This is a genomic window from Ruegeria sp. BHSB056 (genome assembly GCF_059613305.1).
In genome coordinates this window covers 1-56,192 of sequence record NZ_JBXWSG010000014.1, presented here as the reverse complement: position 1 = coordinate 56,192, position 56,192 = coordinate 1, and the positions used below count along the sequence as shown (strand labels likewise).

The following is a 56,192-nucleotide window of genomic DNA, read 5'->3' as shown; positions in this document are numbered from 1 at the left end:
CGTGTCGGCGATGAACAGGGGGCCGTCTTCCAAAATCATCAGCGACAACGCGCCGTGCGGGCGCAGGTTGCCCTCGTCAAGCACCTGCTCAACATAGTTCAGATGCCAGCGGTATTCGCCGAACGTGCCGCAGATCATGCTGTCGGCCTCGCCCCGATACACCATGATCGCGCCGATGGCGGTTGTATTTGTGCGCATGATCGCCTTAGCCAGATCCGGCGTCACACCGCGGCGCTGCATGATCTGGTGGTAGGAAGTCCAGTAATCGTAATAGCGCGGGTCGTTCTCCGGGTTAACGATCTGACAGTCCTTGCCCGGACGAATGGTCAGCCCCAGCTTTTCACATCGGGTTTCGATCACATCGGGTCGCCCAATCAGAATTGGCGTTTCCGTCGTCTCTTCAAGAATGGCCTGCGCGGCTCTCAAAACCCTTTCATCTTCACCCTCGGCAAAAACGATGCGACGGGATGCGACGGCCGCGGCCTCGAACACAGGACGCATCAGAAGGGCAGATTTGAAGACCGACTGGTTGAGCTTTTCCTTATAGGCTTCAAGGTCCTCGATAGGGCGTTTTGCAACACCGCTTTCCATGGCGGCCTTGGCGACCGCCGAGGACACCACGCCCACAAGACGTGGGTCAAATGGTTTTGGGATCAGGTATTCGGGGCCAAAGGTCAGTTGCTCGCCCTTATAGGCAGCCGCCGCCTCGGCGCTTGTGGTCGCGCGCGCCATTTCAGCGATGCCATCCACGCAGGCAATCTGCATCGCGTCGTTGATCTCGGTCGCGCCGACATCCAGCGCACCCCGGAAGATAAACGGAAAGCACAGCACGTTATTGACTTGATTGGGAAAATCGCTGCGCCCCGTGGCGATGATTGCGTCTGGTGCTACTGCACGCGCGTCCTCTGGCAGGATTTCCGGCGTCGGGTTGGCCAGGGCGAAGATGATCGGGCGGCTGGCCATTTTCCGGACCATATCAGGCTTCAGAACATTTGGGCCGCTGAGACCCAAAAACAGGTCGGCCCCACCGATCACATCGTCCAGCGTCCGCAAGTCCGACTTCTGCTCGAACTGTGACTTGTGCGGGTTCATGTCCTCGGCCCGCCCTTCGTAGACAAGCCCGTGAATGTCGCACAGCCATATGTTTTCACGCTTCACGCCCAGCTTGACCAGCATGGTCAGGCACGCAATCCCGGCAGCCCCGCCACCGGTCGACACGACCTTGATATCCGCAAAGGACTTACCCGCCACATGTAGCGCATTCTTGGCCGCAGCCCCGACCACAATGGCGGTTCCGTGCTGGTCATCATGGAAAACCGGAATGTTCATGCGTTCACGGCAGAGTTTCTCGACGATGAAGCAATCGGGGGCCTTGATGTCTTCCAGGTTAATGGCGCCAAATGTCGGTTCAAGGGCACAGACGATATCCGCCAGCTTTTCGGGATCGGGCTGATCGACCTCGATATCAAAACAATCAATGCCTGCGAATTTCTTGAAAAGGACGGCCTTGCCTTCCATAACCGGCTTCGACGCGAGTGCCCCGATATTCCCCAGGCCAAGCACGGCGGTGCCGTTTGAAACCACGGCGACAAGATTGCCGCGCGCCGTGTAACGTTCCGCATTGGCTGCATCGGCCTTGATTTCAAGGCTCGCCTCGGCCACGCCCGGCGAATAGGCGCGGGCCAGATCGCGCCCGTTGGCCATCGGTTTGGTAGCCTTGATCTCAAGCTTTCCGGGTTTGGGGAATTCATGATATTCGAGCGCAGCTTGTCGCAGGCTGGGGGTGTCAGACATCGGCGATTCAGCTCCCATTGAGAATTTGATTTAGCCTTAAACTATTTATTTGGACTTGGCTACGCTACGTAACTCTGCCGTGATGTCGCAACCGCGAAACCGGATTGATATTGTCTGAGTTCATTTTCACCTTTTCACATTGCGACGACCAAGATCACTCTGGCAAGGCTGTCGTGACATTCAGAACTGATGACCCGGCTGGTAACGAATGAGGGATCAGTAGGTTGGATGTTGGTTGCAGCGGTGCTGGGTGGTTGTTGTCACCCAGGTATTGGTCAAATTCACCGCGCTGAACGGCGGAGTTTTACCCGTGGTCATTGAAATGCCGTTCTTCGCTGTGGAAGAAATGCCGGGGATGTTCTTTTCGGTTGGCATTTTGACCTCTGTTCTGATCGGATGGCCAAAGTTGCAATACGAAGAGAATACTGATGACCAAGACATCCGATCTGGCGAAAACGCACGCTGAAATTCGCCTGCCCACACAGGAAATTCGCGACGACATCCCCTTCTACACGAAGAAACTGGGGATGAAGATGGACATGATTTATCCCGCTGACGATCCGCGTGTCGCGGTGTTTTCGGGGCATGGTGTGCGGTTGCGCATTGAAAAAGACGCACCGGAAAGCCCAGGAACATTGCGTATCCTGACGGATAATCCGTCAGATTTCGCCGGTGGTGAACGCGTTCTGGTGGCCCCGAATGGCACCCGGATCGAAGTTGAAGAACGAAATCCGCCACTGGTGATGCCAGAGACCGTGCATTCCTTTGTCGTGCGCAGGCTCAAGGATCAGGCCCCCTGGATCATTGGTCGGGCCGGGATGCACTATCGCGATCTGGTGCCGGATCGGTTGGGTGGGTCGATTATTGCCAGCCATATCCGCATTCCCGATGGTGGGCCGGTTCCGGACATGGTGCATTTTCACAAGGTCGGGTTTCAGTTGATCTTTTGCATCCATGGCTGGGTGGATGTGGTCTATGAGGATCAGGGCGAGAAAATGCGTCTGACAGCGGGGGACTGCTTTATTCAACCACCGGAAATCCGGCACCGTGTTCTCGAAGCTTCTGATAATGTTCAGGTCATCGAGATCGGAGTGCCGGCTGAGCATGTCACAGAGATCGACCATGACATGACACTTCCCACTCCGCACATCCGCCCGGACCGCGAATGGCAGGGTCAGCGTTTCGTCTACAATCAGGCCAAGAACGCCGAGTGGATGCCCTTCCGTCTGCCGGGGTACATCTGCCGCGACACCACGATTGCCGAGAACACCAAGGGCGTTGCTGGGGTGCAGGTTGTGCGCAAAGGGTCTGGGGATCCGGAATGGGCCAGCCATGACACCGACATTCACTTTACCTTTGTGATGGACGGCGAGGTCACCCTGGAAGGAGAGGGGCGTGAGCCCTACCGGCTGGAGCAAGGGGATGCTTTCGTCATCCCACCTGGGATGCGCACACGGCTGTCCGACCCAACAGACAATATCGAATTGTTGGAAGTCACCTTACCCGGTACCTTCAACACAACGCTGGGTTAAGCGAAAAACATGGGTCGGGGGCTTCAAATTCCCCGCCTTAATACGTTAGCGTGCAAATTTCTGACCAGATGATCAAAAAATGGGGAATCGCCATGTCGCTGAAAGACGCTGCCTTGTCTGTCCGGGAAAACGCCTACGCGCCATATTCGAACTTCAAAGTTGGCGCAGCGCTTCGGTCTTCGTCGGGTCATGTCTTTTCCGGGTGCAACGTCGAGAATGTGGCCTATCCCGAGGGGACCTGCGCGGAAGCAGGTGCCATTGCCGCAATGGTGGCCGCGGGCGAGCAGGAACTGACCGAAATCTACGTGGTTGCCTCCAGCCCTCAGCCTGTGCCGCCTTGCGGTGGGTGCCGTCAGAAGCTGGCCGAGTTTGGCAAGCGCGATGTAAAGGTCACTCTGGCAACCGTCGATGGTGCGGAGTTTGAGACAACCATCGGAGATTTGCTGCCGGGTGCGTTTGACGCGTCGCACATGGAGGATGTCTGAACGCATGGACGCCCGTTCAATCATAGCCAAACTGCGCAGGCACGAAGTTCCAGGCAGCGACGAGCTGATCTGGTTCGCGCAAGGGTTGGCAGACGGCAGCGTCAGCGATGCGCAGGCCGGGGCGTTTGCCATGGCCGTCTGTATGGGAGGGCTGGGTCCTCAGGGGCGTGCGGACTTGACGATTGCGATGCGCGATAGCGGCGATGTTCTCAGTTGGGATGTGGACGGGCCGGTGATCGACAAGCACTCGACCGGTGGGGTCGGGGACTGCGTCAGCCTTGTGCTGGCTCCGGCGCTGGCGGAATGCGGTGCGTATGTGCCGATGATCTCGGGTCGGGGCTTGGGGCACACGGGTGGAACATTGGACAAGCTCGAGGCGATTCCGGGGGTCAGCACTCAGATCGGTCAGGACCGACTTGCGCAGATATTGCGCGAAACGGGCGCGGCCATCGTTGGCGCGACGGGCCAGATTGCACCGGCGGACAAGCGGCTTTATGCAGTGCGGGATGTAACGGCAACAGTCGAAAGTCTGGATTTGATCACAGCGTCGATCCTGTCCAAAAAGCTGGCGGCCAGCCCGGATGCGTTGGTTCTTGACGTCAAGGTCGGCAGCGGTGCCTTTATGAAAACAATTGAGGATGCCCGTAAGCTGGCCACAGCATTGACCGAGACAGCGAACGCGGCCGGGTGCCGGACTTCGGCGGTGATCACGGACATGAACCAGCCTTTGGCCCCGGCGCTGGGTAATGCACTGGAGGTCGCGGAAGTGATGAAGGTTCTGACCGGTCCTGACGCTTCGCCACTGGTGGACATTTCTGCCGAGTTGGGCGGCGTCCTGCTGGCTGATGCAGGCATATGCAACTCGGTCGAGGAGGGGCGCGAGCAGATCGCCAGGGTCGTCCGTGACGGTCGCGCTGCCGAACGGTTTGGCCGCATGATGGCAGCGGTTGGTGGTCCTGTGAAATTTGTCGATACCTGGACCCGTTTCCTACCTGAGGCGAGCGTTATTCAGGAGGTTCCTGCCCCCGAAAACGGTTACATCTCCGCCATCGACGGAGAGGCTCTGGGCCTTGCGGTCGTCGCGCTGGGTGGCGGCCGTCAGGTCGAAAGCGATGAGATCGATCCGGCCGTAGGAATATCCAACATCCTCAGGCTGGGGGATCGTGTTTCAAAAGGTTCACCCATTGCCGTGGTCCACGCTGCACGGGAAGACGCTGCACGGCGGGCAGCGGAAACTGTGCTGAGCGCGGTGGCAATCAGCGATACAGTTCCAAAGCTGCCCGATCTGATCCACGAAAGGATCAGCGTATGAGCCGTGCATTCCTTGTGGTTATGGATTCCGTTGGAATAGGTGGGGCACCCGACGCAGATCAGTTTTTCAACGGTGATGTCCCGGATACCGGGGCAAACACGCTGGCCCATATCGCCCAAGCTTGTGCGGAGGGCCGTGCAGAAGAGGGGCGCACCGGCCCGTTGCACCTGCCCAACCTGGACGCGCTGGGTTTGGGTGCGGCTGTGCGGCTGGCGTCTGGAGAGGCCACTCCGGGCCTCGATGCCGAACCTGCTGGACTATGGGGCTACGCGCGTGAGCATTCGCCGGGTAAGGACACGCCCTCGGGCCACTGGGAATTGGCGGGCCTGCCAGTGCCCTGGGATTGGCATTACTTTCCAAACACGGTTCCGGCTTTTCCAGCGGAATTGAGCCGCGCGGCAGCCGAAGCTGCCGGGACCGAAGGGATTCTTGGTGACTGCCACGCGTCGGGGACAGCGATCATCGCCGAGCTGGGCGCTGAGCATATGCGCACCGGCTGGCCGATCTGCTATACATCCGCTGACAGCGTGTTTCAGATCGCGGCGCATGAGGAAAGCTTTGGGCTGGAACGGTTGCTGGACATGTGCCGCGCGCTTGCTCCGCGATTGCACAAGATGAAAGTGGGGCGTGTTATAGCGCGCCCCTTTGTCGGAACGCCTGAGACGGGGTTCGAACGGACGACCAATCGCAAGGATTTCGCCATTCTGCCCCCGGCACCGGTGCTGACCAACTGGGTGCAGGATGCAGGGCGACGGGTTCATGCAGTGGGCAAGATCGGCGACATCTTCTCGATGCAGGGGATCGACACGCTGCGCAAAGGGTCGGATGCCCAGCTGATGCAGCACCTGTCTGATCTTGTGGACGAGGCGGAAGAGGGCAGTCTGACCTTCGCCAACTTTGTCGAATTCGACAGCCTTTATGGGCATCGCCGCGACATCAGCGGATATGCGCGCGCGTTGGAATGGTTCGACCGCGAGATCGGGGATATCCTGAAGAAGCTGCACCCAGGCGATCTGTTGCTGTTAACAGCTGATCATGGCAATGACCCAAGCTGGACTGGAACGGATCACACACGTGAACAGGTACCGGTTCTGATTGCGGGGCAGGGTGCGGGACAGATCGGGCAAGTGGATTTTGCCGATATTGCGGCCAGCATTGCCCATCATCTGAACATTCCGGCGCAAGGGCCGGGAAGGAATTTTCTATGAGCGTTGCAGAACTGCCTAAAATCGAACTGCATCTTCACCACGAAGGCGCGGCACCTCCGGCCTTCATCCGTCAGCTTGCCCACGAAAAACGCGTTGACCTGAGCGGTATCTTCAAACCGGACGGATCTTATGATTTTCGTGATTTCGCGCATTTCCTGAGCGTGTACGAAGCCGCTTGCGAAGTTCTGAAAACGCCCGAAGACTTCCGGCGGCTGACATTGGCCATTCTTGAGGAAAGCGCTGAAAATGGCGTGGTTTATTCCGAGACCTTTCTCAGCCCTGATTTTTGCGGCGGTGGCGACCTGCATGCGTGGCGGGATTATCTGAATGCCATTCAGGATGCGGCAGACGAAGCCGAGCGTAAATTCAATATCACCTTGCGCGGTGTCGTTACCTGTGTCCGCCATTTTGGCCCCGAACAAGCCAGGCGGAGTGCCCATTGTGCGGCCGAGACCGCCGGAAACTGGATCACCGGTTTTGGCATGGGCGGCAACGAATCCATTGGCACGCAGGGTGACTTCAAATGGTCTTTCGAATGTGCCCGCGAAGCCGGGCTGCGCCTGACCACGCATGCGGGTGAGTTTGGCGGTCCTGACAGTGTGCGCGACGCTGTGCGCGATCTGGGGGTTGAGCGTATCGGGCACGGTGTCCGCGCCATCGAAGACCTTGATCTTGTTCGTGAACTGGTTGACCGGGATATCACGCTTGAGGTGTGTCCGGGTTCGAATGTGGTTCTGGGTCTTTTCCCAGATTTTGCCGCCCACCCCATCGCGAAACTGCGCGATGCGGGCGTAAAGGTTACGATTTCCACCGACGATCCTCCGTTTTTTCACACGACCATGCGGCGGGAATATGAGATGTTGAACGCGGCGTTCGGCTGGGAGGCCGGGGATTTTGCGGCATTGAATGAGACGGCCCTGAACGCGGCCTTCTGTGATGATGACACCCGCGCGCGGGTCAAGAAAAGATTGGAGAACACATGAGCGAACACCTGACCGTCGTCGATCACCCGCTGGTGCAACACAAGCTGACGCTCATGCGGGACAAGGGCACCTCGACCGCCGGGTTCCGGCAGTTGCTGCGCGAGATCACATTGCTTCTGGCCTACGAGGTCACGCGCGACATTCCCCTGACCACGCGCAATATCGAAACGCCGATGGAAGAAATGGACGCCCCCATACTGGCAGGTAAGAAAATGGCGCTGGTGTCAATCCTGCGCGCCGGAAACGGGATGTTGGATGGGGTGCTGGAACTTGTGCCTTCAGCACGCGTCGGTTTTGTGGGCCTGTATCGCGACGAAGAAACGCTGAAACCCGTACAGTATTATTTCAAGGCCCCCGAAAGCCTGAAGGACCGTTTGGTCATTGCGGTGGATCCGATGCTGGCGACTGGTAACAGCTCGGCCGCAGCCATTGACCTGTTGAAACAGGCCGGGGCGACGGATATTCGCTTTCTGTGCCTGTTGGCGGCACCCGAAGGTGTGGCGCGGATGAAAGAAGCACACCCTGACGTGCGTATCGTCACGGCAGCGCTGGACCGCGAGTTGAACGCGAAAGGTTACATCATGCCCGGTCTGGGGGATGCCGGTGACCGGATGTTCGGAACCAAGTGATCCGGTTTATTCGCCGCAAATATTCTGTAGCCGGACCCAGTCGCGGTCCGGCAGCACCTGTTCCAGCGCCCTTCCCGCCATCGGATCCGCTTCGATCAGGCCAAGAACCGTTTCGCCGGTCACATCACGGGCATAGGCGTAGGGGGTTGAGGGAAGCGCGCTTTGCGAGAACATCGCCAGCACGTCGTCGTCAGAAATGGCCGGACGGGGCTGTGACAGGACCTGCTCGGTATATGTGTCGATAATCTCGGGCGTCAGTCCGCCGGTTGTCAGCAGCCTGAAGGCAGAGGTCGCGCCGGTTCTGTCCAGCAGGTCATCAAGCGGATCCTTATGCGCGGCCCGCGCCCGTTCTGCAATCACATAACCCGCTGCGACAGCAGGGTCTTCGTAATCCTCGACCAAAGCACGGCTGAGCAGGACAGTGCCGCCAGGCAAGCTGAGGCTGTCTTGAACGCCTGCTGGCAGAATGATGATCTGCCGTACGCCAGTGCGCCGGGCCAGCTGTTCCAATGAATCCCCTGCATCCCGCGACGTACAGGCCTGGCCCGAAACACGCTCGATCCGATGCAGGATCATATCGCCGATCTCCTGCCGCTTGACCTGGGGCACGACCGAGACAACATGGTTTTGCAGCGCACCGGGCAGCCAGAACAGCAACAGGGCCAGCACAGCGGCCACGACGCCTCCGACACTCAGCCAGCGCAAACGCCCCGGGTGGGGGCGGGACCGATCTATAGCGCGCTGCAATCGGTCGATCGCTTCAAGCATCGTGGTTTCGGATTCGGCCAGCTCAAGCGTTTCATCCGGATCACCGTCCGGGTTGAATATGGCCGGAAAGGAACCGGGGTTCTGGCGTTCAAGTGCCGCCAGCGACCAGTGGGTCAGCGCCCTGTCATTGAAATCAGAAATGGTTAGGGTGGCTTCGCCGATAGACACAACAACCTCGCGCCGCTGTTCATCGGGCGAGGGGCGCCACAGACCGGTGGCTTCGATCCGCTGGTACTGTTTCAGGGCCGTCATCTGGGTTGGTCTGCTCGAATTTGTTTTGTTACAGCTTAGCATGGTGAAATCGCAGGGCGCAAACCTGTTGCGCAGTCGTTGTGAATTGTGCTGGATACCCGAATGGATCGAAACAGTCGGCCCACCATCGCAATCAGGACACGACTTCATGCAGGCGCATTCCGCATCTTCTGCTGTTCTGGCTTCGGCCCTGATGGTAAGTGCCATGGCAATTATCGGCGTCATCGACAATGTTGTGATCCTTTTGGCCGAAACCGTCGGGCTGTGGCAGTTTCATCTGACCCGTGCATTGTTGATGCTGCCGCTGATTGTTGGCCTGTCGTTTCTGGGGCTGGGCGGGTTGAGGCCCGTGCGGTGGGGGCCTGTCATCTTGCGCAGCGTGCTGATTACCACGGCGATGCTATTCTATTTTGCATCTCTTGCCATGATGCCAATTGCACAGGCGCTGGCAGGGTTGTTCACCTCACCGATTTTTGTGCTGTTGATCTCCGCTCTGGTGCTCAGGCAACCAATAGGGCCGTGGCGCATACTGGCCGTACTGATTGGATTTACGGGTATCCTTTTGGTACTTCAGCCAAACCCCAGCGATTTTGACCTGCGCACGCTGGTGCCTGTGGCGGCAGGGTTTTTCTATGCCCTCAGCTCGATTCTCACGCGTACGCATTGTTCTCAGGAAAGCACTGTGGCCATGCTGGCCATCATGGTCATTACTCTGGGTGTGGCAGGTGCGATGGGGGTTGCGTTTCTGACAATCTCACCGCTCGTCACGGCAGAGGGTGCTGATGGCTTTGTCTCGCGTGGATGGGTTTGGAACATGGGGCCTGCCATACCGTGGCTGGTTACTCAGGCTATCGGTTCAACAATCGCGGTTTTCATGCTGATCAAGGCGTATCAGGTAGGCGAGCCATCTTATGTGGCGGTGTTCGAGTATTCTGTCATGATCTTCGGCCCGCTCTTCGCATTTGTGGCCTTTGGGCAAACCCTTGGCGTCTTTCAGATTTCGGGCATCCTTATGATTGCGGCAGCGGGTCTGTTGCTGGGGTGGCGTGCCAGCCGATCATCTGACCAGAAAAAAGTTGCCTGACGCATCTTGGGCTGACTGCGCGCCCAAGGCTGAACGGCCATCTACCACGTTACCCGGATGCAACGCCCCGGATTCGGGAGTTCGACAAAATCGCCTTCGTTTCAGAAATGGCAAAAATGCCCAGTGAGGCTAATAGAGTGTTCACGAAAACCCTCGGTAATTACGCGGAATTGGTCAAAATTGGGCGCAAATATGTCTGAAATGTGACGGGCCGAATTTTTGGTGTTAGCTCATTGGCATAACCGTTTTGTGCCAAAAGGGGGTAGGGCACGTGTCCGAAGTAACTAGTATTTCTGTTTATCTGGATCAGCTGCCAGAAGTTGATCGAACCAACACAAAACAGGCGGTAAATGCGCGCCGTGGCGGGTTTTTGCACGGCACCAAGATCGCCACGACTGCCGGGTGGAAGCCGGTCGAACGGATCACGGTGGGTGATCTGGTTAGAACCCTCGATCACGGGTTCAAAGAGGTACGGCGCATCTCGATAAGCGTTGTGGTCATTCCAGCCGATGAACGCCGGGTCGAGTTCCTGCCGGTCCTCGTGCCTGCCCGCGCCGCGTATAACGGGCGACCTGTCTGGTTGATGCCCGAACAGGGCATGGCGCTAAACCTGTCCCGGATCGACGCCAAGGCCGATGGCCCTTCGGTGGTGCCAGCGCGTTTGCTGAACGGCGCCGGTCACCTGACGTCACAGGCACCGGGGTCGTCTTTCGAAGTGTTTTCCTTGTTCTTTGATGATGATCAGGTGATTTTTGTCGAGGGCGGATTGCAGGCCTATTGCCCGTCCGGTCGCTTCAACATGCGCGGTGCAACCACCGGAACACGGTACGATGTCGCAACCGAAGAGGTGGCCTCCGACCTGATCCACTCACTTATAAGCAAGGGCGATATGTCGGCTCTTGCCAACCCATTGGGTGCGCTGCCTGCACCCATTCCCCAGGAACCGATATTTCCGATCCGCCCGCCGTTTGGGGTCAGGCGACCGGGTCGACCGGGACGCCCAAGCGCGCCGGTTCTGTTCCTGCGGCCCGAATGGCAGATCTAACCAAACACTGACAAGAACGATGCGGGCGCATGGTGACATGCGCCCGCGTCATTGGATTAAGCGGCTTTTGCTTCAGGGTTGAAGCGACCGTAGAAGCTCTGACCTTTTTCTGCCATCTCGCGCAGCAGCGTCGGGCAGGCAAAGCGTTCACCGTAATTCTCGGCCAATTGATCGCAACGTTCGGCCGCGTAGGGCGTGCCGATGATGTCCAGCCAGCTGAACGGACCACCCGACCACGGGGCAAAGCCCCAGCCCAGAATTGCACCGACATCACCCTCGCGGATGTCTTCCAAAACACCCTCTTCCAGCGCGCGGACAGCTTCCAGAACCTGAGCAAACATCAGACGTTCCTGCACTTCGATCAGGTCAAGCTGGTCATCGGCAAGCGGATACTTGTCTTGCAGGCCCTTCCAGTATTCGACGCGCTTGCCCTTCTCGTCATAGTCGAAGAAACCGGCATTTGCCTTGCGCCCCAGACGGCCCTGTTCCTCCATCCAGAAGATCAGATCGTCCGAGGGGCTTTCCGGATAGGCATCGCCCATCGCCGCCTTTGTCGCGCGGGCGATCTTGGCACCCAGATCAATTGAGGTTTCGTCGGTCAGCTGGATCGGACCGACCGGGAAGCCCAACTGCCGCGCGGCGTTGTCGATCAAAACGGGGCTGACGCCTTCAGTGACCATGCGCGCGCCTTCGTTGATATATGGAATGATGCAGCGGTTTGCGTAGAAGAAACGCGCATCGTTGACCACGATCGGGGTCTTGCGGATCTGACGCACATAGTCCAGCGCCTTGGCCACTGCACGATCCCCGGTTTCCTTGCCCTTGATGATCTCGACCAGGAACATCTTTTCGACCGGTGAGAAGAAGTGGATGCCGATGAACTGGTCAGCCCGAACCGAGGCTTTGGCCAGATCGCTGATCGGCAGGGTCGATGTGTTCGATGCAAAGATGCACTCTTCGGGGATAATCGCCTCGACCTTCTTGGTCATCTCAGCCTTGACGCCCATGTCTTCAAAGACCGCTTCGATGATCAGGTCACACCCTTTCAGGTTGTCCAGATCCGGCGTTGCAGTGATGCGACCCAGCATGGCCTCTTTTTTCTCAGCCGTGACCTTGCCGCGCTTCATGCCTTTGTCCAGATAGGTCTCGGTATAGGCTTTGCCTTTGTCCGCAGCCTCCTGGTCGCGGTCGATCAGAACAACTTCCATACCGGCCTGCGCGGATACCAGAGCGATACCAGCCCCCATCATGCCCGCGCCCAGAACGCCGATCTTCTTGACTGACTGGTCCGGGACACCAGCGGGGCGCACGGCTCCTTTTTCCAGTGCTTCCTTGTTCAGGAACAGCGACCGGATCATCGCACCTGACGACGGGTTCATCAGCACGGACGTGAACCAGCGCGCTTCGATTTTCAGCGCGGTGTCGAAATCTACCAGAGCGCCTTCGTAAACCGCGCTCAGCAGAGCCTTGGCTGCCGGGAAGGCCCCTTGGGTCTTGCCATTCACCATCGCCGACGCGCCAACGAAGTTCATGAAGCCCGCAGGATGATAGGGGGCGCCACCGGGCATCTTATAACCCTTTGCGTCCCATGGTTTGACCAGATCGGCGTCCTTGGCGTTCAGCACCCATTCCTTGGCTGCCGCCATTGGATCGGCTGCGATCTCGTCAACATAGCCTGCGCCTTTGGCTTTCTTGACGTCCAGCATCTTACCTTCAAGCAGCAGCGGAGCCGCCGCAATGGCGCCGACTTTGCGGACCATCCGCGTGGTGCCGCCCGCGCCGGGGAAGATGCCGACCATGATCTCGGGCAGGCCGTACTTTGCCTTTGGGTTTTCGGCCGCAAAGATACGATGGGTGGACAGGGGCAGTTCCATACCGATGCCCGCAGCGGTCCCGGGCAGAACGGTTGCAATCGGCTTGCCGCCTTTCTTGGTCTTGGGGTCCATGCCCGCCAGTTCGATCTTGCGCAGCAGGGCGTGCATTTTCATCGTACCCTCGAACAGACCCTTGGCCGGATTGTCGCCCGCCTGTTCTTTCATCACCGCCAGCAGGTTCAGGTCCATGCCGCCCGCAAATGACCCTTCTTTACCCGAAGTAACAATGATGCCTTTCACCTCATCGTCGGCCAGCGCCTGATCGATGCAATCGCTCAATTCTGCCAGTCCGTCAAAGGACATCACGTTCATGGTCTTCCCGGGCACGTCCCAGGTGATCGTGGCGACGCCATCGGCGTCTTTGCTCAGAGTGAAATCAGTCATTGTCATCTCCAATCTGGTCAGCCGTCAGCGGGCTGCCATCCTTGCGGGTGAAGGAGAATCCGTTCTCATCAACCTTCACCATCATGTCCATGTCGCTGTAATAGCCAGTCTCGGTCGGGGTCCGTGTGCCCACCACCAGAAAGGTCATGGGCGCATCGGTCTTGTTCACAAGGTGATGGCCGTTGGCCTCACCTGCGGGCCAGGCGGCGCAATCGCCGGGCTGCATCTCGTGCTCGCCATCATCATCGACCAGCGTGCACGAGCCGCTGAGGATGATGGCAAACTCGTCCTGTTTCATATGGTAATGCCGCAGCGAGGACAGGCCCTGCGGTTCCAGCCGCACGATGTTGACCCCGTATTGGGTCAGCCCGCCCGCATCGCCCACGCGCTGCGCGAAGCGACCTGCAGTCGCTTCGGCCAGCTTGCCGGGATAGGCCGAGCCGCCCTGAAACGGGATCTGAGAAAGATCCAGCTTGGGCATCAGACGCGCTCGATAATGGTTGCCGCACCCATGCCGGATGCAATGCAAAGCGTGGCCAGACCGGTTTCCTTGTCCTGACGCTCAAGCTCATCCAGCAGCGTACCAATGATCATCGCACCCGTGGCACCCAGCGGGTGACCCATCGCGATCGAGCCGCCGTTGACGTTGACCAGTGCAGGATCGACATCAAATGCCTGCTGGAAACGCAGCACGACCGAGGCGAAGGCTTCGTTCACTTCAAACAGGTCCAGATCGCTGATCTTCATGCCATTGTCGGCCAAAATTTTCTCGGTCACCGGTACCGGGCCGGTCAGCATGATGGTCGGATCGGTGCCAATCTTGGCGGTTGCTTTGATGCGGGCACGCGGCTTCAGGCCGTATTTCTCGCCAAATTCCTTGTTGCCGATCAGAACAGCAGCGGCTCCGTCCACGATGCCCGAGCTGTTGCCTGCATGGTGGATGTGGTTTACGCGCTCAAGATGGGGGTATTTGAGCATCGCAACCTTGTCGAAGCCAGGCATCTGTTCGCCCATCATTGCGAATGACGGGTTCAAAGCGCCGAGGCTCTGCATATCGGTGCCCGGACGCATGTATTCATCGCGGTCCAGAATGGTCAGACCGTTCTGATCCTTGACGGTGATCACGGATTTCTCAAACCGGTTGTCGGCCCATGCTGCCGCCGCACGTCTTTGCGATTCAACCGCCAGCGCATCCGCGTCATCACGGGTAAAGCCATACTCGGTCGCGATGATGTCGGCCGAGATTCCCTGAGGTACGAAATAGGTCTCCATCGCCAGCGAGGGGTCAACAGCGATTGCTGCACCGTCGCTGCCCATGGCCACGCGACCCATCATCTCGACACCACCCGCAATATAGGCATCGCCTGCGCCGCCTTTCACCTGGTTTGCGGCCAGGTTCACAGCTTCCATGCCCGAGGCGCAGAAACGGTTGATCGCCAAACCCGGGATCGACTGATCGAGGTCGGATGCCAGAACCGCCGAGCGCGCCAGACAGCCGCCTTGCTCCATCACTTGCGTGACGTTTCCCCAGATCACGTCTTCGACGGCGTGACCTTCCAGGTTGTTGCGCTCTTTCACCGCGTTCAGGGTCAGGGCGGACAGGCGCACCGAGGTTACCTCGTGCAGGCTGCCATCCTTGCGGCCCTTGCCGCGCGGCGTGCGCAGGGCGTCATAGATATAGGCTTCGGTCATGGGTTTTCTCCTCAAGCTCGATCCGACGGGTTGCCGGGCATCAGGTCATAGGGGTGCTTCCAACCGGACTGTTCGGACAAGCGGGTCAGCCAGGCGTCGATATGGGGCCAGTCGGCACGGTCAAAACCGAATGGTTCAGGGTAATACAGATAACCACAGCAGCTAAGGTCGGCGTTGGTTACGCCGTCGCCGACGATCCAGTCGCGTCCTTCCAGATGCGCGTTCAGGATCTCATAAGCTGCTTTCAAACGTCCTTTATTGAATGCAATGACATCAGGGTTGCGGTGCTGCTCGGGTAGGAAATTGATCAGGAACCGCGTCAAACCAGCCATGGAGCTGAGTTTGTGATTGTCCCACAAAACCCAACGCAGAATATCGTAGTTTTCTTCCCGGTCCTTGCCGCCGAACTTGCCGGATTTCTCTGTGACATAGGCTTGAATCGCACCGGATTGGCTGGTGCGAAAATCTCCATCGACCAGAACAGGCGCTTCACCCAACTCGTTTACGTCAGCACGATATTCCGGCGTGCGGGTTACGCCTTTGAAGAAATCGACAAAGACCGGTTCCCACTCCAAACCGGACATTTCCAGAGCCAAAGCAGCCTTGTAGCTGTTTCCACTTTCTCCGAAGCAATGAAGTTTGATGGTCATGTGCTCGCCCCTCCCAAGGCGCATGTGGCTAGGCTGGATTTGAGTATTTTTGAAAAGATGAAGGGCAGTAGGTTACGTTTCATCAACCATCTTCGTATTCAGTGGTCATGCGGTACAGGCTGGAGAGCCGATGACCGCAAAAGGTGAAGTCGTTCCTGTCCTGATGGCGAGTGCGCCCGGTGGCAGGGACGCATCGCCGCTTCATCTTTTCATAAATACTCCCGCCGGAGGCGTCCGGCATTCAAGTTAGCGTCGCCGTTGAGTTTTCTTTGCAGCAACTCATCTTTTCCGTGCCTCAAGTTCGGAATTGAAGATGCGCAGGCGGTGGGTCAGGTTCTCCTCATCAATCACGCTGTTGAAATTCTCGAACAAGAAAGACAGCGCCTCGCCTTCGTCCAGACCAGCATCCCGCGCGAACGCTTTGAGCTTGCGATACCCGTCTTCAGTCATCGCAACCGGGAAACGGCGGGTCAGGCGAAAACGTTTTGGCATTTGGTCTCCTTCGGTAAACTGGGTCCGGGGGGTGTTGCCCGGACCCAGACTGAGATCAGAAGTTCGCCGCGTCCAGTGCCATTACCGTGTCTGCGCCGGTCTGAATGCGCGCAAGATGCATCGCGGTCGCTGGCAGGCGACGCGCCATGTAGAAGCGGCCGGTGTTGATCTTGGTCTCGTAGAACTCCTTGTCCGACGCATCATTGTCCAGAGCGTCCTGCGCGGCCTTGGCCATCTGCGCCCACATCAGGCCCAGGCAAACATGGCCGAACATGTGCATGAAGTCATAAGAACCGGACAGTGCGTTATTCGGGTTCTTCATGCCTTCCTGCATGAAATACATGCCTGCGGCCTGAAGATCCTTGGACGCAGCTTTCAGCGGTTCAATGAACGCTTTGTCGTATGCTTCGTTCTTGCCCGCGTTATCCTTGCAGAAGGTTTTGACCATCTCGAAAAACGCCATGACGTGCTTGCCGCCATCCTGCGCCAGCTTGCGACCCACAAGGTCAAGCGCCTGAACGCCATTTGCGCCTTCGTAGATCATCGCGATGCGGGCGTCGCGGGTATATTGCGACATGCCCCATTCTTCGATGTAGCCATGGCCGCCATAAACCTGCTGCGCCTGAACAGTCATGTCGTAGCCTTCGTCGGTCAGAAACCCTTTGATGACCGGAGTCAGCAGCGAGATCAGCCCGTCCGCATCCTTGTCTCCCGCGCGGTGCGCCTTGTCGATCATGGTCGCGCCCCAAAGGATGAACGCGCGCGCGCCTTCGGTAAAGCTTTTCTGATCCATCAGGTTGCGACGGATATCTGGATGCACGATCAGAGGATCGGCCGGACCATCCGGATTTTTGACACCGGTTACATCGCGACCCTGCAAACGATCCTTGGCGTATTCCAGAGCATTCTGATAGGCCGCTTCGGCTTGCGACAGGCCCTGCATACCCACACCCAGACGCGCTTCGTTCATCATGGTGAACATGGCGCGCATGCCCTTGTGCTCTTCGCCCAGCAGCCAGCCAGTGGCTTCGTCATAGTTCATGACGCAGGTCGAGTTGCCGTGGATGCCCATTTTCTCTTCGATCTTGCCGACCGATACGCCGTTGCGTTCGCCCAGACTGCCGTCTTCGTTCACAATGAACTTGGGCACAATGAACAGCGACACGCCTTTGATGCCCTCGGGGCCGCCTGGGATCTTGGCCAGCACCAGGTGGACAATGTTGTTTGCCATGTCGTGGTCGCCAGCCGAGATAAAGATCTTCTGGCCTGATATCTTATAGCTGCCATCACCCTGCGGTTCTGCCTTGGTGCGCATCAGGCCCAGATCGGTGCCACAATGCGGTTCGGTCAGGTTCATGGTGCCGGTCCATTCACAGCTGACCATGTTGGGTAGGTATTTGTTCTTCTGCTCGTCTGTTCCGTGCGCCAGAATGGCCGAGGCTGCGCCATGGGTCAGGCCCTGGTACATGGTGAAAGCCTGGTTGGAGCCCGAGAACATCTCACCTACGGCTGTGCCGATCACGTAGGGCATGTTCTGGCCACCATACTCTTCCGGCATGTCGAGGCCAGTCCAGCCACCTTCCTTCATCTGCTCGAAGGCGTCTTTGAACCCGGTAGGGGTGTACACAATACCGTTTTCCAACCGGCACCCTTCGGTGTCGCCAACAACGTTCAAAGGATGCAGGACGTTGGCGGCAACCTTGCCTGCTTCTTCCAGAACTGCGCCGGTGAATTCGGCATCCAGTTCGTCATAGCCGGGGATGTCCGACTGTGAGACTTTCAGAACATCGTGCAGAATGAACTGCATGTCTTTGGTTGGCGCGTTGTAAACGGGCATGTGAAGCTCCCTTAATTCATATGTCCGGAAGGCAGGGCGAGGTTACTCGGCCGCCTTCTTTTCCTGTTTCATCGAGGCGATGACTTTCTCGCCCCAGCGCAACTGCTCTTTCAGATCGTCGATGGCCTGCGTCAGCTCTTCGCGGCGCGATTCCATGTCAGCCAGACGCTCGCACGCGATTTCATAAGTGCGATTCATCTGGGTGACCTGTTGATCGCCCACATGGTAGAGATCCAGCAGCTGTCGAATTTCCTCGAGGCTGAACCCGAATCTTTTGCCGCGCAGGATCAGCTTCAGCCGCGCCCGGTCACGTTTGGTGAACAGACGTTTTTGGCCTTCGCGGATCGGGAACAGTAGTTCCTTTGCCTCATAGAACCGCAAGGTGCGTGGTGTGACATCATAGGTCTCGCACATCTCGCGGATGGTCATCACATCTTCGGTCATTCGTCATACTCTCGTCACTGGCGTCATGAAACATGAGTTGCGCAGTTGGTGGGTGCTTTACAACATGTGAGTGACGTTTACGTAATCCAGACGCTGCGTCACTTTTAAGTTGACGTAACATCCGTGCACGTAAGGGGCTTTCGGCGTAATTTTGTTACCGTTACGTCAACTGATTTCCGGCATGAATAAACGGGTGCCTTGAAGGGGATGCGCACCGGTTTCGACAGGTTCTGCCACCTGCAATGCTTGATTATGAAATATCGGAAAAGGTTATTCCAGCGACTTGGCCGTTTGGTCGCGCAGGCTTTTGAGTTCGTCCATTGCCTCATCCAGTTGCTGTCGCTGCTGCTGAAGCTCACTCATCTGGCGGTCCGCCATTTCGACAAAGGTGGCCATCTGGGCCTCGTTTCCCTGATCTTCATAGATCAGTAGCCATTGGCGAATCTCTTCTAGAGGAAAACCAAACTTTCGGCCGCGCATGATCAGTTTCATCCGCGCGCATTCCCGGGGCCCGTAAAAGCGCGAACGCCCTTCGCGGTCCGGTTGCAAAAGCTCGATATATTCGTAGTAGCGCAGGGTGCGCGGCGTCACGTCAAACTCGGCGCACATTTCTTTGAATGACAAACGGTTGTTGGACATTCCCGGTCTCCTCGTCAGCAACCTAGGCGGTCCCGATCCCAAGCGCAACAGGCAGGCTTGCTCTTTACTGGAACACCGGCTCATAAAGGCGGTGCAGAGAACAGGACGCATACTTATGGTCGATAAGACAGTTTTAGCCCGCCAGTTTATCGAGGCGATCCCCCATGCGCGGGCATTGAACCTTACGCTCACGCAGATCGGCGAGGGTGAGGCAGAGATAACTCTGCCCTACAACAAAGACCTGATCGGGGATCCGCGTACAGCGGTGATTCATGGGGGAGCGATATCCACGATTCTGGACACCTGTTGTGGCGCTGCGGTGATGAGCCACCCATCGGCCCCCGGAGGAACCGCAACAATCGATCTGCGGATAGACTATATGCGCGCGGCGACGCCAGGTCAGACGATTACTGCACATGCCGTCTGTCACCATATCACGCGAAACGTTGCCTTCGTGCGGGCCACCGCAATGGACAACGACACGGACCTGCCGGTGGCGACAGCCTCAGGGTCCTTTACGGTTGAAGGGAAGTAATATGCCAAGACCTCGTCCCGAGCCGATGCAGGTGGTCAAGCAGCGCCGCGATGCAGCCCTGCGTGCGCTTGTCGACGGCGTACCGTATATACGTTTCCTGAACATCAGTTTTGACAGGCGCGGGGATGAGCTGACCGGCGTTTTGAATTTTGATGACAAGCTGATCGGCAACCCGTTTCTGCCTGCAATTCATGGCGGTGTGACGGCTGCCTTTTTGGAAGTGACAGCCGTTATCACGCTGAGCTGGGAACACATGTTTCCAAGTATCGAAAGCGGAGAGATCGATGCAGACGCAATCGTGTCAGACGAAAGCATCCGGTTTCCCAAGACGATCGACTTTACCGTCGACTATCTGCGTTCGGGCTTGCCGCGAGACGCCTATGCGCGGGCATTTATCAGCCGGTCGGGGCGGCGTTACGCCTCGGTACGGGTTGAAGCCTGGCAGGACAATCATGCGAAACTGTTTGCGCAGGCCTCCGGGCATTTCCTGATGCCGCAACCGCCTCGGGGCAAGAGCTGACCTTGCAGGACGCCTCGGCGCCCATCACGCATCGACGGGTACTGAAGATCGCTGTGCCGATTGTCCTGTCGAACGCCACCGTTCCGATTCTGGGGGCAGTTGATACCGGCGTTGTCGGCCAGTTGGGGCAGGCTGCGCCTATTGGTGCGGTCGGGATCGGTGCAGTGATCCTGTCAACGATCTACTGGATCTTCGGTTTCTTGCGGATGGGAACCACCGGGATGGCGGCGCAGGCACGCGGGGCAGGTGACGCTGTTGAAACCCGGGCATTGCTGATGCGCGGCCTGATGCTTGGCGGCGCGGCCGGGCTGTTCTTTATCCTCACGCAAGTGGCTGTGTTCGCCGGTGCATTCGCCCTTTCCCCGGCAAGTCCCGAGGTCGAAACGCTCGCCCGCGCCTATCTTGAGATTAGAATTTGGGGGGCGCCAGCAACTATCGCGCTTTATGCGGTTACCGGATGGTTGATTGCGGTTGAACGCACGCGTGGGGTTTTTGTTCTTCAGGTCTGGATGAACGGATTGAACATCGTTCTGGACCTGTGGTTTGTGCTTGGTCTTGGCTGGGGTGTCGAAGGGGTTGCCATAGCCACTTTGATTGCGGAATGGACAGGTCTGGCGCTGGGCCTTTGGCTGTGTCGGGATGGGTTCGAAGACGGAATCTGGCGCGACTGGGCCCGCATATTTGACGCTGCCCGACTGCGCCGGATGTTGCAGGTCAACGGCGATATCATGATCCGGTCGGTTTTGCTAACCGGATCCTTCACGACCTTTCTTTTCGTCGGTTCCGATCTGGGTGATGTCAATCTGGCGGCCAATCAGGTCCTGCTTCAGTTTCTTGAAATCACAGCTTTCGCGCTGGACGGGTTTGCCTTTTCCGCCGAGGCGCTGGTCGGAAGCGCGGTGGGTGCCAGAGACAGGTATCAGGTGCGCCGCGCGTCTGTCATGACCTCGCAATGGGGTGTTGGGGGTGCCCTGTTACTGGGTGTGGTTTTCTTTGTCGCCGGACCGGCGTTGATCGACCTCATGTCAACATCGCCGCAGGTGCGCGAGGCCGGGCGCGAGTTTCTTGTCTGGGCCGCATTGGCACCCGTTATCGGCGTGGCAAGCTGGATGTTTGACGGCATCTACATAGGTGCAACATGGACCCGGGCCATGCGTAGCGCGATGTTCCAATCGGTCGCTATCTATCTGGTTGCGCTGTTCATTCTGGTGCCAAGTTTCGGAAATCACGGCCTGTGGGCCGCGTTGATGGTGCTTAACATCGCACGTGGCGTGACTTTGGGGTGGCGCTATCCCAAGCTCGAGGCGCAGGTGGCCTAGAGCAGCGTAAGAAGGTTTTCCGGTGGACGCCCGATGGCAGCCTTATCGCCCGCAATGGCAAGCGGACGTTCAATCAGGATCGGGTTTTCAGCCATGGCCCGGATCAGGGCGTCGTCTGGCGAGGTCTTTGTCAGCCCCAGTTCCTTGAACCGGGATTCTCCGGTGCGCATCATCTCGACGGGCGAAAGCCCCAAGGCGGATTGTGCCGCTCGCAGCTCATCAATTGATGGTGCATCCTCAAGATATTTGCGCACCGTGACCCGTGCACCATTTTCTTCCAGCAATGCAAGACCAGCGCGGGATTTTGAACAGCGCGGGTTGTGCCAATATTCGATCATAGCCAGTCCTCTCGTTTGCTGCCGACGGCCTGAGCCACATTGTCAAAGCCGTCGCAGGCCAGCAGTTCATCCAGCCCGTTCGCAATGTCCGCCGCCAGAGAAATGCCGCCATACACCATCGCCGTATAGAACTGCACAGCTGATGCCCCGGCGCAAATCTTGGCATAGGCCTGTTCCGCATTGCTGATGCCACCCACGCCGATCAGGGGAATGTCACCCTCGGTCAACTGGCTGAGCCGTGCCAGAACACGTGTTGATTTCTCGAACAGCGGTGCGCCGGACAGCCCACCGGTTTCACCTTTGTGCGAGCTGCGCAACCCGTCACGCGACAGGGTGGTGTTGGTGGCGATCACGGCATCCACATGGGTCTCGCGCGCAACCTCGGCAATGTCCTGCAATTCGGCATCGGTCAGGTCCGGCGCGATTTTCAGGAAGACAGGCAGCGGGCGAGGCAGCGCATCACGGGTTTCAATCACACCGCTCAAAAGCGCGCTCAGCGCTGCTTTGCCCTGCAAATCCCGCAGCTTTTCCGTATTCGGGGATGACACGTTGACGGTGGCAAAATCCAGATGAGGGGCACAATGCGCCAGCACCTTGACGAAATCACCTGCGCGATCCTCGCTGTCCTTGTTGGCACCCAGATTCAGGCCGATCACCGCATTTTGGGGGCGATCAGCAAGCCGTTTTGCCATCACCTCCATGCCTTCGTTGTTGAAGCCAAAACGGTTGATCGCCGCTTTGTCTTCGGTCAGGCGAAACAGGCGGGGTTTAGGGTTTCCCGGTTGCGGGCGTGGTGTGACAGCACCGACTTCGATGAAACCGAATCCTACGCGCGACAGCGGCGTCAGAACCTCGCCGTTCTTGTCGAAACCCGCGGCCAAACCCACCGGATTAGGCAGGTCCAACCCGGCTAGGCTGGTTTTCAGACGCGGTGTTGTCACCGGCCCCTGCGCAGGCGCAAGCCCCGCCTTCAAAGCCCTGATCGACATCCCGTGGGCGGTTTCGGGATCCATGCAGTGCAGGGCCGCAAGCCCGAACTTCTCGGTCAGTTTCATCCGAACGCTTTCCCGCTTTTGCTTGATCCGCACCGGATCAGGCGCGAGGTTTCTACCGCAGCCTGCCGATGGACCACCGCTGCCCGGTACACCGGGTCAGTCACCATTTCCAGAAACGCATATGCAGTCGGATAGCGTGCGATAAAGACGGCATCCCATACCTCATCAGCCGGTCCGATCAGTGTCGTTTCAAATGCACCCCGCCACAGGATGCTTGCCCCGATACGGTCAATGATTGGGGCGGTTTCAACCCCGTATTTCTGATAAGCCTGCGCCCCGGTCAGCCCTGCGCCAGCCAATTCATGTGATTTGGGATATTGCGCCTCGGCGCGGAATTTCACCAGATTGAGCATTTCGATCGGCTGGTCGCGCTCCAGAGCCTTGAATGCCTCGAACTGGGCGCGATCCGGATCGACATAGGATGTCATGCCATATCCTCGGGAAACTGATGTGCCGTGCCGACAAAAGGCAGGGGGCGCGCCCAGACGACATCGCTTAACCTGATCTGACGATACAGATGCGGAAACAGGGCGTCTCCTCGCGACACTTCCCATTTCAGGTCATCGCCCATGGCATCAGCATCGCAGGCCAACAGCGTAAGCCCTTCAACGCCCGCAAAATGCTTGGCGGCGGTTTCAGCAGCTTGTTCAGCGGTGGAAAAGTGAACAAACCCGTCTGACACGTCAATGGGTGCTCCGTCTGTGGCGCCCAGACTTTGCAGTTCAGCCCATTCGACGGCTCGGAAAATCTTGTAGATCAGCATGATGACCTGATGCCCCGCACGGCGCTTGGAATCAAGCTGGATTTCTCCTTTGACTCTCGGTCGACATAAGCGCACGATCCCCGGCAATAATAACAGGGAGTTCCAAGATGTTGACCCGATTTTTAACTTCGGTCGCGGTGCTGGGCCTGACGGCGGGTGCCGCAGCAGCCGACTACAAGCTGACGATTCTGCACACCAACGATTTCCATTCGCGCTTTGAGCCGATCAACAAATACGACAGCGGATGCGGTGAGGAAGACAATGCAGAAGGTAAGTGCTTTGGCGGCTCGGCGCGCCTTGTTACGGCAGTTGCCGATGCGCGCGCACGGGCAGAAAACTCGATTCTGGTGGATGGAGGTGACCAGTTCCAGGGGTCCCTTTTCTATACCTACTACAAGGGCAAGGTCGCAGCCGAATTCATGAACAAGCTGGGCTATAACGCCATGACCGTTGGTAACCACGAGTTTGATGACGGCCCCGAAGTGTTGCGGGGGTTCATCGACTCGGTCGACTTCCCGGTCCTGATGTCCAACGCCGATATTCACGACGAAGAGCTTTTGACAGACAGGATCAAGAAATCGACCGTTATCGAAGTAGGCGGCGAGAAGATCGGCTTGATCGGCCTGACCCCAATCGACACGGATGAGCTTGCCTCGCCCGGCCCCAATGTCACGTTTTCGGACCCGGTGCCAGCTGTGCAGGCCGAAGTCGATAAACTGACAGGTGAGGGTGTCAACAAGATCATCGTTCTCAGCCATTCCGGCTATGGCGTCGATCAGCGTGTCGCGCAAGAGACGACTGGTGTTGACGTGATCGTCGGCGGACATTCGAACACGTATCTTTCGAATGTGTCGGATAAGGCGGCAGGTCCGTACCCAACAGTGGTAAACGGCGTACAGATCGTTCAGGCCTATGCTTATGGCAAGTTTCTGGGCGAATTGAACGTCACTTTCGATGACGATGGCAAAGTGATCGAGGCAGCTGGCGAGCCTTTGATCATGGACAACGCAGTGACCGAGGATCAGGCGGCGCTGGACCGTATTGCGGAACTGGCGGTGCCGTTGGATGAAATCCGCAATAAGGTCGTTGCGAGCGCTGCGGAAGCCATTGAAGGGGATCGCTCAATTTGTCGCGTGCAGGAATGTCAGATGGGCAACCTGGTTGCGGATGCGATGCTGGCGCGCGTGGCGGATCAGGGCGTTCAGATCGCGATTGCCAATTCGGGTGGATTGCGGGCGTCCATAGACCCCGGTGATGTGACCATGGGCGAGGTTCTGACTGTGTTGCCATTCCAGAATACACTGTCGACCTTTGAAATCAGCGGACAGGGTGTCATTGACGCACTTGAGAATGGTGTAAGTCAGGTGGAAGAAGTAAAAGGTCGCTTCCCGCAGGTCGCCGGCCTAAGCTTCACTTGGGATCCAAGCGTTGCGCCGAACGAGGGACGCGTCAGCGAGGTAATGGTTGCCGAGGGTGACGGTTTTGTTCCGATCGACCCGAATAAGACCTACCTGGTCGTCACCAACAACTACGTCCGCAACGGCGGTGACGGGTACAAGATGTTCGAAGGCGACGACAAGAACGCCTATGACTTCGGCCCGGACCTTGCGGATGTCACCGCGGAATACCTGGCGGAAAATGCGCCCTATCAGCCCTATGTCGACGGGCGTATCAAACAGAAGTAACTGTGTTCATAGAAAAGACAAAAGCCGCATCCTCGTGATGCGGCTTTTTTTGTTTTTTTGGGAACCGATCAGCTGAAATCGTATTCCGGCCAGAGCGCGGTTGACCCAGTACGAATATTGGTATCGGTTCCTAATAAAAGTCGGAATTCGGTGCTTTAGCATTGTATCGGTGGTTCATTACCTATGTGCGGACGGTTTGCAGTAACTCTTCCCAACGACGCGATGGCGCAGCTGTTTTCGGCGCGCCCGGCAAATGCGCTACCTGTGGTGCCGAATTTCAATGTTTGTCCGACAAATCAGGTACATGTCGTGCGGAGTGGCGAAACAGGCCGTCATCTGGACGAGCTGCGCTGGGGATTTCTGCCACATTGGTACAAGACCGAAACAGCGGGGCCGTTGCTGATCAACGCCCGGGCCGAGACCCTGGCGGACAAGCCCGCCTTTCGTGATGCCTGCCGGACGCGCCGCTGCCTGATCATAGCGACTGGGTTCTATGAATGGACAAAAACGAAACAGGGAACGCGCCTGCCTTGGTATATCCACCGTCAGGACAAAGCTCCGATTGCTTTTGCCGGGGTCTGGCAGGACTGGGGTCCTGAAGGCGAACGGCAGGGCACTTGTGCAATCGTGACGACGGCTGCCAACAAAAGGCTTGAGGTCATTCATCAGCGAATGCCCTTGATCGTAGAACCGAAAGACTGGCCACTATGGTTGGGTGAAGCCGGAAAAGGGGCCGCACGACTGATGCAGCCGGGGCACGAGGACGTGCTGACCTTCCACCGGGTCGATCCTGCGGTGAACTCGAACCGGGCCAGCGGGCCTGAGCTGATCGAACCGTATGACGCGTGACCTTTTCATTGGAAACGCGGCAAGCTAGACCTTCGGCATGGCTCTGAAATTTCCTGACCTGACCCAACTTTACGCGCACGGCTATGATACCGTGATCGACGTTCGCAGCCCTGCCGAGTTTGCCGAAGATCATCTGCCGGGTGCAATGAACCTGCCGGTGCTGAACAACGAGGAACGCGCCCGGGTCGGAACCATTTATGTACAGGAAAGCCCCTTTCTGGCGCGCAAGCTGGGCGCTGCTTTGGTATTCCGCAATGCAGCCAATCACATCGAACATCACCTCAGCCATCATGACGGAGCGTGGCGCCCCTTGGTCTATTGCTGGCGCGGTGGACAGCGTTCCGGATCTTTCACATGGATGTTGCAGCAAATTGGCTGGCGCGCCGAAGTGGTAGACGGCGGCTATCGTACCTACCGTCGATTGGTGAACGCTTATTTGTACGATGATCCCTTGCCACATCGGCTGATCGCACTGGATGGCTACACGGGCACCGCAAAGACCGATCTTTTGGCTCTGTTGCACGCACGAGGCGTACAGATTCTGGACCTTGAAGCGCTGGCCAACCATCGCGGGTCCTTGCTGGGCGAAAGGCCAGGGGGGCAGCCCAGTCAGAAGGGGTTTGAATCTGCCCTGTCCGCTGTGCTGTGTTCAATGGATCCGGCGCGTTCAGTCGTGGTCGAAGCGGAATCATCCAAAATTGGCAGCTTGATCCTGCCGCCCAGCCTTTGGAACGCGTTGTGCAAGGCTCCGCGTGTGAACATTACGGCTTCAATTGAAGCCCGTTCTGCCTACCTGGTTCGGGCTTATGACGACATTCTGTCTGACAGTGACCGATTGCGGGACCGGTTGTCACCGCTGCGGTTCCATCGCGGGCATGAGGTCGTGGACGGATGGCTGCGATTGATTGATGCGGGTCAAAAACAGGCGCTGACACGGGCCTTGATGGAACAGCATTATGATCCCGCATACACCAAATCCCGGCAATCCCGCCCGGTGCAAGTGTTGGCCAGTCTTGATGTGGAAACTTTGGACAACACGGGGCTGAGCAACGCGGCCGCGCAAATTGAAAGCCTGCTGGATCAGCTTTGAAGGCGCAAACCCGGTGTGTCGGTCAGCTGGCCAATGATCATTGCCGGATATCCCGCGTCCAGAAGATCTTGCAGAAGGGTTTCGGCGTCCTTCGCATTCACGGCGGCCAGCAAACCCCCGGCTGTTTGCGGGTCAAAAAGCAGCGCCGCCTTGCCCCCGGACGGAAGATCGGGCGCAATCGCGTTGTTGTCGGCAAAAATCGTTGACCGGACCCCCTGATCCGTCAGCGCAAGCGCACCGTCCATCACATTTACCGCGTCCAGATCAAGCGTAGCGCCGCAATGAGATGCGTCACAGATGCCTTGCAGATGCCCGGCCAGACCAAATCCGGTCACGTCGGTCATCGCATGGGCGTTGGCCAAAATGCGGGCTGCATCGCCTTGGGGCTGTGTCATATGTTTGCAGGCTGCCGCGACCCAGGCCCCCTCGGCAAGACCGGCCATTTCCGCCGCCATCAGAACACCGCTTCCCAAGGGTTTGGTCAGGATCAGACGGTCCCCCGGCTGACCACCCGCCAATGTAATCGGGGTAGCTTCGCACAGGCCGGTCAACGTGAAACCGACCGTCATCTCGTCGCCCATTGAGCTGTGCCCGCCGACGATTTCCGCGCCCGCAGCGTGCATGACGTCACTCGCGACCGACATGATTTCGGACATTGTGCGGCTTTGCAGGGCGGCAGACATGCGGGGCAGGATGATTGTTGCCGTGGCCGCCTGAGGTGCGGCCCCCATGGCCCAGATATCCCCCAGGGCGTGAACGGCGGCGATACGCGTCATAAGTGCGGGATCGTAGGTGAAAGCCCGCAGGTGGTCGGACGTCATGACTTGCTGCGCCCCGCCTGTTTGCAAAAGCGCGGCATCGTCGCCGGGTAGGGCGGTGATGTCGGTACGAGTAGGGGCGGGGAGGGATTTCAGGGCGATCTGCAATGCGTCGCGCCCGACCTTTGCTCCACATCCGCCACACATGGGCTTTTCACCCAAAATCCCATCAAGCCCGGCGGCCCGGTCGCGCGGCAGAGCGGGTGGTGTCATTTGCGGCAGGTCGCGAAACTTGTTCATGAAGGTCTGGTCGATATGGTTCTTCCATGTCCACATCAACGGGCCGCTGAACGATGTTCCCAAACGCTCGGCCAGTGCTGACTTGCCACCCAGTGAGATCAGTTTGAGATAGTCTTTTTGCGGTGTGTATCTTTGCATCCGCCCCGCGCCAAGCGCTGCGCGAAGATTATCGTACAAAACCGGCGCTTCGCGCACCGCATAGACACCAGCCTTCGGTCTGGGGTTGTCCGTAAGATGGGCACAATCCCCGGCGGCAAACACAGCCGGATCACTGGATTGCAGATAGCCGTTCACGCGGATGTGTCCGTCCTGAAGGTCAAGCCCTGTGTTTGCGATCCAGTCATAGGCGCGGGCTCCGGCGGCACCGGTCACGAAACCAGCCGGAATTGTGCGCCCGTCCTTTAGTTCCACGTGATCTTGCCCGATCCGGGTGATCACCGCGTTTTCAATCACCTCTACACCAAGGTCGTGCATTGCAATCCGGATTGTTGCCGCCGCCTTGGGTTTGGTTGCAGTCAGGGCCGCGGCACTATCGATCAGGGTAATCTGTGCCGCCCGCCCCCTGGCCTTCAACGCATGTGCCATCGCCATGACCAGTTCGACGCCCGCGACGCCGCCACCTATCACAGCGACCGAGGCCGGGCCTTGACCCTTTAGATACTCGGCCCATTTCGCAGCAAAAGGTCCCAGCGGCTTGGCTGGCACTGCATGTTCCGCAAAGCCCGGCAAGGCGGGCATGTCGGACGTGATCCCCACATTGACCGAAGCCACGTCGAAGCCTACCGGAGGATGCCCGTGGACGTGCACTTCATGTGTTTCGGTGTCGATGCCATTGACCGCCCCCAAGATCACTCGCGCACCTGCGAAACGGGCCAGTCTGACAAGATCGATATCCAGCTCCCACCGGTCGTAATGTCCGGCGACATATCCGGGCAACATCCCGGAATAGGGGGCGGTAGGGCCGGGGTTGATCACGGTTACCCGGGCGCCGGGCAAAGGGTTCATTCCCCATTTGCGCAGCAGCAGGGCATGGGTGTGGCCGCCGCCAATTAAAACCAGATCACGGGTCAGGGGCAGCGGAGATGTGTGCATTTGTGTTAATTCGCGCTGTGGTCCGGAACATCCTCGACCTGCTCGACCGCATGGGTGGCCCAAAGCTCATCCTCGCCAGCATCGGGCAGGTCACTGGGCAGTTCATGACGGTGAATGTGCCATTTTGCAATGAACAGGGCCGTGATCGGAGCCGTCAGGAATAAAAACAGCGTGATCAGAAGCTCGTGCAGCGACAGTTTGCCTTCCAGCAGAACGGAATGGGTGATCGAAGCCAGCAATACCCCGCCCACCCCCAAAGTAGTCGCCTTGGTCGGCGCATGAAGGCGGGACATAGGGTCATTCAGCTTGATCATGCCGAAGGACCCGACAAACCCAAAAATACCCGAGACTATCAGGAAAATGGCGATCAGAAGCTCTGCAATAAATGTCATATCGCCCTCATTCGATGATATTTCCGCGTAGCATGAAACGCGCATATGCGACGGTCGAGACGAAACCCAGCATCGCGATGATCATGGCCGCTTCAAAGAAAATCTCGGTCCCTTTCGACAGGCCATAAAGGATCATCAGGGCAATCGTGTTGATGACCATCGTATCCAGGGCCAGAACCCGGGTCCCAACGCCGTCCGCGGTAATGATCCGCCACAGACACATCATGATCGCCGCGCCAAAACAGGCAAATGCAAAGTAGATAGCGTATTCGATCATTCGAAAATCTCCTTCAGGCGACGTTCATAGCGCTGCTTGATTTCGTCGCGCACCTGATCTGGGTTCGGCGCGTCCAGGCAATGAACCAGCAGATTGTGCCCCTGTGCCGACAGGTCGCAACTGACGGTGCCGGGTGTCATCGTGATGGTCCCGGCCAGCACGGTTATGGCCTCGGGTGTCCGAAGCTCCAGTGGAATGCACACCCAGTTGGGCTGCCGGTCTTCATTGCGCTTGAACAGGACGATGCGGGCCACGGTCACATTCGCGACGACAATATCCCACAGCACTACGATCATGTACTCGGCGACCATTGGCCAGTTGCGCAGCTTGGGCCTGTCGGGCCAGTAGGGTTGTGTGACAAAGGGAATGATGATCCCAAGGATCAGGCCAAAGACCAGAGAATTCAGCGACGGCTTGTTCGCCAGCAGGATCCAGACGATCGTCAACAAAATGGTCAGGTGAGGGTGCGGAAATATCCGGTGTAGCAGTTTCATCATTCGGTCCCTCCCAATACGGCAGAGATGTAGTTTTCAGGCGTGAACAGCTGCTCTGCGGTTTGGCTTGTATATTCCAGCGCAGGGCCCGCAAACAATGTCAGCAGGATCAGGCCGGCTACGGCGCCGAAAACGGCGGTAAAGGCAAGACCGGGTTGCGGTTCCGGTGCGACCGGTTCAGGGGCAGCCTCGTTTTCCGCGGGCATTTCTATTGGAACAGCCTGAGTGTCATGGCTTTTCCAGAAGATCAATGTCCCGGCTCTGGCCAGTCCGATAATTGTGACGAAAGAGCTGATCAGAATCACGGCCCAGACCATCGTGGCATCGGAAGCATCGCGCGAGGCGTCTAGCACAAGCAGCTTGCCAATAAAGCCGGACAAGGGCGGCATTCCCGCCATTGCAATCGCCCCCACGAAGAACAGCGCGGACACCAGCCCGCTTTGCGGCATGGGGGGCGTTGGTGCGATGGCCCCGCCCCGCCGCGCCATCACCAGATCGGCAACCAGGAACAGCAGGGCTGTCGCCAGTGTCGAATGGAACACATAGTACAGCGCTGCGGCTGTTGCGTCAGGCGTGAATTGCGAGATTGCGATCAACAGGGTGCCCATGGATGCAATCGCGCAGAACGCCACCATGCGGGCGATATGTATTGACCCCAGAATGCCGATAGTCCCGACAGCCAAAGTGACAAGTGCAGCAGGTTGCAACCACTCACCCGCCAGACCCTCGGTCGCTGCGACATCGGGGCCAAAGGCCAGTGTGAACATCCGCAGAATCGAGTAAGCCCCGACCTTTGTCATGATTGCAAACAGGGCCGCGACGGGCATTGGCGCATTGGCATAGCTGGCAGGTAGCCAGAAATGCAGGGGCAGAACGGCGGCCTTGATGCAAAAGACCAAAAGCAAAAGGACTGCGCCAACCCGCAACAATGCCGTATCCTCGGCCGGGATTTCGGCAACCCTTATGGCGATATCCGCCATGTTCAGTGTCCCGGTCACACCATAGATCGTGCCCAACGCAAACAGGAACAAGGTCGATCCCAACAGGTTGTAAGCCACATATTGCACACCCGCCTTCAACCGTACCGCACCGCCACCATGGGTCATCAGACCGTAAGAGGCGATCAGCAGAACTTCAAAAAACACGAAAAGGTTAAAGGCATCTCCGGTCAGGAATGCGCCGCAGACACCCATAAGCTGAAAATGGAACAGGGCGTGGAAGTGTTTGCCCCTATCATCCCAGCCCGAAGCTATTGCAAAGAGGACAATCGGTAAGGCCAGCAGCGCGGTTAGTAGAACCATCATGGCCGACATTCGATCCAGTACCATGACAATGCCAAACGGGGCGGGCCAGTTTCCAAGCTCGTAAACCTGAATATCTCCGCCCGAAGCCTGCGCCGTGATTGTCAGCGCAATCCCAAGCAAGGCCACAACACCGGCAACGGAAAAGATGCGCTGCAGATCCAGATGGTATCGCAGGACCATAATGCTAAACGGAGCCAGGATCGCGGGCAGGACGATCGGCGCAACGATCCAGTGGTTCATGCGTCTTCTCCTGCTTCGTCCACGCTGTCCTGCGCTGTCATGTCGATATGGTCATCCTTGGAGGACAGGTACGCGCTGAGCGAAATCATCACGATCACCGCGGTCATCCCAAAAGATATCACAATTGCGGTTAGCACCAGCGCCTGTGGCAAAGGGTCGGTATAAGCGACGTCCTTGTATTTGTTCAGAACCGGGGGGGCGTTCAGCGCAAGACGCCCGGTCGCGAACAGGAACACGTTGACTGCGTAAGTGATCAGCGACAGGCCCAGAATGACAGGGAACGTCCGGCGGCGCAGGATCAGGAATATTCCGGCAGCGGTCAAGATACCGACGGCAGAGGCTACGAGCGCTTCCATCAGGCCTGCTCCTTCTCTTGTTCTTGTTCCGGTGGAGAGTCCCGCAGGGGATTGATATCCATCGGAAATTCCTGTGCCATTCCGGGTTGCCATGCAAAGCGGGACAGGCTGTCGAGCGCCAGCATGACCGCGCCCAGAACCGCAAGGAACACGCCCGTGTCAAACAGCATGGCGGTGGCCCATTCGAATTCCTCAAGCGGGGGCCAGTGGAGATAGCCGAAATCACTGGTCAAGAAGGGGCGTTCATTGAACCAGGCGCCCAGACCCGTTGCTGCGGCGATCAGAACGCCCCAGCCAATGGTGCCGTGGTAATAAAACCGCTGCCGTTCAATCGCCCAAGTATAGCCGCTGGCCATGTATTGCATCAGATAGGCGATGGCGACGATCAGCCCGGCGATAAATCCGCCTCCTGGCTGGTTGTGCCCACGGAAGAAAATATAAGCCCCGACCATCAGCGCAATCGGCATCATCACGCGGGTCGCCACAACCATCATCAGCGGGTGTGAATCACCGGACTGTGGCCAGTGCGGTTTGCGATTCAGCAGGTAACTGCGGACATTGGTGCTTAACACGGATTCCGTCAGCGCAAAGATAATCAGCGCGGCAATGCCCAGCACGATGATCTCGCCAAACGTATCAAAACCCCGGAAGTCGACGAGGATCACGTTGACCACATTGGTGCCGCCACCGCCCTTGTAGGAATTGGCCAGATGGAATTCTGAAATCGTTGGGAATGCAAAATCGCGCATCATCATCGCGTAGACCAGCGCGCCAGTACCAAGACCGGCAATGACGGAAATCGCGGCATCCCGCCATCGCCGCGCCGCGCTGCTGTCCCACGGTGTCTCGGTCGGCAGGAAGTTCAGCGACAGCAACAAAAGGATCATTGTCACCACCTCGACCGAGATTTGCGTCAGGGCAAGATCTGGGGCCGAGAGATAGTTGAAGGCAACCGAAACGATCAGGCCGACGACACCGATCAGCACCAGTGACAACAGGCGATTCCGATGGAACCACATGATGCCCAGCGTTGCGCCCACCAGACAGATCCAGCCGATGATCGGAATGATCTGCGCTGGCAGCGGAACGCGGGTTTCCACACCGATGGTTCCCGTCGAATAGGCGTAATAACCAAGGCCCACGGTGAAGGCCACGAAGATGATCGCATAGCGGCTGAGAACACCGTTATGCATCTCATCGGTGATCCAGCGGCTTAGCCTGGTCAGCGCGTCGATGATCGCCTCAAAGATTACCTTGGCCTCGGGCCGGGGCAGGGCATTCCAGACCTGCTCGCCGCGTTTGTGCAGCGCCAGCAGGAACAGGCCACCCAATGTCGCAACAACCGACATGTAAAGTGCGGGCGTGAAGCCATGCCACAGTTTGAGCGAGTAATACGGCAGCTTCTCGCCGCCTATCACCGCGCTGGTAACCACGGCGATCAGCGGGCCAACGAGTGCTGCGGAATTCAGGCCGATCAGGACGACCAGCACCACCAGCAATGCGGGTGCCAGCCACAGCCCAACAGGCGGATCATGCGGATGGGTGGGATAGTCTTCGCGCTGGGCTCCAAGGAAAACATGGCTGACGAAGCGGAAAGAATAAGCGGCCGAAAACAGCGCTGCCAAAAGTGCCAGCCCCGGAACCAGATAATGTGAATGCAACCAGGTGGTATGCACAGTCTCTTCCAGCATCATCTCTTTCGACAAAAAGCCATTCAGCGGCGGCAGACCCGCCATGGAGAGGGCTGCGATAGTGCCGATGGTAAAGGTGATCGGCATCAGGTGGCGCAGGCCACCCAGCCGTTTCAGGTTCCGCGTACCGGTCTCGTGATCCACGATTCCGGCGGTCATGAACAGGGCGGCCTTGAAGGTCGCATGGTTGATGATGTGGAAAATGGCGGCCACGGCGGCAATTTTAGTGCCAAAGCCCAACAGCATTGTGATCAGGCCCAGATGGGATACGGTCGAAAAGGCCAGCAGCGCCTTCAGGTCATCTTTGAATAGCGCGATGACCGCACCCAGCAGCATGGTGATCAGACCAGTTGTGGCCACGATGTAGAACCAGGCATCTGTTCCCGCCAGAACCGGCCACATCCGCGCCATCAGGAACAGACCGGCCTTCACCATGGTGGCCGAATGCAGATAGGCCGATACCGGCGTCGGCGCGGCCATGGCATGGGGCAGCCAGAAGTGAAACGGGAACTGTGCCGACTTGGTGAAAGCGCCCAGCAGGATCAGGATCAACGCCGGCAGGTAGTAGGGGGACGCCTGTATCAGCGCCTTGTTCTGCAAAATGACACTCAGGTCATAAGATCCAACAATATTGCCGAGGATCAGCATCCCGGCGATCATCGCCAACCCGCCCGAGCCGGTGACGGCCAAAGCCATGCGCGCGCCCTGACGGCCATCGGGCAGATGTTTCCAATAGCCGATCAACAGGAATGAGCTGAGCGATGTAAGTTCCCAGAAAACAATCAAAAGTAGGATGTTGTCGGACAGGACAATACCAACCATCGCCCCCTGAAACAGCAGCAGGTAGGTATAGAACTGTCCCATCGGATCTTCGCGCGACAGGTAGAACCGTGCGTAAAGAATGATGAGCAATCCAATGACAAGGATCAGCAAAGCGAAAAGAAATCCCAGCCCGTCCAGCATGAAATTCGCGTTCAGGCCCAATCTCGGTATCCAATCAAACTGGGCGGTCACGACGTCTCCACGCATGACCGAAGGGATGTGGATCAGCAGCCCCATCAGGGCCAGAAATGTGGTCAACCCGGCTGCGGACGCGGCGGCATTTCGGCCCGCGCGGATCAGCAGTGCGGGAAATACAGCACCAAGGAAGGGAAGGGCCGCAATAAGGAATAGGGACAAGTGCGATACTCCGGTCTGGGCGGTCAGGGTGAGGTCAATTTTGTAAGGATATTTTGCCGACTGTCCAGAGATGGCAACTTTTTTGCCGGGCTCCAATGGATCACCAATGCATTGGTGGCATTGCGCATTAATGACGCGATCTTGATCTGCAAGCTGTGTTTCACCGCGCAACTTGCTGTCTGGTTGTGATAGAACCAGCGTCAGCGAACAGGAGGCTGAGGTGTGGCCGAAAAAATGAAACGATCCCGACGGTGGCTATTGATTGGTGGCGGTGCCGCGATTGCTGCCGGGTTTGCGATCAGGCAATACAGACTGATCCCCGAGGATCACAGCGGTGGCCGGATCAGTGTGGCCGACGCCCATGAGCAGGCTGTGGACGGGCGCGTTCTGCTGGTTGATATCCGCACACCGCGCGAATGGCGCGCCTCGGGAATTGGTGAGGGCGCGGTACCGCTGGATATGCGGCGCGAGGATTTCGTCGACGTTCTGACACAAATGACCGGTGGTGATCAGGCTGTTCCCGTGGCGCTGATTTGCGCCCGAGGGGTGCGGTCCGCGCGCCTCAGCAATCGTTTGATTGAAGCCGGATTCACAAATATCATCGACGTACCCGAGGGAATGTTGGGCTCGGCGGCCGGGCCAGGATGGGTAAGGGCCGGTTTGCCGGTTCGCAGATTCATTGAGGATGCGGGATGATCAGGGAAATCAGTCTTGCAGCAATCTTTGCCTTTGTCGCGCAGACGGTCCAGGCGGGCTGCGCCGATCGACAGAGCGTTTGCGAGACGCCGATGGGCGCGTATCACATCGAATTGCCCGACACAGAAAACCCGCCATTGGTGGTGTTCCTGCACGGGTATGGCGGCAGTGGTTCAGGCACGATGCGAAATCGCGGGATGGTCGAACCTCTGCTGGCGCGGGGTTATGCTGTCATGGCTCCGGAAGGCTTGGAGAGGCCCGACCGTGGTGGCACAAAAAGCTGGAATTTCTATCCCGGTTTTGGCGAACGGGATGAAACCGCCTTTCTGTCTGAAGTAGTTCAGGACGCGGTAAACCGCTTTGGTATCGACACCGACCGGGTCATGCTGGGTGGGTTTTCGGCTGGTGGTTTTATGGTCAACTATCTGGCCTGCAAGGCACCCGAGACATTTTCGGCATATGTTCCGGTGTCCGGAGGGTTCTGGCGGCCGCACCCGGAAACCTGCAAGGGTCCGATCCGGATGTTGCATACCCACGGCTGGACCGACAACGTGGTTCCGCTTGAGGGGCGCTTGCTGGGCGGTGGCCGGTTTCAGCAGGGGGACATCTATGCCGGGCTCGAAATCTGGCGCGAAGCAAATGGCTGCGTCGATCACAAACCGGCTGGGTTCAGCACAACAGGAAAATTCATGCGCCGCCGCTGGACTGCCTGTGCCAAAGGCAGCGCGCTGGAGTTTGCCTTGTTTCCGGGCGGTCATACAGTTCCAGCCGGCTGGGCCGATATGGTCGTGGATTGGTACGAAGGGCTTCCAGGCAGTTGATCACTCTGCCGGGGTCATCTTGATCTTACCTTCAACCAGTTGTTTCAGCTCGGCCCGGTAACGGCGGGCCGACCGGGTGATGGAAGGTTCGCGGAAATCCTCGCGCATCCCGACCATCCGGCGTGCGGCACCGGCCGAAACACCGCTGAGTGCTGATAGTGGGATGGCCAAAGCGAGACTGATGGCGATCGGAGCCAGCCAGATCGAGACCAGCCCGGACAGGATACCAACACTCAAGGCCATGCCACTGACGGTTTCCAATGCGTGACACAGGATCAGCGTGCGCAATCCGTAACTACCACCGTCGCGTGATTGAGGCGACCAGCCCCGCTGAATGCCAAGCGCTGTCCGGAAAACGGCGATCATCTGTTGCACCATCAAGATCGGCGCATACAGGATCGACAGAATGACCTCGGCCAGAAACGAGGTCAGGAACTTGAGGCCGCCTCCGAATTCGGAATAGCGTACACCGCTTAGCGGCAAAGCCAGAACTCCCAGCACCTTGGGTGCCAGCAGCATTGCATACATCACGAGAATGATCAGAACGTGCCGGGTTTCAGACATTTCCGGCCATTGCGGGAACAGCGGATTATCGGGGCTGAAGTAGTGCAGGACAGAAGCGTCTTTGCCCTGACCGATCAGTGCCCACATCAACAGCAGCGCAAACCACAGCGGTGACATCAAGTACCCAACGGCACCGTGGAACATGTGAAAACGCGAGACGGCCCGGAATCCGGTCGAGCCCAGCAGTTTCAGGTGTTGCAGGTTGCCTTGGCACCAACGCCGATCCCGCATCGCATGATCGATCAGTGTGGGGGGTGTTTCCTCGTAAGATCCCCGAATGCGCGGCAGGAACCGCACCGCCCATCCGGCACGGCGCAGCAATCCGGCCTCGACGAAATCATGGCTCATGATCAGCTTGTCCTGACCATTGAACGCACGCAGCTTGGGCAGTCCGGCACTGGTGGCGAAAGCCTTGGTGCGGATAATTGCGTTGTGGCCCCAATAATTGCCCTCTTGCCCGCACCAGCGCGCCAATCCTTCGGCAAAGGCGATGCCATAGACTCCATTTGCAAATTGTTGCATCCGGGCAAAAACCGATTGCGCGCCGATCAGTTGCGGATAGCTCTGGATCAGCCCGGCACCGGGATCACGCGCCAGCGCATCGGTCAGCCGAAGTATGGCGCGACCTGTCATCAGGCTGTCCGCATCCAGAACCAGCATCGCGTCCCAATCTGCGCCCCAGCGACTGACCCAGTCGGCGATGTTACCCACCTTGCGGTCGGTGTTTAGCTCGCGACGGCGGTAATACAAGTCCAGCCCCGGGGCGAGCGTGGTGCGCAGGGCTTCGACGCTGGCCTGTTCCTGCGCCGCGATTTCAGGATCGCGCGTGTCGGACAGGATGAACATGGCATAGTGATGCTGCCCACCGCGTGCCTGCAAATCCTCAAGCATGGTGCGGGCGTTGCCCAGCACGTTCCATGGCACTTCGTTGTATACCGGTGTCAAAAGGGCCACGCGCAGGGGCTGTGCTGTGCGCTTGCGCTGCGGACGATCCTGTCGCGACAGCGAAACCATACCCAGCAGAACGGTGCAGACCGTGAACGAAATCCAAAAGAAGTTGAACGAGATAAGCGCCAACAGGATGCCTTCGATCAGATTGATCCCCTGGGCGCTGAACCAGTCGCTCATGATCCATAGCAGGCCCAATGTCGCCACCATCGCCGGTGAAAACGCAAGCGCGCGCCAAAATCCAGTCGCACCCGTGTCTGTGCCCGACGGGGCATCGGCATCGTGGAACCCCACGCTGAAGTTCTGCGCGGGCATCGCCAGAGGTGCCTCGGGCGGCATGATATGCAGATCGCGGTTCATATGGTCCATCGGTAAAGCCACACCTCAGAGGCGGGCTGTTTGTCTTTCAGCAGCTGCGCGCGCAATTCAACATGATCGCGTTCTTCAGGTTGGAACGAAAACGCCAGACGCAATCCACCCGTATCCGGGTTGCGTTGCAGAACACCGTCGGAGGTTTCGGCATGAGGGGAATCCACGAAGACGCTGATCGTCTCGATATCATCGAACAAGTCGCTGCCTTCGAAATCGACGACAACCAAACGCCCCTCACCAAAGGTATTTTCGCCCATGGCGGTGTTGGTCACCCGTGGCATCGGAGTGCGCTGAGGCTCCTCACCCCAGATCAGACGATAGGACAGGTCAACCCGGCTACCTGCCGCATAGGGCTCTGCCGGACGCCAATAGGCGACGATGTTGTCGTAGATTTCCTGATCTGCCGGTATCTCGACCAGTGTAACGGTGCCCTTGCCCCACTCTTCCTTAGGCTCGACCCACAGGCCCGGGCGTTTGTGATAGTTCGCCTCAAGGTCGGCATAGTCCGAGAACTCGCGCTTACGCTGCATCAGCCCGAAGCCGCGCGGGTTAGTATCAACGAAGGAGGAAACCTGTAGGCGGGTTGGATTGGCCAAGGGACGCCAGAGAACCTCGCCCGCGCCATTGCGGATCAACAGCCCGTCGCTGTCATGGACGGCTGGACGGAAATCGTCGAACCGGCTGTGGTTGGTCTGGTCGAACAGGAACATCGAGGTGCCCGGCGCTATGCCCACATGGGGCAGGTCATCACGCGGAAACAGCGTGGCCTCGACATCGATAATGCAATCCGCGCCCGCCGTGACATCGAATCGATAAGCACCGGTCACGCTGGGACTGTCCATCAGCGCATGTACAACCATATTCCGTTGGCCGGGCATGGGGCGTTCCAGCCAAAAACGGATAAACTCGGGGAATTCCTCACCATCTGGATCGCCGGTTTTCAGGGCCAGTCCGCGGGCCGACAGGCCATAAACCTCATGCAGACCAATTGCGCGGAAATAGCTGGCGCCCTGCCAGACGCAGAATTCATCCGTTTTGCCGGGGCGGTGCATCTCGGTCCGCAGTCGCAGGCCTGAAAAACCCAGAGTCTCGTCGATGGGCAATTGCGGCACATCTTCGGATTTGTCGAACATCCCCAGATCGAAATCGACCGGAGTGGTCATGCCGTTTTCGACCGTTTCCACCTTGACGGTCCGGGGGAAATAAAGGCCAGGTGTGAAGAAATCGACGTTAAATGGCGTTTCGGTCTCGTACCACAGCGCGCGGTCCAGTCGAAAACGGATCGAGCGATATTGTTCGTAGGTCAGATCCTGCCATTCCTGGGGGACCATTTCGCGTTCCGCATAGGGACGGCTGGCAAGATCGCGGGCCAGTTCAATCACGTGGTCACGGTCAAATGGAACGGTGCCCCCGGTCGCATAGGCCGATGGGGCAAAGGCCAAAGCTGTCGTCGAAACGAGGAATGCGCGACGGGTGAAATTCATCTCTTCAATTTCCAGGGTTGAGACTTGAACCAAGCTGCCAGATAAGCCACGCCAATGATCATGGCAAAGCCAATTATGTTGGCGACAAAGACGGTGGCAACATCCCGCCCAGCTTGATCGAGGGCAACGCCGATAAGTCGCGCTGCTGCCATGGAAAATACAAAGACTGCAAGGGATTGCTGGCCGACTTTGGTGATGACCGTCAGCAGGAACTGCCAGACACGCACGCCTAAACCGTGACCCGTCGCTATCAGGCGGTGACCATGTTCGCCTGCCGCAACCCAGCCCAGATAGGCCAGTGACAGGAAATGGACATACCGCAGCAGGCCAAACTCGGTCTTGCCGCGCAACTCTTCGGTCAATGGCCAGCTCTTGCGGATCACAGCGCCCAGCTCAGGTGCAGCAGTGTTAACCCAGATAAAGACTTTCCACGATCCGAATGGTGCTGAAAGGATCAGGAACAAGGCAGCTGCCCAGACCAGGGTTTTCGATACCGGTGGAGCGGGAATCCAGCCGCGCATCAAGGCAAATCCGGTGAAGAACAGCAATTGCCAGCCAAACGGGTTGAAGAACCATTGCCGATCCGACCAAGGCTCGGCTGGAAGGGCCAGCGCACCGGTCTGGGTGATGCACCAGATGGTCACAGATGCAGCTGCCATCAGCCAGAAACTGATACGGTACAGCGCGATGTAGAGTGGCATCAGCGCCAGTACCACCAGATACATTGGCAGGATGTCAAAGTAGTTCGGTACATAAGTCAGGGTAAAGATTCCCACCATCTGAGGGGCGGGATCATCGAAGAAATGCTGAAGATTCAGCGACGAGACATAGGTTTTCCCGAACGCACCGGTCAGATCCAGCGCGGCCATTGTCATGGCGACGAAGAAGAACAGGGCAATATGGGCCCAATAAACCTGCCAGATGCGATAGGCCACACGGGCCGTGCCCATCCACCAGCCCTTGTGCAGGAACGCCCCGCCAAAGGCGATGGCCGAGGCCATGCCCGAACAGAACACGAAGATCTCGGTTGCGTCCGAGTACCCAAAGCGCGCCGGGATCCAATTCGCCCAGGGATCATTAGGAATGTGGGCGATCAGGATGATGAACATCGCGATGCCGCGATAGAAATCCAGTCGCGGGTCACGCGTGCGGGCGGGGGCCGCAGCCGGGGCTGCGACGGGTGCAAAATCAGCAGCGGGCGATATGGTCGCCATACGGTCTCTGTCCTTTTTGGTCGTCTTGTTATTCGGCGGGGACGCTTTGCATGTCTCCGCCGTCGCGGGCCGCATCAATCAGGGCGCGGCGCGCGATGGCATAATTGTCTTCTCCCCCGGCGCGCTTGGCGCGACGGTCGTCCAGAATGCGTTCAACCGCATCGAGACGACCGGCCCGAAGCCCGGAATCGATAGTAATGCGTTCAAATACATCACGTTGCGCGTGGCTACCACCAGCCAGTTGCATCGAACCGCGCGCTGCCATCAGGTGATCAAATGCCGTGCCATAATGGCCGTCACCAAAGGCTTCAAGACCCATGGCGGCCGCGACACCGGGATCGGCCATACGGCGGGTGGTGTCGTCATTGGCGCGCGCTGCATCCTTGTTGAGGCGAGTCAGCATCTTGGCCGTGGCATCAGCGCGGTTGTCACCGGTCAGCGCCAGCAGATAATGTAGATCCGCAAAGATCAGGCAGCCGTCTTCGGTGCGCGCAGCACTCAGATCAGCCAGTTCTTCCCAGCGATTTCCGACGTTTACGCCTTCTAGTTCAAGGCGCATCAGCAACGAAGTTCCGTTTGAGATGTCACGGTAATCGTCGGTTTTGTCCTTGCGAACGTGGTTGTCATACAAATCCATCACCTGATCGACCTGACCAAGATCCAGATGCATCAGGGCCTTGTGCCACCAGACGTGATAGCGGAAGTTGTTGCAATGGGCCCAGGCCGCCTCGCGCCCGGCTAACCAGTCAAGGCCCAGCTGCGCGTTGCCGGTCATTTCATGGACATGGGCCACCGCGTGCAGACCCCAGGCATCGTCGGACACCATCCAAAGCGCCTGACGCCCCGCGATTTCGGCCTTTTCATAAGCTCCGGTTTCTTCCAGCGCGAAGGAATGACAGCCCAGCAGATAGCCCCGACCGGGGTGATCGGGTTCATATGCAGGCATAACCCGTTCGATCGAACGGCGCATTCCGTCCGGATCGCCCAGAACGAATCTTGTCGCGTGGCTGAGTTTCATCGCCAACGTATCCTGCGGATGATCGCGCAGGACCGCTTCGAACTTTTGCGCCGCCTGTGTCAGTTGGCCCGCCAGATACAGCCCCAAAGCATCGACAAACAACCGCTCGCGTGCCGAGACGGGCTGCTGTTTCATCGCAGCATTGGCAGCCGCCAAAGCCTCGACTGCAACCGCCATCATCTCGCGCCGACCGAGAAGGGCCATGAACAGGCCTTTAACGGCATGGCCCAAAGCAAAATCGGGCTCAAGCTCCAACACTTTGCCCAGATGTTGGGGCGTAACTGCGGCATGTGCCATGAACCCAAGCAGAACACCATTCCAGGCTTCGACAGCTTCCGGCTGCGCCAAGGTGTTCATCTGTCCAAAAACGTCTTGTTTCATACTTGGGTCCAATCTGATTGCGGTATTTGACACTGATTGATGTAACAGAGTGTGCGAGAGCGGCGTATCAGTATCGACCCCGCTCTCGAATTGGTGAAATGTCGTGTGTGAAAAAGTCGAAAAAATCCGCCGATTCAAAGGCATGTTTCAGCAACTTGCCGCCTAGTTGTGCAAGTGTTTCAATCGTCGAACGGGTTTTCAGCGTTTAACACCCAATCAGTATCGGCCCCGCAGGTGGGTGGTGCGCTGCGATATGTTACAGGCGTACGTGACAGGTTAAGGGGATTCCCGATCAGGTTCACCTTACCGGGCTGGGCCTGCATCGAAATCTGCATATTTCGTGCTGCTACCTGTTCCGTGTCAAAAACCTGATCCAGCGTCTGGACCGGACCAACAGGCACTTTCACGTCTTCAAGACCGGAAATTACGGATCGCGTATCCAGCCGTTGAACAGCCGGCCGAAGAATGGCGTTCAGCGCATCACGGTGTTCCAGTCGCGCCGGGTTGGTCACGAATCTGGGGTCGTCGGCAAGTGCGGGTTGTCCCAGGAAACCGCACAGCTTTCTGAACTGGCCATCATTTCCAACCGCCAGAATGACATGCCCATCGGATGTCTCGTAAACGTCATAAGGCACGATATTGGGGTGCCCGTTTCCGCGGCGTTGCGGAACGTTGCCAGAAGTCAGGTAATTGACGCCCTCGTTGATCAGCCATGCGATCTGAGAATCAACCAGTGCCAGATCGACCTGCTGACCTTCACCGGTCAGGTCGCGGTGGCGCAGTGCGGCCAGAATACCAACGCTCGCATACATTCCGCACATCACATCAGCGATTCCGACCCCCACTTTCATTGGCGCGCCTTCCGGGTCGCCGGTCAGGGACATGATCCCTCCATAGCCTTGCGCCATCAGGTCATAGCCGGGCTTGCTGGCATTTGGTCCGGTTTGGCCGTAACCCGAGATCGAGCAGTAAACGAGGTTGGGGAAGTCCTGTGACAGGGTGGCATAATCCAGCCCGTATTTTGCCAGACCGCCAGGTTTGAAATTTTCGATCAGAATATCCGCGTGCGCGGCCAGCCGTCGGATTTCCGCCTGACCTTTCTTAGTCGCGATATCCAGTGCCACGGATTTCTTGTTTCGGTTCGCTGACATGAAATAGGCGCTCAGGTCCGAGCGGTTGCCGTCGGCATTGGTCACATAGGGCGGACCCCATTGCCGCGTGTCGTCGCCCCCGGTGGCAGGGTTTTCGATCTTGATGACACTGGCGCCCAGATCACCCAGCAACTGCGTGCAGGTCGGCCCGGCCAAAATACGACTGAGGTCTAGAACCTTGACGCCCTTCAGCGGGCCCTCAGATGCGGCCATCGTATCCTCCCCGGTCGATTTCAGCGGCGATGACGGTAAATGTCTCGGCCTTTACAGCAGCTTCAAGTGCTGCGCGCAACTCTGCCCGGTTGCGGACGGTGTGGCCGTTCCCACCAAAAGCACGGCCTATGGCGGCGAAGTCATGGTGACCGAAATCCACGCCATTGTTAACCATCTGCCGCTGCCGCTGTTTCAACTCGATAAGGGCAAGGCTGGCATCTACGAAGACAAGAAAGATCGGATTGCCACCCATTTCGGCCGCCGTCGACAATTCCCCGGCGACCATCAGAAACCCGGCATCACCCGAAAAGCTGATCACCGGGCGGTCAGGCGCGGCCAGTTTCAGACCAATGGCCATTGGAACAGCGCAGCCCATGGTGCAGAGCGCCGAGGATTGGATCAGCCCACGTTCTTCGCTGCATTCCCACATCTGGCTCAGCAGAATGCGATGCGCGCCGCTGTCGGCGGTTGCCAGCGTTTCGGGGGGCAGAGTAGCGCGCGTTTCGGCGATGACCGCCGCGGGTCCCCAGTCCTCATCGGTGGGAAAGGCCTGTGCAAGTGCGGTTTTGACCTGTGGGGGCTCACCACCCGGCCAGGTCGTGCGGGCAGGGTTTCCCTTGGCAATGGCCTCCAGCGTCTCGCCCGTGTCAGCCACCAGATTAAGACCCGCCTGATGCATGTAGTGGTCATTGATCACCGCTGATATGTCGATGACGCGCTTTTCTTCGGGGTCCCAGATTTCGCGCCAGCCGGGGCGCATTTCGATCGGGTCATACCCCAGACACAGCACCAGATCGGCGTGTTCGACCAAAGGGACAAGGTACTTGTCTGCCAAAGGCGACAGGCCAGCGCCGCCCAAACACAATGGGTGATCTTCGGGAACAACACCCTTGGCCTTGTAGGTGGTCACAAATGGAATTCCGAAATGTTCCAAAAACGCCTGCACCACACTGCGCGAGTCGTCATAGAGGACATCGAGACCAATAATGGCGATTGGGCGCTCGGCCTCAGCCACCCAGCGCCGGGCTTTTTCAAGGCATTCACCATTGGGACTGACAGGCGCGACCTTGGCCAGGCGGCGGCGTTTTTTACCCGTCACCTGCGTGTCGGCGACCGAGATCGGGACATCAATATGAACCGGCCCCGGTCGCGGCTGCGTGGCCAGCGACACCGCCTTGTCTGCGATGATATCCGCACCCTTGGCCGTCAGGGTAAACGTGCCCTTGGTGATGGAACGGTAAACCTGGCTGTGGTCCATAACCTGATGGGTATAGGTCAGCGCTTCGTCCGCATCGACACAACCGGTCAGAACGATCATCGGAACACGGTCCTGCAACGCATTGGCCACCACGTTGATGCCGTTCATCGCGCCCGGACCCAAAGTGGCGACCAGAATCGCAGGCGCGCCGTCGCGGTGATGCACGGCCTCGGCCATGAATCCGGCCGAGTTTTCGTGTTTTGTCAGATGAAAGGTGATGCCCGCCTTTTCAAGCGCATCTACCAGTGTCAGCACCTCACCCCCCGGCATTCCAAACGCGTGGCGGCACCCCGCTTCGTACAGGCGTTGGGCCAGAAGATCGGCGGCGCGCGGCGTGGGGTCCTGCATCAGTCATGCTCCGAGATAACCGTTTCGAAGCAGATTGCGGAGGACGCCACCAGACGCAAGGCGGATCACGTCAGTGTGACTATTTGACTGCGTCTTCGGCGACGGATTGAAAGACTGTATCCAGTTCTGCGGCAATGTCCTGCAAGGCTTGCCCGCCCTCCTGCATGTAAGGGGCAAACACGAAGCTGGGGGTCTTGTAAGACAGGGTTGCCGTTCCGTCCTCGTTCTCGGTGACGTAGAAACGGATCGGTGCTTCGATCATCGCATTGGTAGAGGTTTCCAGCACCCTTACCGCGTAATCGTTGTTGAACGCACCAATCACCAGATTGCCTGGAATGGTGATCCCGCGCGCCGCGGCAGCTTTGGTGGGGCCAGCCTGCGTCACCACAGTCAACCCGCTGTCCTTGATTGCAGCCTTGGTTGCATCGACCAGTTCCGAGTAGGTCTTTTCCGCAGGAAGCACGGCCCAACCGGTTGGGGCGTCTTGTGCCCAAACGGGTAAAGCGATCAGGCAGAGCAAGGGAATGAGGGCTTTCATTGTCACGTCTCCTGTATTGAGGTGCACCCTGTGTGCCAGACCTGAGCGATCCGCGTCATCACAAACCCGTGTTTATGTGCCCGTTCGTTATTTCCGTCGCGCCTTCAATAGGTAGATATCCATGATCCAGCCATGTTCGGCGCGGGCCCTCGCCCGGGTCTTAAGGATGTTCTGCGCAACCTCATCCAGCGGGCCACTGATCAGAACCTCTTCTTTCATACCCACATAGGCGCCCCACCAGATGTCATAATCTGCCAAATCAAGGGTTTGGAACGAGCATTCGCCGTCGAGCATCACCGCGACGTTCGAGGCCGCATCAGGCCAGCCTTCGTCCCGGATACGACGACCGGTTGTAACAACGTAGGGCGCGCCCAGATCATTGATCGGGATCGCATGGGCGGCGGTCAGCGCCTGCAAGGCGGTGATGCCGGGGATAACCTTGGTATTGGGTTGCGGGTTCAACCGGGCAGCGATGCGCAGTGAGCTGTCATAGAGGGACGGATCCCCCCAAATCAGCAGTGCGACATGCTGCGCCTCTGGATGCGCGGCAATGGCCGCTTGCCAGCGCAGGGCGATGGCGTCGTGCCATTCATCGACACCGCGCAGGTAGCCATCGTCGGCCCGGCGCTGGGGAATATCGAAATAGGCAATCTGCGGCGGCGTTTCGGCGACACGCTCGATGATCGCTTCACGTAGCCCGGCCAGATCAGCCTTGTTTTCCCCTTTGCGTGGAATCAGGATCAAATCCGCCGCCCGGATCGCCTGCGCGCCTTGAAACGTTACATGATCCGGATTGCCGGTACCGATGCCGATCAAGCTCAGATCAATCATCGTCCAACTCCGCCAGTGGACCGTAAAGAATCAGTGCCGGTGCTTTGCCAATCTCGGTTCTCAGCTGCTCTGCCAGCGCGCCAATCGTGGCGCGTTGCAGCTTTTGGTCGGGAGTCGAGACGGATTCGGCCATAAGCGCCGGAGTATCCAAAGGCAAACCTTGGGCGTGCAGCGTATCGACCAGCAGGGGAAAGGTACGCTTGCCCATGAAAACGACGGTGGTGGCCTGCGGATCAGCCAGCGCTTTCAGGTTCAGGTCGTCGGGTAGTTCACCACTGACGTCATGGCCAGTCACGAACTGGACCCGCCGCGCCGTAAGCCTGCGCGTCAATGGAATGCCTGCGGCTGCTGCCGCTGCTATTGCCGAGGGGACGCCGGGAATGATCTCATAGGCGATACCGGCTGCGCGCAGGGCGACAAGCTCTTCCTCAAGCCGTCCAAACATACCGCCGTCGCCGGATTTCAGGCGCACCACATGCTGACCGGACTGCGCGTAATCCACCAACAACCGGCTGACATGGTCCTGCTTGGGGGACGGACGACCGGCCCGCTTTCCGACGCCAACCAGATCCGCATCGTCGCGCGCATGGCTCAGGATCGGGCCGCTGCTGAGATCGTCGAACAGGATCGCATCGGCCTTTTGCATCCGGTCCACCGCCTTGAGTGTCAGCAGTTCCGGATCACCGGGGCCAGAGCCGATGAAAGAAACAAAGCCGCTCATGCCGACGCCTCCGCAATCAGGTGAAAGAACGTGCCAGTGACATTGCCACGCAGTGATCCGGTTTGCGGACCTTCTTCCCCTTCGGCGTCAAACACGCGTGCCAATGGGGCGTCCGGTTGATCCACGATCGAGGAATAGTGGAACTCGTGCCCGCGCAAGGCTGCGCCTTTGGCAAAGCCGGGCATGGGGGCCAACAACTCGGCTTTTCTGTAGCCAAGATTGAACTTGCGCTTCTGGTAGGATGTGACGAGCCCCAGCAAGCCGGCCATTTCATGTTGCACGCCGTCCTTGTCGATCAGCGCCTGACCAAGTGCCATGTAGCCGCCGCATTCTCCGTGCACCGGCTTTGTTTCCGCATGTTTTCGCAAACCACTCAGGAAGGTGGTGGCCGCTGCCAATGTTCCGGCGTGCAATTCGGGGTACCCGCCGGGCAGCCAGACCAGATCGGCATCCGCCGCCGGAGGTTCGTTCGCCAAGGGGGAAAAAGGCAAGATCTCGGCACCCGCATCGTGCCACCCCTGCAAAAGGTGGGGGTAGGTAAAGGAAAAGGCTGCATCACGGGCCAGCGCGATTCGCTGGGCGGGGGGGCGCGGCAGCGCGGCTGACGATGGCCCGCCGGGGCCTGAGGAAGCCGCCCGCTTGATTGCGTCAAGGTCCACATGTTCTCGCAAGAACGCAGCATAGCCTACAATGGCACTTTCCAGATCGGGGTGTTCGACCGCCTGAATAAGTCCCAGATGACGCTCGGGCAGGGTCAAATCACCACGGCGGGGCAGCACGCCGAGAACAGGCAGACCCGCACGCTCCATCCCCAGACGCGTCAGGCGTTCATGGCGGGGGCTGGCGCATCGGTTCAGGATCACTCCGGCAAAGGGCAGGTCAGGATTGTACATCCTGAACCCCAGCGCCGTTGCCGCCGCTGATTGTGCCTGCCCGCCCACATCCAAGACAAGCACAACGGGCCAGCCCATGCGCAGGGCGGTCTCGGCGCTCGAACCGTGCCCAACTTCGCCAGGCTTTGCGACACCGTCGAACAAACCCATCGAGCCCTCGGCCACCACAATGTCAGCGCCTTCGGCCTGAGCAAAAATTGCGCTAAGCAGGCGATCTGCCATCGCCCAGCTGTCCAGATTGAACGAAGCCCGCCCGGCCGCCGCCCGGTGAAAGGCGGGGTCGATATAGTCCGGTCCGCTCTTGAACGGTTGCACGGTCAGGCCATCTTCGGTCAGCGCGCGCAAGAGGCCTAGCATGACCGTCGTCTTGCCAGTACCCGAAGAGGGTGCTGAAATCAGAATACCCGGAGGGTTATTCATCACCATGGCTCCAGCTTGACCAAGGGCTGTCGGCACTTTGCGGGCGATAGCGGCGGTCGTAGTCTCTGGAATAAAGGCAGCTTTCGTCAAAACCCTCACCGGCCAGCGCGGGGCCGACCATGATCAAAGCCGTGCGCGAGATGCTTTCGTCCAGCAACCCTTTCAGGGTTTCCAGCGTTGCGCGGATGATCTGTTCATCCGGCCAGCTTGCGCGATACACAACGGCCACCGGACAATCGGCGCCATAAGCCGGGATCAGGTCTGCGATAACCTTGTCCAGATTGCCGATTGACAGATGAATGGCCAATGTCGCGCCGGTACGGGCAAAATTCACCAGCGTTTCACCTTCGGGCATGGATGACGCGCGCCCCGGCGTTCGGGTCAGAACCACCGACTGCGCTAGTCCCGGCAGGGTTAGTTCGGTGCCCAGGGCCGCTGCGGCGGCGGCAAAGGATGGCACGCCAGGGGTCACACTGACCGGAATGCCCATTTCTTTCAGGCGGCGGATCTGTTCACCCATCGCTGACCAGACTGACAAATCGCCCGAATGCAGCCGCGCCACATCCTGACCTGCTTTATGCGCGACTTCGATCTCGGCCATGATCTGGTCCAGATCCATGGGCGCAGTGTTGATGATTTTTGCGTCTTTGGGGCAGTGGCTCAGAATTTCCTCGGGCACCAGTGATCCGGCATATAGGCACACAGGACACGAGGCGATGATGTCGCGCCCACGCAATGTCAACAGGTCTGCAGCGCCCGGTCCGGCGCCGATGAAATGAACGGTCATGTTTGTCCTCCGATGGCGATGGCGCAGGTGGCCAGCCGGTCGTCCGAAATGTGTCTGGGTGAAAGCAGCCGCGCGCCGGACCCGGCGGCGGCAAGGGCCGATGCTTCGGCTACGCTGCCGGTGCCATAAGCGGCACGGCTGCGGTTTGAGCATGTCAGGGTGCGTTGTCCGGCCAAATCGGCAGCCGCCACGAAATGCAGCGGAAGAGCAAGGCTTTCCGCAAAGGCCACCAGCGCAAAGTGTCCGCTTTTGTCAGCGACCGTTGCCAGAGCTTGGACATCATGGCTGGCCGCTGCCGCATCATAGGCGGCGCGTAAACTGTCTGCCGTCGCGTCTGATGAAAAGCCCAAGCCTGCCACGATCATAAGGTCACGCTCCACTGCACGACCGGATAGGCAGCCTTCCAGCCGCGCCGCGGTCCGAGCGGTGCAGAATGTGCCAGTTCGATCCGCAACAGGTCTCCGCCCAGGTCTTGGTGCCATCGCGCCAACAGTGCTTCGCTTTCCAACGTTACCGCATTGGCGACCAACCGAGTGCCGGTGGGCAAGGCGTCGCGAAGCCACGCCAGCAGGCTGGTGCTTAGCCCACCGCCGATGAAAACCACGTCCGGCAGGGGCAAACCGGGCAGCGCTTCGGGCGCGGTACCGTGGACAACCTGTAACCGATCCTGCCCCAGCGCGTCGGCATTGCGACGAATGCGTTCGGACCTGTCTGCGCGGGGTTCGATACTGGTGGCGGTCAGGGTCGGGTCACACATCAGCCATTCGATGCTGATCGAACCAGTGCCACCGCCAATGTCCCACAGATGCTCACCCCTCTGTGGCGCCAATGCGGACAGGGTCAGCGCCCGGATCGGGCGTTTGGTGATCTGGCCGTCGGTTTCAAAAAGATCATCCGGCTTGCCCGAGGCCTTGGACACTCCCCGCCCAGTGCCGGTCACTTCCAACCCGACGCAGACAGGATGATCGAAGGTTCCCAGCAGAGCTTCGGTCAGGCTCACTGTCTGGACGTTTTCACGCGGGCCGCCGAGGGCCTGCATCACATGCAACGCGCTGTCGGCAAATCCGGTTTCGCTTAGATATGTAGCCAGTTCAGCAACCGACTTGCCGTCACGCAAAAGTACAATGGCGTGCAGGCCCGCGGCCAGATGCGGCCGCAACCGGGTCAAAGGCGCGGCGTGCAGGCCAAAGGTCAGCGTGCTTTCCAAAGGCCAGCCCAGCCGCGCAGCGGCCAGCGAAAACGTGGACTGGCCGGGCAGGGCGGTCCACTCGTTGGCATCGAAGTTACGCGCGATGACGGACCCTGCGCCAAACCAGAACGGATCACCTGACGCCAGAACCACCGTCTGCCGTCCGCGCAGGCCTTTCAGGATCGGCAATCCGTCCGAGAACGGCACCGGCCATTCGACCCGCTCAGCCTCGTTTTCCGGCAGCAGCGACAGGTGACGAGGCGGCCCCATGATCACTTCGGCCCGGTCCAGCACTTGACGGCTTGCAGGCGACAGGCCATCAAGCCCATCTTCGCCCAATCCCAGAACGATCAGCCACGGAGATTCAGACATGCCCAACCTCCTGATTCTTGGCGGCACGACCGAGGCCAACGCTCTGGCCAAAGCTGTTGCGGAACAAGGGATTACGGCTGTGTATTCTTATGCGGGACGGGTGGAAACCCCGCGTCCGCAGCCGTTGCCGGTGCGAGTTGGCGGGTTTGGCGGCCCGGAAGGTCTGGCCCACTATATCCGTGAAAACGCGATCACCCATGTGGTGGATGCGACCCATCCATTTGCGGCGCAGATGAGCCGGAACGCGATTGAGGCGTGTCACGCAACTCAGGTTCCACTGGCCGCCTTGACCCGCGCGGCGTGGAAGCCGCAACCCGGCGATGTCTGGCACCGCGTGCCCGATATCACTGCTGCCGTCGATGCGCTTGCAGGTGATCCGCAGCGTGTGTTTTTGGCTGTCGGACGTATGCACCTTGAAGACTTTGCTGCTCAGCCCCAGCATTACTACCTGCTGCGCCTTGTGGATGAGCCCGACACTTTGCCCTTGCCCAACGCAGAGGTGGTCGTGGCCCGGGGTCCTTTTACAGAATCTGATGACCGCGCGCTGATGCAGCAACATGGAACGCAACTTGTGGTGTCCAAGAACGCGGGCGGCTCGGGTGCGCGTGCCAAGCTGGACGCAGCGCGGGCGCTGGGTCTGCCAGTGCTTATGATCGACCGCCCTGTTCTGCCCAAGCGGACCGAGCTTTCGACTGTCGCACAGGTTCTGGACTGGCTGTCTCATCCCTGATCCTCGACCGGGGTGAAGCGTGGCGTATAGACGATCGGCGTGCCGTGGCGTTCGATGACCCGGGTGCGCGACGAGCCGACAATGACCACGGTCTGCATATCCGCCATCTCGGGCGTGGCCTCGGCCAGTGTGGAAATCCGGATCGCCTCATCCGCTCGTGACACGGCGCGTGCAAACAGGATCACTCGCTCGGGTTCACATTCTTCGCGCAGGATTTCCAGTGTCTTTACAAAGCCTTCCGGGCGAGATTTCGAGCGGGGATTATAGAAGGCCATCGAAAAATCGCCTTGCGCAGCTAAGCGCAGGCGTTTTTCGATCAGCGCCCATGGCTTTAGGTTATCACTAAGGTTGATGGCGCAGAAATCATGCCCCATCGGAGCGCCTGCGCGCGCGGATGCAGCCAACATCGCCGTGATCCCCGGCAGCACATCGATCTGAAGGTCTCGCCATTCCGCGGGGCCATTCTCCAACGCTTCGAACACGGCTGCCGCCATAGCAAACACACCGGGATCGCCCGAGGACACAACAACCACCCGCCTGCCTTCGGAGGCCATTTGCAGCGCGTGTTGCGAGCGGTCGATTTCAACCCGATTGTCACTGGCGTGCAGGGTCAGGCCGGGGCGGTCGGCCACGCGGGCCACATAAGGGATATAGCCCACCACATCGGTGGCGTCGGCCAAAGCCGCTGTAACTTCAGGGGTGACCAGAGCCTCGTCCCCCGGACCAAGGCCTGCGATCTTGACCCAGCCGCTCATGGTCGCCGCCCCTGACCGTGCACAACGATGATCGAGAAATACGGGGTGATCTTCTCGCAGGCTTCGGACAGCTTTGTCACCGTCTGGTTCGGCATTTGCGCATATTCGACAATCCAAGCGCGCTCGTACAACCCCGAGGTTTTCAGTGCGCGTTTTACCTTGTCGATGTTCCGCCCGATTTTCATCACGACCAAAGCATCTGTCTGCGCCATACGTTCAGCCAAAACCTCCTCGGGCAGAGTGCCAACCAACACGGTCAGCACATCATCGCCCCATGTGATCGGATCGCCCGTTGCCGTCCACGCACCGGACATGCCGGTGATGGCTGGCACAACCTCGACTGGAGCTTCGTCACGCAACCGATTGTAAAGATGCATGAACGAGCCGTAGAAAAATGGATCGCCCTCACACAGGACCACCACATCCTCGCCCTGTTCCGACAGCGTCTTCAGGTGTGCTGTGCACTCTTCATAGAATGTGGCCAGCAACTCGTTATAACGTGGATCGGTGACCGGGATCTCGGTGGTCACAGGGTATTCCATCGGGAATTCAATCGCGCCTTCGGGGATCATCCCGTTGACGATTTTGCGGGCCTGACCGCTGCGACCCGGTTTGCGAAAGAATGCCACATGCTTGGCGTTGCGCAGCAGGCGATCAGCCCGGACGCTCATCAGATCCGGATCGCCGGGGCCAAGGCCCACACCGTATATGGTGCCCATCTTCATTCTGCCCGGCTTGCAATGGCGTTGATGGCCGCCACGGTGATGGCGCTGCCGCCCAGACGACCTTTGACAATGCAGGACGGCACCGGTTGCGCCTGCCATAGCGCATCTTTGGATTCCATCGCTCCGACAAATCCGACCGGGCAGCCGATGATCGCGGCAGGGCGCGGGCAATCCGGGTCTTCCAGCATGTTCAGCAAATGAAACAGCGCGGTGGGCGCATTGCCGATGGCGACCAGCGCGCCCTCCAGATGCGGCCGCCACAATTCCAGCGCAGCGGCGGAACGGGTGTTGCTCATCTCGGCGGCCAGGGGACGCACGCGTTCGTCGTGCAGGGTGCAGATTACCTCGTTGTCGGCAGGAAGACGGAAACGGGTCACACCTTCGCTGACCATGCGCGCGTCACACAGGATCGCCGCGCCGTTTTCCAGCGCCGTGCGTGCGGTCTGCACAAACCCGGGTGAGAAATGTACAAACTCCTCCAGCCCGACCATGCCGGCGGCGTGGATCATCCGAACGGCGACCTGCTCTTCATCGGCATCAAAGCGGGTCAGATCAGCCTCGGACCGGATGGTGGCAAAGCTTTCCTTGTAGATCGCCGCGCCATCAGTTTCGTAAGTGTAGGGCATCAGGTGAAGTCCATAGTCATGAGTGTTTTCGGGTCGAGCCCGCGTTGGCTGGGCTCATCCCCCGCGCGGCCCTGTTTGACAAGATCAAATCGCCCGTTGTTGCCGACCACAGTGATGTCGGCCGGGCCCATATGGGCGCATCCCTTGGCGCAGCCCGAGACATGCAGGCGACCGGGAATGCGCCGGGCCAATGCACGGGCGATGTCGCGGGTTTCCACCTGCGCTTGCGGGCAGAACGGCGCGCCGGGGCAGGCGTCGGTTGTCATCATCGGATCGGCTCCGTCAGTGACAAAATCCGGGGCGGGTATCGCCGCCCCGCCTTCCAGCAGGATCAGTCGCCACGGGGTGACACGCAGGTCAGAAGCGCCGCTGGCTTCGATCAGTTCACAAAGCTTGCGCGCAGGCAGCGAGCCGAATGCCGCGCCGTATAGAGCACCCAGTTCACAGGGGCCGGGTTGCAGTTTTTCACCGACAGGACCGGGGGCAAATCCCTGCCATTCCTGTGGCAGTGCGTGGGTGACCCGCGCCATGCGACGTGTCTCGGCCGTATAGGTCTGGGCAAACCATCGGGCCAGCGCGATCACGTGGTCAATGGCGTCATCCTCGGTCACACACCGCCCGGTTTTGCAGCCGTCGGCGCGCAGGATCAGACCGTCGGCACCTAGTTCCAGACGAATATCTGCGGAATCTGAGGCTAACAGGCGCTTCGGGCCTGTATCTATGGCAAAACCAAACTTAGCGGGCAGAGCAGGCAATTCGGCCAGTCGATCAATCAACTCCTGTGTCAGCCGCGCGGTCAAATCGCCCGCCTGAAAGAGCGGAGTGACCAGAATATTGCGGCGTACTTCGATGCCGGGTTCCGCATCAAGCAAGTCCAGCGCCGCAAGTTCCACAAGCAACGGCTGGTGGTCGCGCTCATCCACGCCGCGCAGTTGCAGGTTGGCACGATTGGTCAGGTCGATGGTGCCATTGCCGAACCGTTCAGCCAGTTCGCACAAACCAATGGCCTGCCTAGCATTCAGTCGCGCCAGACGCGGACGGACCCGCACGACCAGCCCGTCGCCTGACATCATCGGACGATGCGCGCCGGGACACCAGCCTTGAACGATAGGTGCACTCATCCCAAACCCTCCAAATCGGCCCGGATCGAATTCCGGCGTGTGTTCCAAAGCCCCGCTTCCAGCAATGCACGGAACCTGTCTTGCATGGCCTGATGGGCCTTCGGGTTGGCCTCTTGCAGAAAGGCATCAACGGCCTCATTGCCCAATGTGGCTTCGTGGTAGAGATCAAACAGATGCGGAGCGACAGTGCCCGACAGATGTGCGAATGAGGCCATGTGATCCAGCGTCGCCGCGATCTCGGCGGCGCCGCGAAACCCATGGCGCTGCATCCCGGCAATCCAGCCGGGGTTGGCAGCGCGGGCATGAACGACGCGGCTGATTTCTTCCGGCAGAGTCCGGGCGCGCGGATTATCGGGGTTGGTGTTGTCCAGATGGTAAAGCTGAGCGGTGCCACCAGTGATGTTTTTGGCGGCGGCAAAACCGGCCTCATGCGTGGCATAATCGTTGGCCAGCAGCAGATCAGTTTCTGTCAGATCCTGGAGGTGAACAAAACTGTCGGCCTTGGCGACACGATCCGTGATCCCCGTTTTGTCCTGCGCGATGTGTTCACCTTCCAACGCGTACGAACTGGCCTCAAGCCATGCCTCCCCGGCTTGGGCGCGCGCGTCGTCCGTATAGGTCTCGGACAGATGGGTCATGTTCAGGCCGTAACTGCCGGGTGCCGGGCCAAACACC

At 58.8% G+C, this 56,192-nt stretch carries 57 protein-coding genes (1 of these 57 running past the window's edge); 18 read left to right on the top strand and 39 right to left on the bottom strand.

The features are described 5' to 3' along the window. Nucleotides 1-1,794: the 5' portion of an NADP-dependent malic enzyme gene (locus AC2FND_RS05830; RefSeq protein ID WP_496768482.1), read on the bottom strand. The gene continues 480 nt to the left of window position 1, outside the view; only the first 1,794 of its 2,274 coding nucleotides appear in the window; it begins with the start codon at nt 1,792-1,794; the stop codon falls past the left edge of the window. Nucleotides 1,795-2,044: 250 nt separating this feature from the next. Here AC2FND_RS05830 and AC2FND_RS05825 point away from each other — a divergent pair, with 250 nt between their 5' ends. The 7 genes from AC2FND_RS05825 (at nt 2,045) to upp (ending at nt 7,943) form a co-directional block, all read left to right on the top strand. Then, a complete protein-coding gene (locus tag AC2FND_RS05825; protein ID WP_496768481.1) occupies nt 2,045-2,260 on the top strand; it encodes a hypothetical protein in 216 nt (71 codons plus the stop codon). Then, a complete protein-coding gene (locus AC2FND_RS05820) occupies nt 2,223-3,326 on the top strand; it encodes a cupin domain-containing protein (RefSeq protein WP_496768479.1) in 1,104 nt (367 codons plus the stop codon). The genes AC2FND_RS05825 and AC2FND_RS05820 overlap by 38 nt, the downstream gene beginning before the upstream one ends. 92 nt (nt 3,327-3,418) lie before the next feature. Next, nucleotides 3,419-3,811, top strand: a complete 393-nt coding sequence (locus tag AC2FND_RS05815) for a cytidine deaminase (RefSeq protein WP_496768477.1) — start codon at nt 3,419-3,421, stop codon at nt 3,809-3,811. A gap of 4 nt (nt 3,812-3,815) precedes the next feature. Then, nucleotides 3,816-5,123, top strand: a complete 1,308-nt coding sequence (locus AC2FND_RS05810) for a thymidine phosphorylase (protein ID WP_496768475.1) — start codon at nt 3,816-3,818, stop codon at nt 5,121-5,123. Further along, the gene (locus AC2FND_RS05805; protein WP_496768473.1) at nt 5,120-6,331 is read left to right on the top strand and encodes a phosphopentomutase; all 1,212 of its coding nucleotides are present in this window, start codon (nt 5,120-5,122) and stop codon (nt 6,329-6,331) included. Before AC2FND_RS05810 ends, AC2FND_RS05805 begins: the two co-directional genes overlap by 4 nt. After that, nucleotides 6,328-7,314 carry an adenosine deaminase gene (locus AC2FND_RS05800; RefSeq protein WP_496768471.1) on the top strand — a complete coding sequence of 329 codons (987 nt, stop codon included), beginning with the start codon at nt 6,328-6,330 and terminating at the stop codon, nt 7,312-7,314. Before AC2FND_RS05805 ends, AC2FND_RS05800 begins: the two co-directional genes overlap by 4 nt. Next, entirely contained in the window at nt 7,311-7,943 is a 633-nt protein-coding gene (gene upp, locus AC2FND_RS05795; protein WP_209503238.1) for a uracil phosphoribosyltransferase, read from the top strand. The genes AC2FND_RS05800 and upp overlap by 4 nt, the downstream gene beginning before the upstream one ends. 6 nt (nt 7,944-7,949) lie before the next feature. Here the strand turns inward: upp and AC2FND_RS05790 are convergent, their stop codons facing one another. Beyond that, complete coding sequence (locus AC2FND_RS05790) at nt 7,950-8,963, bottom strand: hypothetical protein (RefSeq protein ID WP_496768470.1); 1,014 nt, start codon at nt 8,961-8,963, stop codon at nt 7,950-7,952. Nucleotides 8,964-9,111: 148 nt separating this feature from the next. Between AC2FND_RS05790 and AC2FND_RS05785 the strand changes: the two genes are divergently transcribed. After that, nucleotides 9,112-10,047 (top strand): DMT family transporter, encoded by a 936-nt coding sequence (locus tag AC2FND_RS05785; protein WP_496768468.1) that lies wholly within the window; start codon nt 9,112-9,114, stop codon nt 10,045-10,047. Between the two features lie 271 nt (nt 10,048-10,318). Continuing rightward, nucleotides 10,319-11,092, top strand: a complete 774-nt coding sequence (locus tag AC2FND_RS05780) for a Hint domain-containing protein (RefSeq protein ID WP_496768467.1) — start codon at nt 10,319-10,321, stop codon at nt 11,090-11,092. A gap of 56 nt (nt 11,093-11,148) precedes the next feature. Here the strand turns inward: AC2FND_RS05780 and AC2FND_RS05775 are convergent, their stop codons facing one another. The 8 genes from AC2FND_RS05775 to AC2FND_RS05740 form a co-directional block, all read right to left on the bottom strand. Continuing rightward, nucleotides 11,149-13,350 (bottom strand): 3-hydroxyacyl-CoA dehydrogenase NAD-binding domain-containing protein, encoded by a 2,202-nt coding sequence (locus AC2FND_RS05775; protein ID WP_496768465.1) that lies wholly within the window; start codon nt 13,348-13,350, stop codon nt 11,149-11,151. Further along, nucleotides 13,343-13,831, bottom strand: coding sequence for a cupin domain-containing protein (locus AC2FND_RS05770; protein ID WP_209503246.1), 489 nt, complete (start codon nt 13,829-13,831; stop codon nt 13,343-13,345). The genes AC2FND_RS05775 and AC2FND_RS05770 overlap by 8 nt, the downstream gene beginning before the upstream one ends. Continuing rightward, complete coding sequence (locus tag AC2FND_RS05765; protein WP_480484257.1) at nt 13,831-15,042, bottom strand: acetyl-CoA C-acetyltransferase; 1,212 nt, start codon at nt 15,040-15,042, stop codon at nt 13,831-13,833. Before AC2FND_RS05765 ends, AC2FND_RS05770 begins: the two co-directional genes overlap by 1 nt. Before the next feature lie 11 nt (nt 15,043-15,053). Further along, the gene (locus AC2FND_RS05760; protein WP_496768463.1) at nt 15,054-15,692 is read right to left on the bottom strand and encodes a glutathione S-transferase family protein; all 639 of its coding nucleotides are present in this window, start codon (nt 15,690-15,692) and stop codon (nt 15,054-15,056) included. Nucleotides 15,693-15,971: 279 nt separating this feature from the next. Further along, nucleotides 15,972-16,184 carry a hypothetical protein gene (locus tag AC2FND_RS05755; protein ID WP_209503252.1) on the bottom strand — a complete coding sequence of 71 codons (213 nt, stop codon included), beginning with the start codon at nt 16,182-16,184 and terminating at the stop codon, nt 15,972-15,974. A 55-nt stretch (nt 16,185-16,239) separates the two neighbouring features. After that, nucleotides 16,240-18,021 carry an acyl-CoA dehydrogenase C-terminal domain-containing protein gene (locus AC2FND_RS05750; RefSeq protein ID WP_496768461.1) on the bottom strand — a complete coding sequence of 594 codons (1,782 nt, stop codon included), beginning with the start codon at nt 18,019-18,021 and terminating at the stop codon, nt 16,240-16,242. A 42-nt stretch (nt 18,022-18,063) separates the two neighbouring features. Continuing rightward, nucleotides 18,064-18,465: a MerR family transcriptional regulator gene (locus tag AC2FND_RS05745; protein ID WP_209503256.1), complete on the bottom strand. Its 402-nt coding sequence runs from the start codon at nt 18,463-18,465 to the stop codon at nt 18,064-18,066. A 270-nt stretch (nt 18,466-18,735) separates the two neighbouring features. After that, nucleotides 18,736-19,104: a MerR family transcriptional regulator gene (locus AC2FND_RS05740; protein WP_480485170.1), complete on the bottom strand. Its 369-nt coding sequence runs from the start codon at nt 19,102-19,104 to the stop codon at nt 18,736-18,738. A gap of 115 nt (nt 19,105-19,219) precedes the next feature. On the opposite strand from AC2FND_RS05740, the gene AC2FND_RS05735 reads away from it, so the two are divergent. From AC2FND_RS05735 to AC2FND_RS05725, 3 genes are read left to right on the top strand one after another with little or no spacing between them, the layout of a single operon-like run. Then, a complete protein-coding gene (locus AC2FND_RS05735; RefSeq protein ID WP_480546472.1) occupies nt 19,220-19,639 on the top strand; it encodes a PaaI family thioesterase in 420 nt (139 codons plus the stop codon). Between the two features lies 1 nt (nt 19,640). Further along, nucleotides 19,641-20,159: a PaaI family thioesterase gene (locus tag AC2FND_RS05730; RefSeq protein WP_496768459.1), complete on the top strand. Its 519-nt coding sequence runs from the start codon at nt 19,641-19,643 to the stop codon at nt 20,157-20,159. A gap of 2 nt (nt 20,160-20,161) precedes the next feature. After that, on the top strand, nt 20,162-21,478 hold the full coding sequence (locus AC2FND_RS05725) for an MATE family efflux transporter (RefSeq protein ID WP_480538206.1): 1,317 nt from the start codon (nt 20,162-20,164) through the stop codon (nt 21,476-21,478). Here AC2FND_RS05725 and arsC read toward each other — a convergent pair. Genes arsC through AC2FND_RS05705 form a run of 4 tightly spaced genes read right to left on the bottom strand, consistent with a single transcriptional unit; the run spans nt 21,475 to nt 23,634 of the window. Then, the gene (gene arsC, locus AC2FND_RS05720; RefSeq protein ID WP_209503266.1) at nt 21,475-21,816 is read right to left on the bottom strand and encodes an arsenate reductase (glutaredoxin); all 342 of its coding nucleotides are present in this window, start codon (nt 21,814-21,816) and stop codon (nt 21,475-21,477) included. The two genes, AC2FND_RS05725 and arsC, sit on opposite strands and share 4 nt — an antisense overlap. After that, a complete protein-coding gene (locus AC2FND_RS05715) occupies nt 21,813-22,871 on the bottom strand; it encodes a quinone-dependent dihydroorotate dehydrogenase (protein ID WP_496768456.1) in 1,059 nt (352 codons plus the stop codon). The genes arsC and AC2FND_RS05715 overlap by 4 nt, the downstream gene beginning before the upstream one ends. Further along, on the bottom strand, nt 22,868-23,299 hold the full coding sequence (locus AC2FND_RS05710; RefSeq protein WP_209503270.1) for a DUF1330 domain-containing protein: 432 nt from the start codon (nt 23,297-23,299) through the stop codon (nt 22,868-22,870). Before AC2FND_RS05710 ends, AC2FND_RS05715 begins: the two co-directional genes overlap by 4 nt. Then, complete coding sequence (locus AC2FND_RS05705) at nt 23,296-23,634, bottom strand: DUF952 domain-containing protein (protein ID WP_209503272.1); 339 nt, start codon at nt 23,632-23,634, stop codon at nt 23,296-23,298. The genes AC2FND_RS05710 and AC2FND_RS05705 overlap by 4 nt, the downstream gene beginning before the upstream one ends. 107 nt (nt 23,635-23,741) lie before the next feature. Between AC2FND_RS05705 and AC2FND_RS05700 the strand changes: the two genes are divergently transcribed. From AC2FND_RS05700 to mnmH, 3 genes are all read left to right on the top strand, one after another. Next, nucleotides 23,742-25,319 carry a bifunctional metallophosphatase/5'-nucleotidase gene (locus tag AC2FND_RS05700; RefSeq protein WP_496768454.1) on the top strand — a complete coding sequence of 526 codons (1,578 nt, stop codon included), beginning with the start codon at nt 23,742-23,744 and terminating at the stop codon, nt 25,317-25,319. Between the two features lie 183 nt (nt 25,320-25,502). Next, nucleotides 25,503-26,168, top strand: coding sequence for an SOS response-associated peptidase (locus AC2FND_RS05695; protein ID WP_496768452.1), 666 nt, complete (start codon nt 25,503-25,505; stop codon nt 26,166-26,168). A 37-nt stretch (nt 26,169-26,205) separates the two neighbouring features. Further along, the gene (gene mnmH, locus AC2FND_RS05690) at nt 26,206-27,258 is read left to right on the top strand and encodes a tRNA 2-selenouridine(34) synthase MnmH (RefSeq protein WP_496768450.1); all 1,053 of its coding nucleotides are present in this window, start codon (nt 26,206-26,208) and stop codon (nt 27,256-27,258) included. Here mnmH and selD read toward each other — a convergent pair. From selD to AC2FND_RS05655, 7 genes are read right to left on the bottom strand one after another with little or no spacing between them, the layout of a single operon-like run. Beyond that, nucleotides 27,249-29,408, bottom strand: coding sequence for a selenide, water dikinase SelD (gene selD / locus AC2FND_RS05685; RefSeq protein ID WP_496768448.1), 2,160 nt, complete (start codon nt 29,406-29,408; stop codon nt 27,249-27,251). The genes mnmH and selD overlap by 10 nt on opposite strands. A gap of 5 nt (nt 29,409-29,413) precedes the next feature. Then, complete coding sequence (locus AC2FND_RS05680; RefSeq protein ID WP_209503284.1) at nt 29,414-29,800, bottom strand: Na+/H+ antiporter subunit G; 387 nt, start codon at nt 29,798-29,800, stop codon at nt 29,414-29,416. Between the two features lie 7 nt (nt 29,801-29,807). Then, nucleotides 29,808-30,077, bottom strand: coding sequence for a K+/H+ antiporter subunit F (locus AC2FND_RS05675; RefSeq protein WP_209503286.1), 270 nt, complete (start codon nt 30,075-30,077; stop codon nt 29,808-29,810). After that, nucleotides 30,074-30,571: a Na+/H+ antiporter subunit E gene (locus AC2FND_RS05670; protein ID WP_496768494.1), complete on the bottom strand. Its 498-nt coding sequence runs from the start codon at nt 30,569-30,571 to the stop codon at nt 30,074-30,076. Before AC2FND_RS05670 ends, AC2FND_RS05675 begins: the two co-directional genes overlap by 4 nt. After that, entirely contained in the window at nt 30,571-32,115 is a 1,545-nt protein-coding gene (locus AC2FND_RS05665; protein ID WP_496768446.1) for a monovalent cation/H+ antiporter subunit D, read from the bottom strand. Before AC2FND_RS05665 ends, AC2FND_RS05670 begins: the two co-directional genes overlap by 1 nt. Beyond that, nucleotides 32,112-32,471 carry a Na+/H+ antiporter subunit C gene (locus AC2FND_RS05660; protein WP_496768445.1) on the bottom strand — a complete coding sequence of 120 codons (360 nt, stop codon included), beginning with the start codon at nt 32,469-32,471 and terminating at the stop codon, nt 32,112-32,114. The genes AC2FND_RS05665 and AC2FND_RS05660 overlap by 4 nt, the downstream gene beginning before the upstream one ends. Beyond that, nucleotides 32,471-35,341 carry a monovalent cation/H+ antiporter subunit A gene (locus AC2FND_RS05655; RefSeq protein ID WP_496768443.1) on the bottom strand — a complete coding sequence of 957 codons (2,871 nt, stop codon included), beginning with the start codon at nt 35,339-35,341 and terminating at the stop codon, nt 32,471-32,473. Before AC2FND_RS05655 ends, AC2FND_RS05660 begins: the two co-directional genes overlap by 1 nt. 234 nt (nt 35,342-35,575) lie before the next feature. Between AC2FND_RS05655 and AC2FND_RS05650 the strand changes: the two genes are divergently transcribed. Both AC2FND_RS05650 and AC2FND_RS05645 read left to right on the top strand, forming a co-directional pair. Beyond that, nucleotides 35,576-36,037 (top strand): rhodanese-like domain-containing protein, encoded by a 462-nt coding sequence (locus AC2FND_RS05650; RefSeq protein WP_209504852.1) that lies wholly within the window; start codon nt 35,576-35,578, stop codon nt 36,035-36,037. Continuing rightward, nucleotides 36,034-36,858, top strand: coding sequence for a CE1 family esterase (locus AC2FND_RS05645; protein WP_496768441.1), 825 nt, complete (start codon nt 36,034-36,036; stop codon nt 36,856-36,858). Before AC2FND_RS05650 ends, AC2FND_RS05645 begins: the two co-directional genes overlap by 4 nt. Here the strand turns inward: AC2FND_RS05645 and mdoH are convergent, their stop codons facing one another. The 13 genes from mdoH to cbiE all read right to left on the bottom strand — a co-directional run bounded on the left by mdoH (nt 36,859) and on the right by cbiE (nt 51,560). Further along, nucleotides 36,859-38,730 (bottom strand): glucans biosynthesis glucosyltransferase MdoH, encoded by a 1,872-nt coding sequence (gene mdoH, locus AC2FND_RS05640; protein WP_496768492.1) that lies wholly within the window; start codon nt 38,728-38,730, stop codon nt 36,859-36,861. Continuing rightward, nucleotides 38,727-40,226 (bottom strand): OpgD/OpgG family glucan biosynthesis protein, encoded by a 1,500-nt coding sequence (locus AC2FND_RS05635; protein WP_496768439.1) that lies wholly within the window; start codon nt 40,224-40,226, stop codon nt 38,727-38,729. The genes mdoH and AC2FND_RS05635 overlap by 4 nt, the downstream gene beginning before the upstream one ends. Further along, on the bottom strand, nt 40,223-41,440 hold the full coding sequence (locus AC2FND_RS05630) for an OpgC family protein (protein ID WP_496768437.1): 1,218 nt from the start codon (nt 41,438-41,440) through the stop codon (nt 40,223-40,225). Before AC2FND_RS05630 ends, AC2FND_RS05635 begins: the two co-directional genes overlap by 4 nt. 28 nt (nt 41,441-41,468) lie before the next feature. Continuing rightward, nucleotides 41,469-42,839 carry a tetratricopeptide repeat protein gene (locus AC2FND_RS05625; protein WP_496768435.1) on the bottom strand — a complete coding sequence of 457 codons (1,371 nt, stop codon included), beginning with the start codon at nt 42,837-42,839 and terminating at the stop codon, nt 41,469-41,471. Between the two features lie 179 nt (nt 42,840-43,018). Then, nucleotides 43,019-44,203, bottom strand: coding sequence for a CaiB/BaiF CoA transferase family protein (locus AC2FND_RS05620; protein WP_496768433.1), 1,185 nt, complete (start codon nt 44,201-44,203; stop codon nt 43,019-43,021). After that, the gene (locus tag AC2FND_RS05615) at nt 44,190-45,809 is read right to left on the bottom strand and encodes a thiamine pyrophosphate-binding protein (protein WP_496768432.1); all 1,620 of its coding nucleotides are present in this window, start codon (nt 45,807-45,809) and stop codon (nt 44,190-44,192) included. The genes AC2FND_RS05620 and AC2FND_RS05615 overlap by 14 nt, the downstream gene beginning before the upstream one ends. A 79-nt stretch (nt 45,810-45,888) precedes the next feature. Next, nucleotides 45,889-46,347 carry a DUF302 domain-containing protein gene (locus AC2FND_RS05610; protein ID WP_496768430.1) on the bottom strand — a complete coding sequence of 153 codons (459 nt, stop codon included), beginning with the start codon at nt 46,345-46,347 and terminating at the stop codon, nt 45,889-45,891. Between the two features lie 87 nt (nt 46,348-46,434). Further along, nucleotides 46,435-47,178: a precorrin-6A synthase (deacetylating) gene (gene cobF / locus AC2FND_RS05605; protein ID WP_496768428.1), complete on the bottom strand. Its 744-nt coding sequence runs from the start codon at nt 47,176-47,178 to the stop codon at nt 46,435-46,437. After that, nucleotides 47,171-47,899, bottom strand: coding sequence for a uroporphyrinogen-III C-methyltransferase (gene cobA / locus AC2FND_RS05600; RefSeq protein ID WP_496768426.1), 729 nt, complete (start codon nt 47,897-47,899; stop codon nt 47,171-47,173). The genes cobF and cobA overlap by 8 nt, the downstream gene beginning before the upstream one ends. Continuing rightward, entirely contained in the window at nt 47,896-49,212 is a 1,317-nt protein-coding gene (locus AC2FND_RS05595; protein ID WP_496768424.1) for a cobyrinic acid a,c-diamide synthase CobB, read from the bottom strand. Before AC2FND_RS05595 ends, cobA begins: the two co-directional genes overlap by 4 nt. Then, complete coding sequence (gene cobM, locus AC2FND_RS05590; protein ID WP_496768422.1) at nt 49,205-49,999, bottom strand: precorrin-4 C(11)-methyltransferase; 795 nt, start codon at nt 49,997-49,999, stop codon at nt 49,205-49,207. The genes AC2FND_RS05595 and cobM overlap by 8 nt, the downstream gene beginning before the upstream one ends. Then, nucleotides 49,996-50,364 carry a cobalamin biosynthesis protein gene (locus AC2FND_RS05585; protein WP_496768420.1) on the bottom strand — a complete coding sequence of 123 codons (369 nt, stop codon included), beginning with the start codon at nt 50,362-50,364 and terminating at the stop codon, nt 49,996-49,998. The genes cobM and AC2FND_RS05585 overlap by 4 nt, the downstream gene beginning before the upstream one ends. Next, the gene (gene cbiE, locus AC2FND_RS05580) at nt 50,361-51,560 is read right to left on the bottom strand and encodes a precorrin-6y C5,15-methyltransferase (decarboxylating) subunit CbiE (protein WP_496768419.1); all 1,200 of its coding nucleotides are present in this window, start codon (nt 51,558-51,560) and stop codon (nt 50,361-50,363) included. Before cbiE ends, AC2FND_RS05585 begins: the two co-directional genes overlap by 4 nt. On the opposite strand from cbiE, the gene AC2FND_RS05575 reads away from it, so the two are divergent. Then, on the top strand, nt 51,559-52,290 hold the full coding sequence (locus AC2FND_RS05575) for a cobalt-precorrin-6A reductase (protein WP_496768418.1): 732 nt from the start codon (nt 51,559-51,561) through the stop codon (nt 52,288-52,290). The two genes, cbiE and AC2FND_RS05575, sit on opposite strands and share 2 nt — an antisense overlap. Here AC2FND_RS05575 and cobJ read toward each other — a convergent pair. The 5 genes from cobJ to AC2FND_RS05550 all read right to left on the bottom strand — a co-directional run. After that, entirely contained in the window at nt 52,281-53,045 is a 765-nt protein-coding gene (cobJ, locus tag AC2FND_RS05570; RefSeq protein WP_496768417.1) for a precorrin-3B C(17)-methyltransferase, read from the bottom strand. The genes AC2FND_RS05575 and cobJ overlap by 10 nt on opposite strands. Then, complete coding sequence (locus AC2FND_RS05565) at nt 53,042-53,770, bottom strand: precorrin-2 C(20)-methyltransferase (RefSeq protein WP_496768415.1); 729 nt, start codon at nt 53,768-53,770, stop codon at nt 53,042-53,044. Before AC2FND_RS05565 ends, cobJ begins: the two co-directional genes overlap by 4 nt. Continuing rightward, entirely contained in the window at nt 53,767-54,396 is a 630-nt protein-coding gene (locus AC2FND_RS05560) for a precorrin-8X methylmutase (protein WP_209597018.1), read from the bottom strand. The genes AC2FND_RS05565 and AC2FND_RS05560 overlap by 4 nt, the downstream gene beginning before the upstream one ends. Further along, nucleotides 54,396-55,517, bottom strand: a complete 1,122-nt coding sequence (locus tag AC2FND_RS05555; protein ID WP_496768413.1) for a ferredoxin-like domain-containing protein — start codon at nt 55,515-55,517, stop codon at nt 54,396-54,398. Before AC2FND_RS05555 ends, AC2FND_RS05560 begins: the two co-directional genes overlap by 1 nt. After that, on the bottom strand, nt 55,514-56,192 hold a 679-nt coding region (locus tag AC2FND_RS05550; RefSeq protein ID WP_496768411.1), incomplete at its 5' end, for a cobaltochelatase subunit CobN. The genes AC2FND_RS05555 and AC2FND_RS05550, both read right to left, overlap by 4 nt.

Coding starts and splice junctions, on each gene's coding strand:
- AC2FND_RS05820 (WP_496768479.1), top strand. CDS start 2,223: ATGACCAAGACATCCGATCTGGCGAAAACGCACGCTGAAATTCGCCTG.
- AC2FND_RS05815 (WP_496768477.1), top strand. CDS start 3,419: ATGTCGCTGAAAGACGCTGCCTTGTCTGTCCGGGAAAACGCCTACGCG.
- AC2FND_RS05810 (WP_496768475.1), top strand. CDS start 3,816: ATGGACGCCCGTTCAATCATAGCCAAACTGCGCAGGCACGAAGTTCCA.
- AC2FND_RS05805 (WP_496768473.1), top strand. CDS start 5,120: ATGAGCCGTGCATTCCTTGTGGTTATGGATTCCGTTGGAATAGGTGGG.
- AC2FND_RS05800 (WP_496768471.1), top strand. CDS start 6,328: ATGAGCGTTGCAGAACTGCCTAAAATCGAACTGCATCTTCACCACGAA.
- upp (WP_209503238.1), top strand. CDS start 7,311: ATGAGCGAACACCTGACCGTCGTCGATCACCCGCTGGTGCAACACAAG.
- AC2FND_RS05790 (WP_496768470.1), bottom strand. CDS start 8,963: ATGACGGCCCTGAAACAGTACCAGCGGATCGAAGCCACCGGTCTGTGG.
- AC2FND_RS05785 (WP_496768468.1), top strand. CDS start 9,112: ATGCAGGCGCATTCCGCATCTTCTGCTGTTCTGGCTTCGGCCCTGATG.
- AC2FND_RS05775 (WP_496768465.1), bottom strand. CDS start 13,350: ATGACTGATTTCACTCTGAGCAAAGACGCCGATGGCGTCGCCACGATC.
- AC2FND_RS05770 (WP_209503246.1), bottom strand. CDS start 13,831: ATGCCCAAGCTGGATCTTTCTCAGATCCCGTTTCAGGGCGGCTCGGCC.
- AC2FND_RS05765 (WP_480484257.1), bottom strand. CDS start 15,042: ATGACCGAAGCCTATATCTATGACGCCCTGCGCACGCCGCGCGGCAAG.
- AC2FND_RS05760 (WP_496768463.1), bottom strand. CDS start 15,692: ATGACCATCAAACTTCATTGCTTCGGAGAAAGTGGAAACAGCTACAAG.
- AC2FND_RS05755 (WP_209503252.1), bottom strand. CDS start 16,184: ATGCCAAAACGTTTTCGCCTGACCCGCCGTTTCCCGGTTGCGATGACT.
- AC2FND_RS05750 (WP_496768461.1), bottom strand. CDS start 18,021: ATGCCCGTTTACAACGCGCCAACCAAAGACATGCAGTTCATTCTGCAC.
- AC2FND_RS05745 (WP_209503256.1), bottom strand. CDS start 18,465: ATGACCGAAGATGTGATGACCATCCGCGAGATGTGCGAGACCTATGAT.
- AC2FND_RS05740 (WP_480485170.1), bottom strand. CDS start 19,104: ATGTCCAACAACCGTTTGTCATTCAAAGAAATGTGCGCCGAGTTTGAC.
- AC2FND_RS05735 (WP_480546472.1), top strand. CDS start 19,220: ATGGTCGATAAGACAGTTTTAGCCCGCCAGTTTATCGAGGCGATCCCC.
- AC2FND_RS05730 (WP_496768459.1), top strand. CDS start 19,641: ATGCCAAGACCTCGTCCCGAGCCGATGCAGGTGGTCAAGCAGCGCCGC.
- arsC (WP_209503266.1), bottom strand. CDS start 21,816: ATGATCGAATATTGGCACAACCCGCGCTGTTCAAAATCCCGCGCTGGT.
- AC2FND_RS05715 (WP_496768456.1), bottom strand. CDS start 22,871: ATGAAACTGACCGAGAAGTTCGGGCTTGCGGCCCTGCACTGCATGGAT.
- AC2FND_RS05710 (WP_209503270.1), bottom strand. CDS start 23,299: ATGACATCCTATGTCGATCCGGATCGCGCCCAGTTCGAGGCATTCAAG.
- AC2FND_RS05705 (WP_209503272.1), bottom strand. CDS start 23,634: ATGCTGATCTACAAGATTTTCCGAGCCGTCGAATGGGCTGAACTGCAA.
- AC2FND_RS05700 (WP_496768454.1), top strand. CDS start 23,742: ATGTTGACCCGATTTTTAACTTCGGTCGCGGTGCTGGGCCTGACGGCG.
- AC2FND_RS05695 (WP_496768452.1), top strand. CDS start 25,503: ATGTGCGGACGGTTTGCAGTAACTCTTCCCAACGACGCGATGGCGCAG.
- mnmH (WP_496768450.1), top strand. CDS start 26,206: ATGGCTCTGAAATTTCCTGACCTGACCCAACTTTACGCGCACGGCTAT.
- selD (WP_496768448.1), bottom strand. CDS start 29,408: ATGCACACATCTCCGCTGCCCCTGACCCGTGATCTGGTTTTAATTGGC.
- AC2FND_RS05680 (WP_209503284.1), bottom strand. CDS start 29,800: ATGACATTTATTGCAGAGCTTCTGATCGCCATTTTCCTGATAGTCTCG.
- AC2FND_RS05675 (WP_209503286.1), bottom strand. CDS start 30,077: ATGATCGAATACGCTATCTACTTTGCATTTGCCTGTTTTGGCGCGGCG.
- AC2FND_RS05670 (WP_496768494.1), bottom strand. CDS start 30,571: ATGAAACTGCTACACCGGATATTTCCGCACCCTCACCTGACCATTTTG.
- AC2FND_RS05665 (WP_496768446.1), bottom strand. CDS start 32,115: ATGAACCACTGGATCGTTGCGCCGATCGTCCTGCCCGCGATCCTGGCT.
- AC2FND_RS05660 (WP_496768445.1), bottom strand. CDS start 32,471: ATGGAAGCGCTCGTAGCCTCTGCCGTCGGTATCTTGACCGCTGCCGGA.
- AC2FND_RS05650 (WP_209504852.1), top strand. CDS start 35,576: ATGAAACGATCCCGACGGTGGCTATTGATTGGTGGCGGTGCCGCGATT.
- AC2FND_RS05645 (WP_496768441.1), top strand. CDS start 36,034: ATGATCAGGGAAATCAGTCTTGCAGCAATCTTTGCCTTTGTCGCGCAG.
- mdoH (WP_496768492.1), bottom strand. CDS start 38,730: ATGAACCGCGATCTGCATATCATGCCGCCCGAGGCACCTCTGGCGATG.
- AC2FND_RS05635 (WP_496768439.1), bottom strand. CDS start 40,226: ATGAATTTCACCCGTCGCGCATTCCTCGTTTCGACGACAGCTTTGGCC.
- AC2FND_RS05630 (WP_496768437.1), bottom strand. CDS start 41,440: ATGGCGACCATATCGCCCGCTGCTGATTTTGCACCCGTCGCAGCCCCG.
- AC2FND_RS05625 (WP_496768435.1), bottom strand. CDS start 42,839: ATGAAACAAGACGTTTTTGGACAGATGAACACCTTGGCGCAGCCGGAA.
- AC2FND_RS05620 (WP_496768433.1), bottom strand. CDS start 44,203: ATGGCCGCATCTGAGGGCCCGCTGAAGGGCGTCAAGGTTCTAGACCTC.
- AC2FND_RS05615 (WP_496768432.1), bottom strand. CDS start 45,809: ATGCAGGACCCCACGCCGCGCGCCGCCGATCTTCTGGCCCAACGCCTG.
- AC2FND_RS05610 (WP_496768430.1), bottom strand. CDS start 46,347: ATGAAAGCCCTCATTCCCTTGCTCTGCCTGATCGCTTTACCCGTTTGG.
- cobF (WP_496768428.1), bottom strand. CDS start 47,178: ATGATTGATCTGAGCTTGATCGGCATCGGTACCGGCAATCCGGATCAT.
- cobA (WP_496768426.1), bottom strand. CDS start 47,899: ATGAGCGGCTTTGTTTCTTTCATCGGCTCTGGCCCCGGTGATCCGGAA.
- AC2FND_RS05595 (WP_496768424.1), bottom strand. CDS start 49,212: ATGAATAACCCTCCGGGTATTCTGATTTCAGCACCCTCTTCGGGTACT.
- cobM (WP_496768422.1), bottom strand. CDS start 49,999: ATGACCGTTCATTTCATCGGCGCCGGACCGGGCGCTGCAGACCTGTTG.
- AC2FND_RS05585 (WP_496768420.1), bottom strand. CDS start 50,364: ATGATCGTGGCAGGCTTGGGCTTTTCATCAGACGCGACGGCAGACAGT.
- AC2FND_RS05575 (WP_496768418.1), top strand. CDS start 51,559: ATGCCCAACCTCCTGATTCTTGGCGGCACGACCGAGGCCAACGCTCTG.
- cbiE (WP_496768419.1), bottom strand. CDS start 51,560: ATGTCTGAATCTCCGTGGCTGATCGTTCTGGGATTGGGCGAAGATGGG.
- cobJ (WP_496768417.1), bottom strand. CDS start 53,045: ATGAGCGGCTGGGTCAAGATCGCAGGCCTTGGTCCGGGGGACGAGGCT.
- AC2FND_RS05565 (WP_496768415.1), bottom strand. CDS start 53,770: ATGAAGATGGGCACCATATACGGTGTGGGCCTTGGCCCCGGCGATCCG.
- AC2FND_RS05560 (WP_209597018.1), bottom strand. CDS start 54,396: ATGCCCTACACTTACGAAACTGATGGCGCGGCGATCTACAAGGAAAGC.
- AC2FND_RS05555 (WP_496768413.1), bottom strand. CDS start 55,517: ATGAGTGCACCTATCGTTCAAGGCTGGTGTCCCGGCGCGCATCGTCCG.